The organism is Lentibacillus sp. JNUCC-1, assembly GCF_009741735.1.
Classification (GTDB): domain Bacteria; phylum Bacillota; class Bacilli; order Bacillales; family Amphibacillaceae; genus Lentibacillus_B.
Genome location: NZ_WHOH01000001.1, coordinates 634387 through 692057, shown reverse-complemented (window position 1 = coordinate 692057; position 57671 = coordinate 634387). Strand labels below are relative to the sequence as shown.

Annotated in this window: 41 protein-coding genes and 2 pseudogenes (1 of these 43 running past the window's edge); 28 read left to right on the top strand and 15 right to left on the bottom strand. The window is 45.7% G+C overall.

Annotated elements, in window-relative coordinates:
- Positions 1–30 precede the first annotated feature (30 nt).
- Complete coding sequence (locus JNUCC1_RS03250; RefSeq protein WP_197431613.1) at positions 31–1719, bottom strand: IS1182 family transposase; 1689 nt, start codon at positions 1717–1719, stop codon at positions 31–33.
- A gap of 450 nt (positions 1720–2169) precedes the next feature.
- Between JNUCC1_RS03250 and JNUCC1_RS03245 the strand changes: the two genes are divergently transcribed.
- From JNUCC1_RS03245 to JNUCC1_RS03220, 7 genes and pseudogenes are all read left to right on the top strand, one after another.
- Positions 2170–3681, top strand: a complete 1512-nt coding sequence (locus tag JNUCC1_RS03245) for a class I adenylate-forming enzyme family protein (RefSeq protein ID WP_331713582.1) — start codon at positions 2170–2172, stop codon at positions 3679–3681.
- Between the two features lie 15 nt (positions 3682–3696).
- Positions 3697–5424 (top strand): acyl-CoA dehydrogenase family protein, encoded by a 1728-nt coding sequence (locus JNUCC1_RS03240; RefSeq protein ID WP_156644046.1) that lies wholly within the window; start codon positions 3697–3699, stop codon positions 5422–5424.
- A gap of 497 nt (positions 5425–5921) precedes the next feature.
- Positions 5922–7412, top strand: coding sequence for an arylsulfatase (locus JNUCC1_RS03235; RefSeq protein WP_156644044.1), 1491 nt, complete (start codon positions 5922–5924; stop codon positions 7410–7412).
- Positions 7413–7438: 26 nt separating this feature from the next.
- A pseudogene (locus JNUCC1_RS03230) lies at positions 7439–8753 on the top strand (MFS transporter).
- 43 nt (positions 8754–8796) lie between these two features.
- Entirely contained in the window at positions 8797–9366 is a 570-nt protein-coding gene (locus JNUCC1_RS18145) for a family 1 glycosylhydrolase (protein WP_197431612.1), read from the top strand.
- Positions 9363–10115, top strand: coding sequence for a family 1 glycosylhydrolase (locus tag JNUCC1_RS18140; protein WP_197431611.1), 753 nt, complete (start codon positions 9363–9365; stop codon positions 10113–10115). Before JNUCC1_RS18145 ends, JNUCC1_RS18140 begins: the two co-directional genes overlap by 4 nt.
- Positions 10116–10133: 18 nt before the next feature.
- On the top strand, positions 10134–11513 hold the full coding sequence (locus JNUCC1_RS03220) for an MFS transporter (protein ID WP_156644042.1): 1380 nt from the start codon (positions 10134–10136) through the stop codon (positions 11511–11513).
- Here the strand turns inward: JNUCC1_RS03220 and JNUCC1_RS03215 are convergent.
- Positions 11476–11751 (bottom strand): hypothetical protein, encoded by a 276-nt coding sequence (locus JNUCC1_RS03215; protein WP_156644040.1) that lies wholly within the window; start codon positions 11749–11751, stop codon positions 11476–11478. The two genes, JNUCC1_RS03220 and JNUCC1_RS03215, sit on opposite strands and share 38 nt — an antisense overlap.
- Before the next feature lie 90 nt (positions 11752–11841).
- Between JNUCC1_RS03215 and JNUCC1_RS03210 the strand changes: the two genes are divergently transcribed.
- A complete protein-coding gene (locus JNUCC1_RS03210) occupies positions 11842–13020 on the top strand; it encodes an ROK family transcriptional regulator (protein WP_156644038.1) in 1179 nt (392 codons plus the stop codon).
- Between the two features lie 102 nt (positions 13021–13122).
- On the opposite strand, the gene JNUCC1_RS03205 is transcribed toward JNUCC1_RS03210, so the two are convergent.
- The 4 genes from JNUCC1_RS03205 to JNUCC1_RS03190 form a co-directional block, all read right to left on the bottom strand.
- A complete protein-coding gene (locus JNUCC1_RS03205) occupies positions 13123–14205 on the bottom strand; it encodes an aldose epimerase family protein (protein ID WP_156644036.1) in 1083 nt (360 codons plus the stop codon).
- A gap of 545 nt (positions 14206–14750) precedes the next feature.
- Positions 14751–16232 (bottom strand): UDP-glucose--hexose-1-phosphate uridylyltransferase, encoded by a 1482-nt coding sequence (galT, locus tag JNUCC1_RS03200; protein ID WP_156644034.1) that lies wholly within the window; start codon positions 16230–16232, stop codon positions 14751–14753.
- Between the two features lie 6 nt (positions 16233–16238).
- Entirely contained in the window at positions 16239–17231 is a 993-nt protein-coding gene (gene galE, locus JNUCC1_RS03195; protein ID WP_156644032.1) for a UDP-glucose 4-epimerase GalE, read from the bottom strand.
- 3 nt (positions 17232–17234) lie between these two features.
- A complete protein-coding gene (locus JNUCC1_RS03190; RefSeq protein ID WP_156645373.1) occupies positions 17235–18416 on the bottom strand; it encodes a galactokinase in 1182 nt (393 codons plus the stop codon).
- 180 nt (positions 18417–18596) lie between these two features.
- Between JNUCC1_RS03190 and JNUCC1_RS03185 the strand changes: the two genes are divergently transcribed.
- The 5 genes from JNUCC1_RS03185 (at position 18597) to JNUCC1_RS03165 (ending at position 23931) form a co-directional block, all read left to right on the top strand.
- Complete coding sequence (locus JNUCC1_RS03185; RefSeq protein ID WP_156644030.1) at positions 18597–19856, top strand: Gfo/Idh/MocA family protein; 1260 nt, start codon at positions 18597–18599, stop codon at positions 19854–19856.
- A 104-nt stretch (positions 19857–19960) separates the two neighbouring features.
- Positions 19961–20710 carry a hydroxypyruvate isomerase family protein gene (locus JNUCC1_RS03180; RefSeq protein ID WP_156644028.1) on the top strand — a complete coding sequence of 250 codons (750 nt, stop codon included), beginning with the start codon at positions 19961–19963 and terminating at the stop codon, positions 20708–20710.
- 83 nt (positions 20711–20793) lie between these two features.
- Entirely contained in the window at positions 20794–21573 is a 780-nt protein-coding gene (nadX, locus tag JNUCC1_RS03175; RefSeq protein WP_156644026.1) for an aspartate dehydrogenase, read from the top strand.
- 50 nt (positions 21574–21623) lie between these two features.
- A complete protein-coding gene (panD, locus tag JNUCC1_RS03170) occupies positions 21624–22016 on the top strand; it encodes an aspartate 1-decarboxylase (RefSeq protein ID WP_156644024.1) in 393 nt (130 codons plus the stop codon).
- A 634-nt stretch (positions 22017–22650) separates the two neighbouring features.
- Positions 22651–23931: an IS4 family transposase gene (locus JNUCC1_RS03165; RefSeq protein WP_197431609.1), complete on the top strand. Its 1281-nt coding sequence runs from the start codon at positions 22651–22653 to the stop codon at positions 23929–23931.
- A gap of 319 nt (positions 23932–24250) precedes the next feature.
- Here JNUCC1_RS03165 and JNUCC1_RS03160 read toward each other — a convergent pair whose 3' ends face one another.
- Positions 24251–25639 (bottom strand): serine hydrolase domain-containing protein, encoded by a 1389-nt coding sequence (locus JNUCC1_RS03160; RefSeq protein WP_156644019.1) that lies wholly within the window; start codon positions 25637–25639, stop codon positions 24251–24253.
- A 1087-nt stretch (positions 25640–26726) separates the two neighbouring features.
- On the opposite strand from JNUCC1_RS03160, the gene JNUCC1_RS03155 reads away from it, so the two are divergent.
- Both JNUCC1_RS03155 and JNUCC1_RS03150 read left to right on the top strand, forming a co-directional pair.
- Positions 26727–27992, top strand: a complete 1266-nt coding sequence (locus tag JNUCC1_RS03155) for a metal-dependent hydrolase family protein (protein WP_156644017.1) — start codon at positions 26727–26729, stop codon at positions 27990–27992.
- A gap of 87 nt (positions 27993–28079) precedes the next feature.
- Complete coding sequence (locus tag JNUCC1_RS03150) at positions 28080–29252, top strand: hypothetical protein (RefSeq protein WP_231746958.1); 1173 nt, start codon at positions 28080–28082, stop codon at positions 29250–29252.
- Between the two features lie 651 nt (positions 29253–29903).
- Here JNUCC1_RS03150 and JNUCC1_RS03145 read toward each other — a convergent pair.
- The gene (locus JNUCC1_RS03145) at positions 29904–31307 is read right to left on the bottom strand and encodes a purine-cytosine permease family protein (protein WP_156644013.1); all 1404 of its coding nucleotides are present in this window, start codon (positions 31305–31307) and stop codon (positions 29904–29906) included.
- A 327-nt stretch (positions 31308–31634) separates the two neighbouring features.
- Between JNUCC1_RS03145 and JNUCC1_RS03140 the strand changes: the two genes are divergently transcribed.
- Together JNUCC1_RS03140 and JNUCC1_RS03135 are read left to right on the top strand one after the other, a co-directional pair.
- Positions 31635–32825, top strand: a complete 1191-nt coding sequence (locus JNUCC1_RS03140) for a dicarboxylate/amino acid:cation symporter (protein WP_331713580.1) — start codon at positions 31635–31637, stop codon at positions 32823–32825.
- A 30-nt stretch (positions 32826–32855) separates the two neighbouring features.
- The gene (locus JNUCC1_RS03135; protein ID WP_156644011.1) at positions 32856–33083 is read left to right on the top strand and encodes a group-specific protein; all 228 of its coding nucleotides are present in this window, start codon (positions 32856–32858) and stop codon (positions 33081–33083) included.
- A gap of 94 nt (positions 33084–33177) precedes the next feature.
- Here JNUCC1_RS03135 and JNUCC1_RS03130 read toward each other — a convergent pair whose 3' ends face one another.
- Positions 33178–35130, bottom strand: coding sequence for a PTS fructose transporter subunit IIABC (locus JNUCC1_RS03130; protein ID WP_156644009.1), 1953 nt, complete (start codon positions 35128–35130; stop codon positions 33178–33180).
- Between the two features lie 96 nt (positions 35131–35226).
- Positions 35227–37127: pseudogene (locus tag JNUCC1_RS19440) on the bottom strand (BglG family transcription antiterminator); the annotation flags it as partial.
- Between the two features lie 147 nt (positions 37128–37274).
- Here JNUCC1_RS19440 and JNUCC1_RS03115 point away from each other — a divergent pair.
- Complete coding sequence (locus JNUCC1_RS03115) at positions 37275–38192, top strand: aldo/keto reductase (RefSeq protein ID WP_156644006.1); 918 nt, start codon at positions 37275–37277, stop codon at positions 38190–38192.
- Between the two features lie 279 nt (positions 38193–38471).
- Here the strand turns inward: JNUCC1_RS03115 and JNUCC1_RS03110 are convergent, their stop codons facing one another.
- Together JNUCC1_RS03110 and JNUCC1_RS03105 are read right to left on the bottom strand one after the other, a co-directional pair.
- On the bottom strand, positions 38472–40316 hold the full coding sequence (locus JNUCC1_RS03110; RefSeq protein ID WP_156644004.1) for a YhgE/Pip domain-containing protein: 1845 nt from the start codon (positions 40314–40316) through the stop codon (positions 38472–38474).
- Between the two features lie 4 nt (positions 40317–40320).
- Entirely contained in the window at positions 40321–42330 is a 2010-nt protein-coding gene (locus tag JNUCC1_RS03105; RefSeq protein WP_156644002.1) for an efflux RND transporter permease subunit, read from the bottom strand.
- 211 nt (positions 42331–42541) lie between these two features.
- Between JNUCC1_RS03105 and JNUCC1_RS03100 the strand changes: the two genes are divergently transcribed.
- The 4 genes from JNUCC1_RS03100 (at position 42542) to JNUCC1_RS03085 (ending at position 47241) form a co-directional block, all read left to right on the top strand.
- Positions 42542–43516, top strand: a complete 975-nt coding sequence (locus tag JNUCC1_RS03100) for an NAD(P)H-quinone oxidoreductase (protein ID WP_156644000.1) — start codon at positions 42542–42544, stop codon at positions 43514–43516.
- 75 nt (positions 43517–43591) lie between these two features.
- A complete protein-coding gene (locus tag JNUCC1_RS03095) occupies positions 43592–44656 on the top strand; it encodes an AbrB family transcriptional regulator (protein ID WP_197431607.1) in 1065 nt (354 codons plus the stop codon).
- Positions 44657–44700: 44 nt separating this feature from the next.
- On the top strand, positions 44701–46062 hold the full coding sequence (locus JNUCC1_RS03090; RefSeq protein WP_197431606.1) for an FAD-binding oxidoreductase: 1362 nt from the start codon (positions 44701–44703) through the stop codon (positions 46060–46062).
- A gap of 108 nt (positions 46063–46170) precedes the next feature.
- Entirely contained in the window at positions 46171–47241 is a 1071-nt protein-coding gene (locus JNUCC1_RS03085; protein WP_156643994.1) for an EAL domain-containing protein, read from the top strand.
- Between the two features lie 502 nt (positions 47242–47743).
- Here the strand turns inward: JNUCC1_RS03085 and JNUCC1_RS03080 are convergent.
- Both JNUCC1_RS03080 and JNUCC1_RS03075 read right to left on the bottom strand, forming a co-directional pair.
- Positions 47744–49207: an IS1182 family transposase gene (locus tag JNUCC1_RS03080; RefSeq protein WP_156643992.1), complete on the bottom strand. Its 1464-nt coding sequence runs from the start codon at positions 49205–49207 to the stop codon at positions 47744–47746.
- 576 nt (positions 49208–49783) lie between these two features.
- Positions 49784–50635, bottom strand: a complete 852-nt coding sequence (locus JNUCC1_RS03075; protein WP_156643990.1) for a hypothetical protein — start codon at positions 50633–50635, stop codon at positions 49784–49786.
- A gap of 270 nt (positions 50636–50905) precedes the next feature.
- On the opposite strand from JNUCC1_RS03075, the gene JNUCC1_RS03070 reads away from it, so the two are divergent.
- Positions 50906–52279: an alanine/glycine:cation symporter family protein gene (locus JNUCC1_RS03070; RefSeq protein WP_156643989.1), complete on the top strand. Its 1374-nt coding sequence runs from the start codon at positions 50906–50908 to the stop codon at positions 52277–52279.
- A gap of 73 nt (positions 52280–52352) precedes the next feature.
- Here JNUCC1_RS03070 and JNUCC1_RS03065 read toward each other — a convergent pair whose 3' ends face one another.
- Positions 52353–53459: a C40 family peptidase gene (locus tag JNUCC1_RS03065; protein WP_156643988.1), complete on the bottom strand. Its 1107-nt coding sequence runs from the start codon at positions 53457–53459 to the stop codon at positions 52353–52355.
- A 154-nt stretch (positions 53460–53613) separates the two neighbouring features.
- Between JNUCC1_RS03065 and JNUCC1_RS03060 the strand changes: the two genes are divergently transcribed.
- The 5 genes from JNUCC1_RS03060 to JNUCC1_RS03040 all read left to right on the top strand — a co-directional run.
- Positions 53614–54543 carry an aldo/keto reductase gene (locus tag JNUCC1_RS03060; RefSeq protein ID WP_156643987.1) on the top strand — a complete coding sequence of 310 codons (930 nt, stop codon included), beginning with the start codon at positions 53614–53616 and terminating at the stop codon, positions 54541–54543.
- 89 nt (positions 54544–54632) lie between these two features.
- On the top strand, positions 54633–55610 hold the full coding sequence (locus JNUCC1_RS03055) for a zinc-binding dehydrogenase (RefSeq protein WP_156643986.1): 978 nt from the start codon (positions 54633–54635) through the stop codon (positions 55608–55610).
- A 138-nt stretch (positions 55611–55748) separates the two neighbouring features.
- Positions 55749–56315 (top strand): RNA polymerase sigma factor, encoded by a 567-nt coding sequence (locus JNUCC1_RS03050; protein ID WP_331713713.1) that lies wholly within the window; start codon positions 55749–55751, stop codon positions 56313–56315.
- Complete coding sequence (locus JNUCC1_RS03045) at positions 56284–56601, top strand: hypothetical protein (protein WP_156643984.1); 318 nt, start codon at positions 56284–56286, stop codon at positions 56599–56601. The genes JNUCC1_RS03050 and JNUCC1_RS03045 overlap by 32 nt, the downstream gene beginning before the upstream one ends.
- Positions 56591–57671 carry the 5' end (the start) of a carboxypeptidase regulatory-like domain-containing protein gene (locus JNUCC1_RS03040; RefSeq protein WP_156643983.1) on the top strand. The gene runs 1169 nt beyond the window's last position, so the window shows 1081 of its 2250 coding nt (coding positions 1–1081); it begins with the start codon at positions 56591–56593; the stop codon falls past the right edge of the window. The genes JNUCC1_RS03045 and JNUCC1_RS03040 overlap by 11 nt, the downstream gene beginning before the upstream one ends.

The window sequence follows — 57671 nt, the reverse complement described above, 5'->3', positions numbered from 1 at the left end:
CGTTCAGCACCTCCTCTCGGGCTTCTTCCATCAGGCGGGATACCGTAGGCTGTTTTCTTTCTCTTGGACCACCTGCTGATATGACAAACTATTCAAGTAGAGCTTGACTATTTTTCGAATGTTGTGCATCACACAGTGTAATTTGAACTCACGGGAGGCATTTTTCTTCCCCCGCATATGCATCTGTTTCCAGCCATCTTGTGTTTGGATATTTCCCCACACTGGTTCTGGTACGCTTTTTCTTTGTCTTAAAATTTCCTTGCCTTTCTCACTATTGGCCTTTGCCTTCGCATCTTCACGAAGACTATCATCTTCCAAATGCCTCTCTATTCTGCGAATACCGTCTGTTGCTTTCGTACATTGCGCACTGAGAGGACATTTTTGGCAAGCTTCTAAATTACTGTACTCCCCAATTTTTCCGGACTTTTTTATTTTTTTTCTCCCCAATGTACTTCCTTCTGGACATGTGTATGTATCAGATGCCGGGTCATAATCAAATTTATCTTTTCCAAACGGACTCTTTAGCTCTGGATAGGATACATAAAAGTCGATGCCTTTATCCTTCATGAAACGAATATTCTCGGCGGAAAAAAATCCGGCATCGGCACCAGCCTGCATCCCTTCCAATGAGCCGCACATGTTTTGCGCATCAAGTAGTGTTGGCTGTAATTCAAGTTGATCAGAAGCGCTGTTGCCCGTGTGTGTACCAAGTATAATATGGGTCTTATCATCCACCCAGGCAAAATTGTTGTAACACTGCTGCACTCCATGATGTTTTGTCATCATAATGTTAGAGTCTGCGTCCGTAAAATTGATTTGCTTTTCCGGTGGGATTTTTTTGTTCCCCTTCTCTTCTTTCCATCTTTGCTCCAGAGCTGTTTTTGCCTGCTCCATCGTGTTGAGTCGATCACTTGTGATCGCAATATCGTTTAACACATTTACCACCTGGTTAAATGTTTCAGATGGAACGTTATTCAGAAGCATAGAAGACGCTTTTAACGTTTCTTCCAAATTCAAGCCCTGCGTTTTCTCAGCCTCATCAAGGTCAAGGTTGAACACTTGCTGTTCTTTTTTCCGAAGTTCTCTTTCGTGTTGTTGTCGTAAAATGTGGTTAACTAATTGGGCCTGATCATGGATACAAGCGTTTAACTTATCATCCGGTACCTGTTCCAAGCTGCTGATGTATGGCTTCATCGTTTCAAATAACGACTCAATATTAATTGATTGATTATCAATTTTCTTTGTTAGACGTTCATAACTCATCGCCTTGTGTTTAGAGGCATTAGCTTGAATCTTTGTACCATCAATATACATACGTTTCCAACCAACCAGGAATAACCCATCACAAATTCCGATGATCTGAATGAAGAGATGATCAACTTCTTCGAATAAGGCATCAATTGTGCGTTCCACCGTTTTATAGCTGGGCATTCGCATGCCGGATAAGATCCATTGTGCGCCAATGCTGTCTTCAGCAAATTGTTGGATTTTCTGCGCCGCATAATGACCATGATACATGGCGTAAAGTATAACTGCTGTCAATTCCCGGCGGGAATAGCGTGGAGCTCCCATAGATAGAGATGCATAGTACCTTAGATCCAGTACATTTGCTAAGTACATAAAGAAACGGGCAGCGTGTGGCTTGTGTTCAACTCTCTCCTGTAATAATTCCTCAAAAAGAACAATCTGATTTGGACAATTCGGGCTGCGATGTGCCATAAAATCTCTCCTCATTTTTTAATCCCAACAAAGAGTACCTAAAAACGATGGTTTTTTTGGGCAAAACAAGGTATAATGAACGGTATAAAGCACTCTTCGTTGGTATGTTTTTCCCAAAAAACATTGTATCATCAAAGGAGTGCTTTTTTCTATGTCCAAATCATGATAAACACCGCACAATAATTTTAATACGTATATTAGTGAAGTTTCGCAATTTACTTCTGTCCAGGGCTCCTAGGGCAACGCCCAGCTCCAACGCCTACCCCCTCGAGTCATAAGCCATAACGTTTCGTGGCAAGGACCGCCACTACGCGTTCTTGCTTATGATTTTTGGGGGGTTCCCAAGGCGTTTCCGCTTTTGTGCATTGTTCTGCTTGCGCTTGACGTTAACGTAAATGGTACACTTTAGTTGTTGGAAAATTCAATATGAATCAAAGGGGAGGCGTTTAGGTGAATATACCAAATCTTTTAGCTATGCAGGCACGGAAATATCCGGAGCACGAGGGTCTTGTAACGCCGTATGAACGGATCAGCTATGCGGCGTGGGACAAGGCGGTGAATCAGCTGGCATCGAGTCTCAGTGATATGGGCATTGCAAAAGGAGATAAGGTGGTTATCCATATGCCCAACACGAAAGAACTTGTCTATGCGTATTTTGCCGTTCAGAGGCTGGGGGCTTTAAGCATTCCGATTAATGCTAAATTATCACAGAAAGAGATTATGTATATTGTTGATCACAGTGATGCGAAAATGTTGATGAGTCATGAGCTGGTGTTCAGACAAGTTGAGGCCTTGGAGTTGGAGGAAGGCATCACATACGTCAAAACCGGCCCATCACACAAAGGCTGGGAGTCGTATGAGGAACTGCTCGATGCAGGGAGCCCGGACGTGATTGAATGTCATCTGACTGAAGATGATGAGGCGTCAATTCTTTATACATCTGGTACGACGGGGGCGCCCAAGGGGGTTGTATTTACCCATAGAAGTATTTTGACCGTAGCACAGATGATCTGTATTGAAATGACGATGCGTCCTGAAAACCGGGTGCTGCATATGATGCCGCTCAGCCATTCAGCACCACTGCATTTGTTCTTAATATCTGGCACATATGTTGGGGCGACTCATGTGCTTGTGCCAACATTCACACCGGATTTGCTGCTTGAAACCGTTGCTAAAGAGCGGACAACGCACTTCTTTGGGGCACCGATCGCCTATCTTGCCAGTGCCAGTCATGAAAAGCTCGAGGCGTACGACTTATCCTCCATGCAGTACTGGGTGTATGGTGGCGCGCCGCTTGATCAATCCAAAGTTGAATTTATTCAGAAACAGTTCAAAACCGACAGCTTGTACTGTGTCTATGGGTTAACTGAAGCCGGACCGAGCGGGACATTGCTTTTCCCTGAGGAGCACCGGAATAAATCCGGAAGTATTGGTAAGCGTGCGGCACTCAATTGTGAGATACAACTCGTTGATGAAAATGGACAGCCGGTTGCTCAAGTTGAGACAGGTGAAATCGTCCTGAAAGGTGAGGGCAATATGAAAGGGTACTATAAAGCTGATGAACTCACAAAAGAGAGTTTAAAAGACGGCTGGCTGTACACAGGAGATATGGCCTACCAAGACGCGGACGGTTATTACTGGGTGGTCGACCGGAAAAAGGACATCATCATTTCAGGCGGGGTCAATATTTTTCCACAAGAAATTGAAAAAGCGATGTTTACCCACCCGAATGTGGATGATGTTGCCGTTGTCGGCGTGCCAAACCCGGATTGGGGCGAGACCGTGAAGGCGTTTGTCGTGTTAAGAGAACCAATGGACGGAGACATGACAGACCATTTCAAGACCCATTTAACCGAACTGGTTGCCGATTTTAAAATTCCACGTCTGTACGAGGAAATGGAAGCGCTACCGCGAAATGCGACAGGTAAATTGCTCAAGAGTCATCTGAGAGATCAATCTTAAAAGGGAGGAAACAACATGGAACACTTTTACAAACGAGATCAAAATCTGCGTGAACTATTACAACGCGCACTCCCAGCAACCTTTTTTCAATGGGTGGATCGAGAGCTGGAGGCGTTCAGCTCCCGGTGTACCGGTGCGATCGACGCGCGTGCAGCACATACAGATCGTGCCGGGCAGCCTCAGTTGATTCGGTACGATAAAATGGGGAATGAAATTTCCAAAGTCTGGCTGAATGAAGGCTACCGGCAAACGGTTGCGGAAACTTACGGGGCCGGGATCGTCGGCTATATTCATAAGGAAATCCCTGAGCTTGGGCATAAGGGCAACTATGTGTATGCCTTTGCTCAAGGGTATTTGCTTTCTCATGCTGAACCGGGATTTTATTGTCCGGTCACCTTATCCAAAGCGACCGCCTATTTGCTGGATCAGTATGCTGAGGGCGATGTGCGCACACGCTTCTTGCCGCATGTTCTGGCAACTGGTGACACTGAGCTCTACGAAGGGGCTACCTTTTTAACAGAACGACAGGGCGGTTCAGATGTCGGTGCCAATGAAACCGAGGCGATTCGATCTGGTGACAGTTACCGTCTCACCGGAGAAAAGTATTTTGCCAGCAATGCCGGGGCATGCGGTGTCGCCATGGTGCTCGCGCGTATGGAAGATTCCCCGAGCGGCACAAGAGGCCTCAGTCTGTTTGCTGTGCCCTGGGAGGAAAACCGGGCGGCCGGAACGTTGCGCATCCGCCGTTTGAAAGATAAGCTCGGTGTGCGTGCTGTGCCGTCAGCCGAGGTCGAATTTACGGGTGCGACCGGGTATCTGGTGGGCGAACCGGAAAAAGGCTTCTATTATATGATGGAAGCACTCAATCTATCGCGTGTCTCAAACGCCGTCGCCTCACACGGCATTATGCGTCGGGCTTTATTCGAAGCTTATGATTACGCTGGCGAGCGGGATGCGTTTGGTCAAAAACTAACCCGCTTTCCGATGGTCCAAACCACTTTGGCACGGCTTGCCGCCAAACAGAATGTCTCGTTGAAAGTACTGTTTGAAGTCATCGAGATGATGGACAGGGTGATGGGACCGGATACGAAAGCATCGGCTTCACAAGAGGGTACGCTTCTGTTCCGATTGTTTGTTGCGATTGTGAAAAAAGATACCGCTGAACAAGCGATACATTTTGCCCGTGAATCTCTGGAAATGCACGGCGGGAATGGCTATATTGAAGATTTTGTCACACCGAGATTGCTGCGTGATGCCCAAGTGCTGACCGTGTGGGAAGGCACTGCCAATATACTCGGGCTGGAAGTGCTCCGGCTGATTATGAAATACCATGTCGATGAATTGTTCACCAACGTGATGATTGAACGGCTCGATGCGGTTGAACCGAAACTTGAGCATATGCCGGATCAAGAGCAGTGGAAACGTCATCTGGAGGCCATCCGAAGCCGTCTCGCTGAGGTGAACACGCACATCAGCACTTTGAAAAAAGCGGATCATGACATTCAGACCTATTACGCGAAAACCATTGCCGAACAGTACTCGGATCTGTTCGAAAGTCTTGTCGCACTGGAAGCTGCTGCAACCGGCGAGGAGACGCAGCGCCAGTTAAGTGCTGTATATCTTGAAAATACAATGGGACAACCGAATCAATGGTCTATGGCCCCCGTCGAACTGGAAGCCTTTTGGGCTGTAGAAGCATCACTCACAGGCGAAAGGGATGTTGCTTCGGTGCACGAGTCTTAATAAAAGATAGAGGGAAGTCTCCAGGCGTTTGGCGGCTTCCTTCTTTATGGTTCCGTGGCGTTTGGGCTTCTTTGAGCAGCGCAATAGGTATCTGTTCGGAACGAAAGAAGTACTATGTGCGCAAATGGGGGTTCTATCAAAGGAAGAGTGCCGTCTATCAGAGCAAGCGAGGGTTCTACCAAAGGAAGAAAGTCGTCTATCAGAGCAAAAGTGCACTCTATCAAAGGAAGAATCTAGTCTATACAAGCAAGGACCCATTCTATCAAAGCAACAGGGCGTTCTATCAAAGGAAAGAGCCGCCCTACTATCTCACATCCTAGCTCCACACACAAAATCCTCCTCACTAAAATAAAATCGCTTCTTCATTAACAGAATATAGACAAAAGTCACCCGCTATGGTAAGCTGTTTACAATCATGAAAGCGCATTCTTATAGGAAACTCAAACCATGTATTCATAAATTAAGTAAACTAAGATACCACCACAAGGAGGCAGTGTATGCAACCGAATATTTTATTCATCAATGTTGATCAGATGCGGGCGGATTGTTTGAGTATTATGGGGCACCCCGTTGTGGAGACGCCTTATTTGGATCAGCTGGCAAGGGGCGGTGTGCTGTTTGACAGTGCTTATTCCGCAACCCCGACATGTGTCCCCGCGCGTGCGGCAATTATGACCGGGATGAGCCAGACGTCGCATGGGCGTGTGGGCTATGAGGACGGGATCCCGTGGAATTATGAGCACACACTGGCAGGGGAACTGGCAGATGCTAGCTATCACACCCAATGTGTCGGGAAAATGCATGTGTATCCGACACGCAATTTATGTGGCTTCCATAATGTTGTGCTGCATGACGGCTATATGCATTACAACCGCTATAAGCAGACGACGCCTGCCGGGGAGTCATTTGAGGCGGTGGATGATTATCTCGCTTGGCTCCGCAATAAGGTCGGCGCCGACCTTGATTTGCTTGATATGGGACTGGACTGCAATTCATCGGTAACGGCAAGACCGTGGCAGCTGCCGGAAAAATACCATCCGACAAATTGGGTGGTGTCTGAGTCCATTGATTTCCTCAGGCGGCGTGACCCCACAAAGCCGTTCTTTTTAAAAATGTCATTTGTGCGGCCGCATCCGCCGTTTGACCCGCCGCAGACTTTTTTTGACCAATATATAAACGAAACACTCCCCGATCCGGTGGTGGGTGAATGGGCGCGTGATGACGATCCGTATTTGGCAGGCCTGGATCCATTGACAGACCACGGACTTGTGCCGCCGAAACGCCTGAAGCGGGCGCGGGCTGCCTATTATGCTTTGATCTCACATATTGACAATCAGATCGGGCGGTTTTTATTAGCGCTTCACGAATATGGTGAGCTTGAAAATACCGTGATCCTGTTTGCTTCTGACCATGGAGAAATGCTCGGGGATCACCACCGTTTTGCCAAATCATTGCCATATGAAGGCAGTACTGCTGTACCGTTTATTGTATCTGATCCCGGCAACCGTCTCGGCCTGGCACGCGGTTCACGAGTGAGTGAGCCGGTTGAAATGAGAGATATTATGCCAACCCTCTTGGATGCAGCTGGTGCTTCAATTCCTGAAACGGTCGATGGTCAAAGTGTTCTCCCACTCGCCCGCGGGAAAAAAATCGACTGGCGCGCACACATTCACGGTGAACATGCACTTGGCGAGGAATCGCATCATTTTGTCACCAATGGCAAGGAAAAGTTCATTTGGTTTTCTCAGACCGGTGACGAACAATTCTTTGATTTACAGCTGGATCCCGGGGAAAAACAGAACCTTATCAACGATCCGGATCATCAAACAGCCATTCAAGCCTGGCGGGAGAAACTGATCGATGCTTTAAAAGGACGTGAAGAAGGCTACACAGACGGGAAAATACTGCTGGTCGGCAAACAACCGCAGACCGTTTTGTCACATATTTTGCCTGAAGATGATGCTGATGGGAAGCGTCAGTCTGAATAAAGCTGTTTTTAAACAGGGGCCAAAGCATGGGAAATCCGGGATTGAAGACGTCACACAAAATTGCGTACAGCTCAGGCAATTTCTCTATTTACCTGATGCAGCAAATGGTCGCGACGTTCATTGTGTTCTTTTATGTGGATCACCTTGGCGTGCGGCCGGGGCTGATCAGCATAGCCATGGTTATGCATGGCGTTGTCAATGCAGCGGTACATCCGCTGCTTGGGTACGTGTCTGACCGCACCAAAACACGTTGGGGGCGGCGGGTTCCGTATATTTTATTTGGTATGGTGCCGCTATCGGCAGCTTTTACGATGATGTGGATTCCAGTGGTGCCAGAGGCTTATTTGTTCTGGTATTTCCTTGGAATCATCGCAGTGTTTGACCTCGCGTTTGTAACAGTTGCCTTAAACTGGACATCTTTATTTCCGGAAATGTTCGCCAAACTGAAAGATCGGTCGTTTGTGTCCTCCTGGCGACAGATCTGGGGCATCATCGGGAGGATTCTCGGCATCGCCTCGCCGCCTTTACTGTACACGACGATTGGCTGGGGAAATATGGCCGTTATTTTCGGGGGACTTGTGCTGTTTTTCTGGTCGTGGTCATTGTACGGGGCAAAAGAAAGCTATGAACCGCCTAAGGAAGGACCGCCATTTCTGAAAGCACTTAAGTTGACGCTTATGAATAAAGCGTTTGTCGCATTTGCGATTGGAAACTTTCTCGTTCAGCTGGTATTTGCCATCCTGCCCGGTGCAGCACCGTTCTTCACAAAATATGTTCTGCTTGTTCCGGAATCGCAGACATCTTTTATCTTGGGCACTATTTTTGTCGTGGCGCTCCCGTTTGTTTACGTATGGGGAAAATTTATTAACATGTGGGGCCGCGAACAATCGCACTCGCTTCTACAGCAGCATTGTTTCTTTCGTTGATCCCATTTTTCTTTGTAGGCACGTTTGCCGGATCGATTGCCACATCACTTGGTATTGGTGTCGGACTCGCCGGTGTGCTCGTTGTGCTGGATATTTTACTGGCTGATGTGGTGGATGAAGATGCTGTAAAGACCGGGGTGCGCCGGGAAGGATGTTCTTTGGCATTAATGGTTTTATCGCGCGTGGCAGTGCTTCGGTCCAGGCAGTGATCATGGGCGTGATCCTTGAAGTGAGTGGTTATGTGTCCAATCAGGCGATACAGCCGGATGCTGCCGTGTCGGGCATTCGCATGATGATCAGCGGGATCCCGATGCTGATTCTTGTGATTGTGTTTATCTGTTTTTACATCTATCCTATTCGCCGTTCACCTCAGCAGCAATCCGACAATTTTGACCAGGTAGCGGGAGATCGGTAAAGGCGCAAGGTTTTTCTTGAAAATTAAAAGGAGGTCGTTTTGAATGAGGACTTTTAAAATGCCGGAATCTTTTCTGTTTGGAACAGCAACGGCTGCTTTGCAGATTGAAGGCGGGGACAGGAATAACAACTGGTACCGGTTCTGTGAGGAGAATAAGACAAAAGACGGGACACATTGCATTGTTGCGGCTGATCATTGGAACAGGTATGAAGAAGATATTGATTTGATGGTGGCTTTGAATCAAGATACATATCGGATGAGTGTGGAATGGAGCCGGATTGAACCGGATAATGGGCGCTTTAATGAAGACGCATTGGCTCATTATCGTACAGAGATCGAGCAATTATTGGAAAAAGGGATCATACCGCTCGTGACGCTCCATCATTTTACCAATCCGATCTGGTTTGAGGATCTGGGCGGTTGGACCAATAAGGACTCAGTCATGTGGTTCGACCGGTTTGTTCGAAAAGTCGTGCTGGCACTTGGGGATCTGGTAACAGACTGGGTGACGATTAATGAGCCTAATGTGTATTTGGAAGGAACGTACAGCGCCGGGAACTTTCCGCCTAACAAGCCGAGCTTTCCCAACTTTTTCAAAGGGCCAAGCACATGATTGGCGCGCATATACGGACATACAACACGATTCATGAAATACGCTCAGAGCAGAACTTCCCAGGTACAACACGGGTTGGAGCTGCACATCATTTACGGGTGTTTGATCCGGAAAAAGGTGATCCTCAGGCAAAGGGAACAGTACGCATGCTTGAGCATGTTTTTCATGATCTGTTCCTTGAAGGGATGGTGTATGGGCGGTTCTTGTTTCCGATCGGGAATGGCGGCTATCCGTATGGAAAAGGGACATATTGCGATTTTATGGGCATCAATTACTATTCCCGGGATATCGTTTCGTTTTCCATGAATCCATTGAGACTGTTCGGGGATCTGAAAGTCAGGGAAGGGGCCGAAACAAATGACTTGGGGTGGGAAATATACCCCGAGGGTCTGTATCGTGTCTGCAAGAAGGCGTTTGAGCGCTATCCATTTCCGATTTACATCACGGAAAATGGCATTTGTGATGCTGAGGATCAACAGCGCGGACGATTTATTTATGACCATTTAAAGGTGGTCAAAGAATTGATCGAGGACGGGGTTCCGGTTGAACGTTATTACCACTGGTCTCTGATAGACAACTTTGAATGGGATGAAGGGCTTGGACCAAAATTCGGCTTGATTGAAGTGGATTATGACACGCAAAAGCGAACGGTGCGTGAGAGTGGCAAATTTTACGGTGAGGTGTCAAAAGCCGGTGGTGTGACAGAGGAAATGCTGGAGGCGTATCCGTTTTTGCCAACAGAGGCTTAATACAAGGGGGAAGCCGACATGAAAAAAGGCTATGTGATTCCGCTCAGAGAAAAATTTGCCTATGGTTCCGGTGATCTGGCCGTCAACTTGGCGTTTGACAGCATTAACTTTTACATGCTGTGGTTTATTGTGTCTGTCGCGGGCATACCGGCCGGGGTGGCTGGTCTCATCTTTATGATTGCCCGGATCTGGGATGCTGCGACAGATTACTTCATGGGCCGGATTTCCGATAATACATCGTTTGCACTCGGCCGGAGACGTCCTTACATTATTTTCGGTGCTGTGCCGATGGGATTGTTTTTCATGGCTCTATGGTATGTTCCAGACGCAGGTTTGACGGGTCGATTTGCATATTACCTGGCGATCTACTTGCTGTTTAATACAGCCTATACGGTTGTTTCTGTTCCATATGGCTCACTGATGGCACAAATGACGCAGAATTTTAATGAGCGCACGGTGCTCTCAAGTTTTAGAGTCGGTTTTTCCTTTGTCGGTTCTCTGTTTGCCGCGGCAGGCATTCCTTTGATCGTCGATGTTATTTTTGCGAGTCGGCCTGCGGAGTCAAGCTATCTGTTCATGGGTATTATTTTTGGAATAACGATGATGGTGATTTTGCTTATGACAGGTAGCGTTTCTAAAGAAAGGGTGGAAGGGGACCGTCGCAATTATGATACGTTTTTCAAAACGATTGGCTCTTTTTTCAAACTCAAGGAATTCAGACAGGTAGCCGGTATGTATTTGTTTAACGCGATCGGCAGCGGCGTCATTATGGCTCTGTCCATTTTCTTTATCAGTGATGTGCTGAAAGTCGGGGACGATGCTGCTGTATTCATGGCAATTCCGCTCGTAACAGCTGTGGCATTTGCCCCGTTTTGGACACTGATCAGCAACCGGTTTGGCAAAAGAAACGCCTATATTTGGGGTGCAATTCTGACACTCGTTGTGCTTGGCTGTGTGTTCATTGTTCCAGCAAAACAAATCCTGATCATTTCAGTGTTTCTGTTTTTTGTTGGGATCGCCCTCTCCGCATTGCAAATTATTCCCATGTCCCTTCTGCCTGACGTCATTGACATTGATGAATATGAAAACCACATTCGCCGTGAGGGTGCTTTTAACGGCCTGATTCTATTCCTTCATAAAGCCTCATCCGGGTTGGCAGTCGGCGGCGTCGGGATGCTCATCGGGTTATTCGGCTATACCGAGGCTCCTCCCACGGTGTCCGCCGAAGACATTTCCCAGCCTGATTCAGCCCTGACAGCGATCCGCGTTACACTCGCCTTGATCCCTGCACTCTGTTTTATCATCGCCATTATTTTCACCAACAAACTCGATGTATCGGAAGGGCGGTTTAACGGGATTATTAAAGAACTGGAACGGCGGAATAGAGAGCGGACGTAAGGTTGGCGTCGCGTCGGGCCAGTTCTATCGAAGGAAGATCGGCTTCTATCCAAGCTTGATCGTGGTCTATCGGAGCAAAATAGGCCTCTATACAAGCAAGATTGTGTTCTATCAGAGCAAGACTGATTTCTATCCAAGCAACAGGGCGGTCTATCAAAGGAAAGACCATTTCTATCACAGCAAACAAACACTCTATCAAACAAGAAAAATTTCCCTCAAGTTCAGCTGCTTTTTTCACTACCAAGCATGCTTTAGTGAAAATTTCATACAAAGGTGCCAATGTGATAAAATAGATGAGATGTTTTCTAGATACAGTGAGGTGGAAAGTATGGAGCGCGGTTCGTTTCAATTAATGAAATCGGTTAATAAATCGCTCGTTTTAAATAAGATTCGCATCAATCAGCCCATTTCCCGGGCACAGATTGCCAAAGATACCAAACTCACGCCCCCAACCGTGAGCAGTATTGTCCGTGAATTGATTGCCGAGGAGCTGGTTATTGAGAGCGTACTTGGGGAATCTCAGGGCGGACGAAAACCGACGATGCTACTCATCAATGATGATGCGTTTTATGTGATCGGTGTTGAGGCCGGTCCCGACAAAATGTCATGTACAGCATGTAATTTGGCGGGGAAAGTGATAGAGCGGACGGATGCCACATCCATTGCCGCTCCCATTTCCAAGGAACAATTTTTGTCAGATATGATCGGCAAAATTCAATCTGTGCTTGACGCATTGCCTGAACCGGACAAAGTTCTGGGGATTGGGGTTGCGATGCACGGGGTCGTGGATGTGGACAAGGGATTGTCTCTCGTGGCACCTAACCTGGATCTGCGTGATATACCAGTGGCAGATGTGCTGGAAGAAAGGTTCAACACCATCGTCAAGGTGGAAAATGATGTTCGGGCGATGGCGCTTGGGGAATCGTGGTTCAGCGCAGGTCAACATAAAGGCAGCATGCTAATGGTCAATATGGACAGTGGTGTCGGAGCGGGTTTGGTCATCGATGGCAAGCTCTATCATGGCGCCGCCGACTTGGCAGGTGAGGTCGGGCATATGACGATTGACCTGAATGGAGAAGTCTGTTCATGCGGCAACAAGGGATGCTTCCAAACGTTTGCCAGCGAGCAGGCTGTTGTAGAGCGGGCTAAAGCGGAAAAACGAAAACAAGGTCCTATAACAGAGGACCAACTCACAATTTATGATATACATAAACAGGCCGCAACAGGCGATGAGGTGTTTGCACAGGTTCTGCGCGAAACCGGTCATATTATCGGCGTTGCGTTAACCAACCTGATTCATGTGATCAATCCGGACTGTATTATACTCGGGGGCAGCGTGTCCAGAACAGAGTCTATTATTTTGCCGGAAATCACCCACACCATTGAGGAGCGGGGCTTGACACAAGAAGCGAAAGCAACAAAAGTCACGACGGCAAGTTTTGGTGAAAACGCCACTACCATGGGTGCTGCGTCTCTCCTTTTGACAGAGTTATTTGAAGGTCAATAGGATCAGGCTGGTAACAGGGTAATGAAAAGTGGCCCGGATCCTTCATACTAATGGAAGAATTCGGGCCACTTTTTCAGATTAGGCGTGTTTTTATGAGGCGTTTTACCCTTCACGCTCGGGTGCCACGCCAAACTTAAATGAAGTCTGTTTTTGATAGAGTTCCCCCGGCTTTAAAATAATGCCAGGAAATCCGTTATGATGGAGCGCTCCAGGGTGTGCCTGGGTTTCGAAGCAGACACCGAGATGCTTCTTGGACATGCCGCCGTTTAATGCGAGACCTTCATCGAGCCCATTGGCAGTATACATCACCATGCCTGGCTGATCTGTTTCAATGGTCATGGTTCGTCCGTTCACAGGTTCTTGCACAAATATTCGGTGCTGTTGCTCTCCTTCATTAAATAAAAAGTAGTGATCATAGCCGTTCCCCGCAATGTTAAGCTGACGGGCGGCTTCTTTTGTGCCTGGGGCGTGAGAGGTCTCTTGACCCAACCCATCTTTCAGTTCCCGCCCATTTCGAAAATCAAGAGGGGTTCCGGCCACCGGCATTTGCCGTCCGGTTGGGAGCAGATTTTCATCAAGTTCTGTAATCGTGCCACTTGGAATTTGGACCTGATGGGTATCGATAGTGTCAACCAGATCTCCCCGCAAATTAAAGTACGTATGGTTCGTGAGTGCAAGCGGTGTCGGCTGGTCTGTCTCTGCTTCGTAGGTCACTGTTAATGTGTTGTCATTTCCCAGTGTGTAAGTCACAGTCGTGACAACTTTCCCGGGGTAGCCACCCGTCCCGTCCGGGCTTGTGTGCGTCAATTTTACTCCGACAGTATCTGTTTTCTCAAAAGGCTCTGCCTCCCAAATGACATGGCTGAATCCTTCTGTTCCGCCGTGCAGGTGGTTGTCACCTTCATTTTTTTCGAGGGAAAACGTTTGGTCTTCGAGCTGAAAAGTGGCGTCTTTGATCCGCCCAGCAACCCGGCCGATAATCGCTCCGAAGTAATTCGGATTTTCCTTATAGTCCTCAAAGTTCTCATACCCAAGCACCACATTCGCGCTATGGCCCCGAACGTCAGGTGCGCAGATATGCGTCAAAATCCCACCATAATCCAACACACCGACCGTCATACCATGGTCATTTTCCAATATAAAATGGTTCCAGTTATGCACTGCTTTTTCCGTTGCGATATTCAAAATACTCAACCCCACTTCAAATCAATTCTGTTTACACATGGATTTCAATAAGCCACAACCCTCAGATCCAGTACACAGTAGCCAAAAACTGCGAACTAACGAAAACTTGAATCTGATATTATAGAAGCAACTTTACTTGCTTAAAGAGAATGACAATTAACCACCATAAGGAGAGAATCGTGATTTGCGCTGCGGGTAGTCGCTTTCCGCGGGCACGGCCTCAGCCTCCTCGCGGAAAAACCACCGCTGTGGGGTCTTCGGACTCGTGCTGTTCCCGCAGGAGTCGACTTCCCTCCGCTCCAATCACTCTATTAATTCAGTGGCTTGGACGGTTCTATTCACATAAGAGTTGGAGAATAACCTCTCAAACCTAGCTCGGGGAAAACACGGAGACTCCAGCGGGAGGATAAGCCTGGGTGAGACCCCGGAGCGCGGTAGCGCGAGGAGGCTCAGCAGCGCCCGCGGAAAGCGCAGTGTTTTACCCGAGCGGTTGCCAGGAGCAGTCGTAAAATCTGCTCAGCTCGCAGTCTGTAATAAATGTGTCTTCAAGCATTTATGGTTTCGATAAATCGTTGGAATGCGGGTTCGTCTTTTAGTACGCCGGCGTCTTCTAGGACTCTGACAAATTTACGGCCGAGTTCTTTTTCGATTATGTTATCGGCTTCTTTCTCGCTAGTTACTGCGGGGTAGGCTGCTTTTAGCTCATCAGCCCATGGTTGATGAATGGCACTTACGCTGTCACGGTGGCCGAGTAAAAAGGATTTAATCTCTTCCAATTCATCCTTTAGACGTGCCGGGAGTACGGCGAGCCCCATGACCTCGATCAGGCCGATGTTTTCTTTTTTAATATGCTGGACGTCTTGGTGCGGATGGAAAATTCCCAACGGATGGGCGTCACTCGTGCGGTTGTTGCGGAGCACGAGGTCCAGTTCGTAGGCATTGCCGCGGCGCCGAGCAATGGGCGTGATGGTGTTATGCGGGGTGTTCCCGGTTTTGGCAATCACATCACACGCTTCATCACTGTATTCTGTCCAGGTTTGACGGATATGCTCAGCCGCATCAAGTAGGCTCTCTGTGTCCTGAGCTCGCAGTCTGATCACAGACATTGGCCATTTCAGAACAGATGCCTCCACTTCAGGGAAATCATTCAGGTCAAACTGAAAGGCGTCTTCAGCCCGGGTCATGGCAAATTCATAACGCCCGCCCTGGTAATGATCGTGACTGAGAATGGAGCCGCCTACAATCGGCAAGTCAGCGTTCGAGCCGATAAAATAATGCTGAAACTGTTCTGTGAATTCAACCAGTCGGCCGAATGCATCCCGATTAATTTTCATCGGACGATGCTCGCCGGCCAAAACGATACTGTGTTCGTTATAGTACACATAGGGCGAGTATTGCAAAAACCAGGTCTCTCCCGACAGCATCATCGGCACAATTCGATGATTCGCCCGCGGCGGGTGGCCGGTCCGTCCGCCATAACCTTCATTTTCTTTACACAGAAGACAGAGGGGATAACTTGTGTCTGTTTTCTGTTCGCGTTCCCGCTTGATCTGTTCAGGGTCTTTTTCCGGTTTAGACAGGTTAATGGTAATGTCCATGACTCCATATTCACTTTCAGCCTTGAAATGAATGTTTTTCTTAATCCGTTTTGTCTGGATGTAATTACTGTTTTGACTCAGATGGTAAAAGTAATCTGTCGCTGCAATCGGATCGCGTTCATATTTTTGGTAAAAATTGTGGGTGATGACAGACGGCGGGGCGAGAAAGCAATTCATAATGTCTGCGGACAGTTTTTCTTTGTCGTCCAGCACATCTTCTGTCATGCCTATTTCGATGGCCCAAGCAATGATGTTGTCCAAAAGATCTGGGATTGGCGCTGATTCCGAATTCGCCACGGTCTCTGGAAAGTCATCCAGTTGAAGCCGGTCGAGCACACGGTTACGGGCATAAATGGCATCTCGTGCCTCAATTAAACCCGCTTGTTCTGCCTGTTGCACGAGCCCAGCAATCAATGCGTAAATGGTCATGCGGTTTCACTCCTTCCCATAGCCATCCGGATGTGTCCGGTGCCAGTTCCACGCGTCCTGCATGATCTGTTCGATCGACGTGCGCGCTGGATGCCAGCCGAGCACTTTTTTAGCTTTGTCAGGAGAGGCGATCAGGACAGCTGGATCTCCTGAACGGCGTGGCGCCACTTGTGCAGGAATTTCTTTGCCAGTGGCTGCCCGGGCGGCATCAATCATTTCTTTTACTGAAAAGCCGTTGCTTGACCCCAGATTGAAAATGTTGCTATCTCCGCCGTCCTGGAGATACTGGAGGGCGAGCAGGTGGGCGTCAATCAAATCCTCTACATGCACATAATCACGGATGCATGTGCCATCAGGCGTGTCATAATCATCACCGAAAATAGAAATATGATCCCGCTGCCCAAGTGCTGTCTGCAAAATGATGGGAACCAGATGCGTTTCCGGGCGGTGGTCTTCACCAATCTCGCCGTCCTGCCGTGCTCCCGCGACATTGAAATAGCGGAGGGAGACATACTTAATCCCATAAGCTGCTTCAGTCCAGCGCATCATTTTTTCCATTGTGAGTTTGGTTTCCCCGTATGTATTCGTGGGGCGGGTCGGCATGTCTTCTGTGATTGGTACGGTGTCAGGTTCCCCGTAAGTGGCAGCCGTTGACGAAAAGACAATATACCGAACGTTGAATTCGGTCATGGTCTCAAGCAATACCTGTGTGCCGTAAACATTGTTGTCAAAATAGGCGAGCGGAACGTCCATCGATTCGCCGACGAGCGAATTTGCAGCAAAGTGAATCACCGCTTCGACCTGTTCTTGTTCAAAGACATTATGCAAAAAACTGCGGTCACGAATGTCACCTTCATAAAAAGCCGCGTCTGGATGAAGCGCCTCTATATGCCCGGTCTGCAAATTGTCGACCACAATCACTTTGTGGCCCTTTTCTACCAATCGATAAACGGCATGGGACCCAATATAGCCAGCCCCGCCGAGTACGAGAATACGCATTGATTAAACACCATCCTTTATCATTTCTTTCGCACCGTCACCAATCTCAGCGATATAAAATGTGGCATCATAGCCGGTTGTGTCACGATAACGGTGATTAACTTTTTCCTGAAATGCTTCAATCTGCCCTGAATCAACGATTGCTATGGCACATCCCCCAAAACCGGCTCCTGTCATACGGGCTCCGATAACACCGGGCTGCTCCCAAGCGGTGTGAACAAGTGTATCCAGCTCAAGACCTGTTACTTCATAATCATTTTGGAGAGATGTATGGGAAGCATTCATCAGTGTGCCGAACCCTTCAAGGTCGCCTGCTTTCAGTTTGATCAGCGCCTCGAGTGTTCGGGCATTTTCATAAACGGCATGTCGGGCCCGTTTTTTCACGGTTTCATCTTTAATTAAGTAGCTGTTCTTGTCAAACGCTTCTCGGCTTAATTGCCCGAGACTTGTGATTGACAGCTCTGTTTGCAATGCTGCAAGCGCCTGTTCACATTCAGTCCGTCGTTCGTTGTACTTGGAACCAGCTAGGGTCCGTTGTTTGTTCGTGTTCATGATAATAATCTTATAGCCGTCGAGTTTAATCGGGGCATAGTCATATTCCATCGTGTCCGTATTCAGAAGTATCGCATGATCTTTTTTCCCCATGCTGATTGCGAATTGGTCCATAATGCCGCTGTTAACTCCGATATAATCGTTCTCGACCCGCTGACCAAGAAGGGCGATATCGATTGGATCGATGTCTAAATTAAAGAGAGCGGCTACGGCTTGGCTGGTGACCATTTCAATTGAAGCAGACGAGGAAAGCCCGGCACTGTTTGGAATGTTGCCTTCGTATAAAATATCCATTCCTGTGTCGATGGCATGACCGGCTTCTTTCATATATTGTATCATGCCTTTCGGATAGTTGGCCCATTGATGTGTGTCATCATATGCGAGATTTTCCAGTGAGCATTCAAGCACGCCTGCCTCTGGGAAATTCAGCGAATGAAATCGCAGTTTGGAATCAGAGCGTTTACACGCCGCAGCGTATGTACCAAACGATATTGCTGCTGGAAAGACATGGCCGCCATTATAATCTGTGTGTTCCCCGATCAAATTGATCCGACCAGGGGCGAAAAACAAGCGGGGGGTGGTTTCATTGTGGAAAATATGTGAGAATTGCAGTGTGAATTCGGACATGTTCATCTTCATTGTATCCCTCCATTGGGTAAAAGGTATATATCTGTCGAAACTAAGTTAAATTATTTAACTAAGTACCATTATAAGGGGTTCGCCACGAACAATCAAGTATGGTGAAAACGATTTATTTGCAAAGTGCGTAACCGATGTATAAATTGAGTACAATAAAGAAGAGGTGAGAGCAGAATGGTACTAAAAACAGCGGTAGTGATCGGAGCAGGGGACAGAGGCGCTCGTGCTTATGCACCTTATGCGCTCGATTATCCGCATGAACTTAAAATTACTGCAACAGCAGAACCTAATGCGGAAAGAAGAAAGAATTTCCAAAATACCTTTCTTCTCGAGGAAAGTTCCGTATTTTCCGATTGGGAAGCATTGTTTGCAGAGGGAAAGCTAGCTGACATTGCAATTATTTGTACCATGGATCGGGAACATTTTAAACCGGTGATGAAAGCACTGGAGCTTGGCTATCATGTTTTGCTGGAAAAGCCGATGTCACCTGATCCAGAAGAATGTATTCAGATGGAACGAGCAGCACAGAAGTATAACCAGCAGCTGTCCGTCTGCCATGTTTTGCGCTATACAGATTTCTGGACCACAATAAAAAAGATAATCGACCGCGGGGATATCGGGCAAGTCGCGTCCGTTCAATTGAATGAGAACGTAGAAGTGATGCATATGTCCCATAGTTTTGTACGTGGCAATTGGAATAATAAAGCACAGTCCAGTCCAATGATTTTACAAAAATCCTGTCATGACATGGATATTATTTCGTACATAATGGGTCAGGAGTGTAAACGGGTCAGTTCATATGGGTCGCTCATGCACTTTCGTGAGGAAAATGCGCCGGACGAAGCGCCGGAGAGATGTTTGGATGGCTGTCCGGCTGAAGGTGTGTGTCCTTTTCATGCGGGCAGGTATTACCTCGGTGACGGAAGAGGCTGGGCGAAGAAGTTTACGGAGGATCATTCACGTGCAGGCATTTTGAAGGCCCTCCAGGAAACCCCTTATGGAAAATGTGTCTACAGATCGGATAACGATGTTGTGGACCATCAAGTGGTCAACATGGAATTTGCGGATGGAGCCACTGCCACGTTCAGTATGTGCGGGTTTACGAGAGACCAGACGAGACATGTGCAAGTCATGGGAACAAAAGGTGAAATTCGCGGCCGCATGGAAGACAATCAAATATCAATCTATGATTTCTTGACCAAACAGGAAACAGTGGTACATTTCAATCCGCCAAAAAGCGGACATGGCGGCGGTGACCATGCAATTGTGCGGACATTTTTGCGCGATATTGACAGAGGCATCAACAGCGGAAATTCATCTTCTGCAAGTGCCTCCGTCCAAAGCCATCTTATGGCTTTTGCAGCTGAAGAATCAAGACTTGCTCGCGGCGCGTCTATTGAACTCGCTGACTACTATCAGCGGTTACAGGCGTGATGAAAAGCTCGTATATTTCCGTTTGAGTTTTATTATATATGGGTAAACTGACAGAAGGGTTTTTTATAAACTGGTAAAAGGTCAGAATTGCAGGGGGTGAGATTATGAAATTCTCAGTCTGTCTTGATGCGCTTTATAAAGACAAGGATATTTATCAAAGCGTGGAAGAGATCAAGCGTGCAGGCTTTAGTGCGATAGAATTTTGGAGCTGGTGGGATAAGGATATTTACGAAATCAAAAACGCAGCTGATCAATTTGAAATGGACATTGTGACATTTTGCACGCCATTTATCAGCTTAATAGACAAAGATCAGTTGCAAAGCTATAAAAAAGCACTCATAAATTCCATAAGAACAGCAAAATTGCTTAATTGTAAACAGCTCGTCACTCAAATAGGTCAAGAAAGATCTGACATAAATGAGCAAGATCAAACAGAAATTGTGGTTGCAGGCCTCAAAGCTTGTGTGCCTTTGTTGGAACGAAAAGATATCACCCTCCTCATCGAACCACTGAACACTAAGGTAGATCACCCCGGTTATTTCCTGTCAACAGCAGCAGATGCAATCGATATCGTTAAACGTGTCAATTCCTCACACGTGAAGATCTTGTATGATTTTTATCATCAGGATATGACAGAGGGAGTTGATCTATCATCGATTGAAGAGAACATCAATTGGATCGGTCATTTTCATGCAGCCAGTGTTCCTGACCGTCATGAACCCGACACAGGCAATTTGGATTACCATCCAATTTTTACCACCATTTCAGAAACGGATTATCCCGGCCATATGGGGCTTGAATATTTCCCGAAAGCCGATGCCACAGAAGGATTAAAACGGTTGGCTGCTTACTGACAGTATCATAACGGGGTTTTCCCCGTTTTTCTTATATGAGCTATAATAGATAAGGCAATGACATTTGGAAGGGGCGATGATGCATGAATATTGGGGTGGTTGGAGCAGGAGCGATTGCGCGTTTTTTGCTAAAAGAAATCAATCAGAACGGTACAGATCTGATGCAGATTAAAAGTGTGTTTGTTCGTGATCTGGGTAAATACCAGAATTATGAGCAAGCGTACGGGGTCAAGCTGTACGATGAGCTGGATGCTTTTCTTGATTCAGAGATTGATATCGTGGTAGAAGCGGCTAATGTGGAAGCGGTGCAAGTCCTGTTTCCTAAAATCATCACCAAAAAGGATATTATGTTGATCAGTATTGGTGCATTGGCAGAGGGGAACTTTCTCCAGGAAATGGCTGAACTGGCTAAAACCTATAGGCGGACGATTCACTTGCCTTCAGGCGCTATTGGCGGGCTTGATCTTTTGCAAAATGCCCATGCGACCGGCGAGGTCACAGAAGTAACACTGACAACCCGTAAACCGGCCCACACTTTGATCAGCGAAGAGATGGCGCATGCACAAGTGGTATTTGAAGGCAATGCCTCAGAAGCAATTGAACAATATCCGAAAAATATAAATGTCTCCATCATTTTGTCCATTGCAGGACTCGGTGTTGACGCGACAAATGTCACCATAATTGCAGATCCAGCGATTGAGAACAATATACATACCATTGATATCAAAGGTGAATTTGGGGAAGCGCGTTTTTCAGTTACCAATCATCCTCTGAAGGAAAATCCAAAAACAAGCCATCTTGCTGCCATGAGCATACTGGGAACGTTGCAACGGGTCTTAAATCATGTCAAAATAGGTGGGTAGGATGCAGTGAAATATTGATGAAATGGTCAATACAAAAAGGAGGACTCTTGATGCAAAGATTCATGTGCAAAGGAAAGATTCATAGAGCAACAGTGACTGAGGCAGAACTGGATTATGTCGGAAGTATTACGATCGATTATAAGCTGATGAAAGAAGCAGATATCAAGCCTTATGAGATGGTGCAAATTGCCAATATCCGCAATGCGGCGAGGTGGAAAACCTATGCCATTCCCGCTCCGGAAGGCTCAGGACGCATTTGCTTGAATGGTCCGCCAGCGAATTTGTTTTCACCTCAGGACCTGGTCATTATTCTGAGCCAAGGCATGATGACAGATGAAGAAATTGAAACGCTGAAACCAAGAGTTGTGTTTGTTGACGAAAATAACGCAATCACAAGCGTAGAAGAACACGACCTGCACTGGCCAGAAGGCGTAGAAATTTAAGTATAGCCAGCTAAAGTGCTAGGCCCCTGGTTCAAAAGTTCCGGGCGCCTGGCACTTTTTTGTCTTGATGAATAGAAGACACAAACTGCGAACCAGTGAGAAAACTTGGAATGACTGCTCCTGGCAACCGCTCGGGGGAAACACTGCGCTTTCCGCGGGCGCTGCTGAGCCTCGGGCCCACAGGACGTGGGTCATGAAGGCGTTGCGACAGGACGTCGCGGTTTTAGCCTTCCTTCCCCTATACCGACCTCCGGGGTCTCATCGAGGCTTTGCATCCCGCAGGAGTCTCCGTGTTCCCCCAGAGCTAGATATGAAAGGTTATTTTCTAACTCTTATGTGAGTGGGACGGTTCAAGCCACTGAATAACATAAAGTGTTTGGAGCGGAGGGAAGTCGACTCCTGTGGGAATAGCACAAGTCCGAAGCCCCCGCAGCAAGTACATTAAGGATGGTCGACTAAAACCGTCCTTTGCGGGCAACGTCGACATACCACTACCAGGGCAAGGAGGCTGAGGCCCAATGCCAGAAAGTTTTTGTTCCATTATTTTCCATATGATGAAAATAATGCTTGACGATGGCGCTATAAATATTAAAAAATGAAGGTAGCATCAAGTTTACAGGGAGGTATTAACGCCATGAAATCACCATTTACTTTCCTCGAAGCCATCGAAAAAACAAAGGAAATACTTCACAATGTTAATTTCATGATAGCGTCCAGACGGAAGTCTACCTACTTTACACGTCAAGGAAACAATAAATTGACCTTTCAAAGTATAATCTTGTTTCATCTCTCGATTGTGAGAAAGTCCCTGCAACTGGAACTCGATGATTTCTGTAAAAAGCTGGATTGCCAAATGCCGAACATCTCTAAACAAGGCTATTTGGAGGCGAGAAAGAAGATAGATCCATACGCTTTTTCCTATTTATTTCATTCGATCGCAGATGCCTATTATGAAGCTACGGAATATAAAACGTTCCGTGGCTATCGCCTTTGTGCTGTGGATGGAACGACCATCAAATTACATCATACGCAACCGTTAATTGACTATTATGGTACTGCGCAAAATCAAAAAGTGAATCGCGCTCGTGCTAACGCGGGTGCTATATATGATATACAGAATGATCTTTTTCGTAGAGCCAAAATAGCTCCTTATGCTACAAGTGAACGGGATTTAGCGAAAGAACTCATCGACAGCCTCCCCTCTAAGGACTCAGTGCAGGATCTTATCCTTTTTGATCGCGGTTATCCTGCACGGGAGTTTGTAGACTACTTAGAAAGAAGCGGCATAAAATATGTGATGCGTTGTCCAAAAAGCGGCGTTATGAAAGAGGTGAAGAATACAACGAAAAAGGATCAAACCATTCAAATGAAATACAAAAAGGAAGTATATAATCTTAGGGTTATTCGTTTCTTTTTGGATTCCGGGGAAGAAGAAATTCTCCTTACAAACATCATGGACCAATCATTCGACGTACCTACTTTTAAAGACCTGTACTTTAAACGGTGGGGAATAGAAGTAAAATATGATACATTAAAAAACAAATTAAATGTGGAAAATTTCAGCGGAACTACACCACTGACGGTCGAACAGGATTTCTATGCCTCTTTTTATTTAATTAACATGGCAAGTTTGATACATGGCGAAACGACAGAATGTATTGAGCGGGAAGATCATGATAAATCACTAAAATATAAATACAAAGCAAATATGAACAGAGTCATTGCAAAGTTGAAGGAGTATCTTATTTATTTTTTCAATATGCGAGAGTGGTCTGCCTTAAAGCAGTTGTATAAACAATTAATAGATGAAGCACAGGAAGAAAAAACCCCTGAACGGCCAGGCAGAAGGTGTCCAAGAAATGAAACTCTACGCTCTAACCCTTATGCACTGAACCAGAAAGGGGCTCTTCCTTAGAATACAAAATACAGCCAAAATCGTCAAAAAGGAAAACTTATGGAAATGTATTGTAAATTATTTCCACACTAGCTTTCTGACATTGGGCTGAGGCCGTGCCGGCAGCCAGAAGACACTGTAAAAGTGGTTTTCTTGAACAGATTTTGCACTTGAGCTGAGATAAAGTTAAAGCGTCTTCCCGCAGCGGAAATCACGATGCTTTTACAAACATATAAAATGCTTAGAGCAGTCATAAAATCTCCCTAGTTAGTTCGCAGTTTACGGAAATGGTGGTTCAATAAATAGCTGCAATTTATATGTAAGCAGCATTTTTAAATGTCTAGTCTTTGGTTTTCTGAAGTTGCCGCATGCCTGTGAAGATGGCTGTGATGTGTTGGTTTTGATCAGGTAGGAAGGTGATGGTTTTGTTATTCCCCGTCAAGAATTGGTGGTTTCCAATGGGTTTGAGGGGTGTTTGGCTTTTGTTGTCGATCAGTTGTAAAACACCCTCTACCAATGAAACTCTGACAGATTGTCCTTCGTCAGAACGATAGTGGCCTACGTACTTTTTCTGTTGATCTGATGTCAAGTTGATCGTGCTTACAGAGCCTTCTTCATCGTATTCTCCCAAAACAAATCCCATGGCTGTTTTCAATATCCCTGCAGCGTCAGCCCCTGCTATATTGATGAGTACAGCGCCTGTTATTCCAGTTTCTTTTGCCCATTGCATATTAGACGAGACCCCTTTGATACTGCCGCCATGACCGATGAGCTGCACCTCACCTAATGCATCAATTTGTAATCCATAGCCGTATCGCGTTCCATTTGGTGTCGTGACATGAGGCGTGGTCATTTTTCGGAGGCTGTTTTCTGAGAGCATACGCACGCCATTAACCCTGCCATCTCTCCGGAAAATTTCCAGATATGTCATTAGATCAGCCACGCTTATCTTCAATGACCCATTGGTATGTATGCCGCCAACGTCCCACCATGCCGGAGAGTGAAAAACGGCAGGCCGGGCTTTTTCATAGGCGTACAACTCAGTGACATCCTCGAAACGTTGCAAATCTGCAGTCGTGAACATCGATCTTTTCATATCCAAGGGTGAAAAAATATAACGCTTAACATAATCAGTAAAACGTTCTCCGCTTGCACGCTCAATAATTTCCTGCAACAGCGCAAATCCCTCATTAGAATAATTGAAAACCTCTCCGGGAGCTCCTAGCATCTGAAAATCAAGCTCGGGCAGCAGATCAATGAGTTGCGACACCGTACTGATCGGATCGATATTTTCGGGCATCTCGTCAAATAAATATGACCCGTCCGGATCCTGCATAATGCTTGGAAGTCTTGCAGCATGGACGGCAGGAAGCCCTGGGAGCCCACTCGTATGGGTGAGCAGATGATGAATCAGGATGTCGGATTCATAAGTATGATCGGGTAAGCTGAATTCCGGGATCCACTGTTTGACCGGGTCCTTTGCCGTTAACTTTCCAGCGTCCTCAAGGTGCATGATCGCCATCGCAGTTAACGATTTTGTGATAGACGCAGCTCCGAAAATGGTATCAGAAGTGACGGGGTGCTGATTGTCTACATCACGCCAGCCATAATACTTTTGAAAAATTGGTCTGCCGTGTTTTGAGAGAATTAAAGCCATACCGGTAAGTTGAGCTTCTTCACATATCTTCGTAAGCTTTGCCTCAAGCCGATTGCTATCATGTTTTTCCATTAGCGCCAGTCTCCTTTTTGTTTAAGCCTATTTTCATATAGATTGTTGCTATTTTATAAGACATAGTTTAAGTAAACTGCGAACTAAAAAGCATAGTAGGTCAAAACCCATCAACGTATATAAGAGCACCGTGATTTGCGCTCCGGGAAGTCGCTTTCCGCGGGCACGGCCTCAGCCTCCTCGCTCGCAAAAACCGCTCGCTGCGGGTCTTCGGACTCGTGCTGTTCCCGCAGGAGTCGACTTCCCTCCGCTCCAATCACTCTATGTTAATTGAATGCTTGGACGGTCCTGTTCAAGAAAACAAGTAAGAACGTGAACACTCTTAAGCAATTAGTAATAAGTCCATTTATACGTATTATTCCCTATTCAGACGTAATCTCGGTTTACTTATGAGCATTTATTCCGTCTATGAGTGATTTTCAGCCCCGATATGCGCTTCAACCGTTCCGCCCAATAAAGCAAGAAAATGAACACTACTCACCTAGCTCGGGGAAAACACGGAGACTCCTGTGGGAGCAAAAGCCTAGATGAGACCCCACAGCGTGCAATAGGGGAAGGAAGGCTAAAACCGCGACGTCCTGTCGCAACGCCTTCATGACCCACATCCTGTGGGCCCGAGGCTCATCAGCGCCCACTGGACGCGGAGTGTTTTCCCCGAGCGATTGCCAGAAGCAGTCATTCAAGTTTTCATTAGTTCGCAGTTTGTGTCAAATATTCGTTAGGGAGTTAAATGCAAAAGCGGCAATCGTTTATACGGGGTTTTGTGTATTGTACCTTTCCTGATAATGGACTGCCAATTTTTTAACTTACAGGACCGGGACTTTTGATTTATTTTTCGAAAAAGTTATAACTCGGTATTTCGCATTCCGAAAAGGATGGTGACGTTTTCAAATAGATTCTGTATTTAGTTTTTTGAAAAAATGTTTTGAAATATGGTAGTCAAAGTGAAAAAGCTGTGATAAAATCCTTGAAACATTAAAAGTTGTAGGCTTGGAACAGACGCCTTGTCGAATGCAATCGAAACTCAAGCATCGTTTCAAGTTAAAATGACTGAATGTTTCATCAAAACAAAAAGGAGTGTTGGAACATGGCTTATACGCTGGTGAAAAATGGGACTTTGATTGATGGTAATGGTGGTGAACCGATTCAGGATGCTGCAGTTCTGATTAAAGACAATGTCATTGAAGCTGCGGGCAGGTTGTCGGATATCACGCTTCCAACAGAAAATGTGACTGAAGTGGATGCTGGTGGAGGAACCATTTTACCGGGGCTGATTGATACACACGTACACCTGATGATGGAGATCGAGTCGTTGGAAAAGCAGTTGACGACCCCGTTTTCATACCGGTTTTATAAAGCCGTCCAATACATGAAAAAAACGATGGATGCGGGTGTTACAACGGTGCGTGACGCTGGAGGCACTGATGCGGGTGTCAGGCAGGCGGTAGCTGACGGGGTTGTTCAGGGCCCGCGGATGCAAATCAGTGTGACGCCGCTTACGACAACGGGTGGTCATGGTGACAAGTGGATGCGTTCTGGTGTTGACATGACGCTCCATGGCTATCCAGGCAGCCCAGGAGGTATTTGCAACGGGGTTGAGGAAGTTACACAGAAAGTGCGTGAAGTGCTCCGGGCAGGCGCGGATATTATTAAAGTCCATGCGACAGGCGGTGTGATGAGCCCGACTGACCATCCTGAGTTCACCCAGTTCAGCCAGGAAGAACTTGAGGTCATGGTTCAGGAAGCCAACTACCGACGAGGGTTAAAAGTAATGGCCCATGCTCAAGGCGCAGAGGGTATTCGGAACGCTGTACGGGCAGGTATTCATTCAATTGAACACGGGATTTATATCGACGATGAAACAGCTCAGTTGATGATTGAGCATGGCACATATCTTGTTCCGACGCTATTGGCTCCGATTTCTGTATTGGAATCTGCGGAGACAAGTAATGATATGCCGGCTTACGGGGTTGAGAAAGCACGGGAAGTCGTCGACGCGCATAAAGAAAGTGTGGCACGTGCTTATAAAGCCGGAGTGAAAATTGCGATGGGGACGGACGCCGGGGTCATGGCCCATGGGACTAATTTGCGTGAACTTGGGCTGATGTGTGACATCGGAATGACCCCGATGGAATCGATTGTTGCCACAACGAAAACCGCAGCAGAATGCATGGGCTGGAAGGATCAGATTGGCACGATTGAACCTGGCAAACTGGCCGACATCACCGTCACCAGCACAGACCCACTCGCAGACATCCGTTCACTGGAGGATAACAATAACATCGTAGCCGTCCTTAAAAATGGCGAAGTGGTAAAAAATCAGCTCAAACAAGCAGCCGTTTCAGTACAATAGACATTGTGAGCAAAAGGGGGCAGGCCCCAGGTATTATCCAGGGGCCTGCCCCACATAAACTAAAATGAGTTAAAGGAGGACATGGCTTTGAGTGATCCAGTTGTTACGACAATGATTATTTTACTTCTGTTGGGGGTTGGTGAATTTTTATCCATTATTTCCAGAGCGCGAATTCCGATGCTGCTAGTCGTAATAATGGGTTACCTCAGTCTCTTGTGGACAGGGATTATTCCCAAGGATATGATCAGTTCATCCGCAATGAGTGCATTTGGTGCGATGATGATCGCACCGCTCATTGTACACATGGGAACGCTTGTGCCATTTAAATTGCTTAAATCTCAAATACGTGCTGTCTTTATTGCACTTTCAGGTATTACCGTTGCGGCTGTGCTGGTATTAGCCATCATTCCGCTGTTCTTCAGCTATGCTTCGGCAGTGGCCGGGATTGGACCGCTCACAGGCGGGACGATCGCTTTTATTCTAACCACTGATAAATTGCAGGAGTTGGGCCTGACAGGTCTGATTACGATCCCAGCTCTCGTTATTGCCGTCCAAAAACTGGTCGGAATGCCGCTTGCTGCCAACTTCTTGAGACGGCATGCTGAAGAAGTCAAAAGAACCATGTGTCCAAGTGCACTTGAAGCGGCTGCAACTACTGAAGCGGCACCTGAAACAGAAGAGACGACGAGCAAGTCATGGATTCCTGAAAAATATCAAACGAGTGTCATGCTGTTGCTCCAACTATTCATAGGCGGTTCGTTGGCCATTTTCCTCGGAAATGTGACCGGGATCAGTTATAGCCTTTGGGCATTGATTATAGGAATCATCGGTGCATTAATCGGTTTTTACAACGATAAAATGCTTGACCGTTCCAACTCATTCGGAATTGCGATGGCCGGTTTGATTATCTACACACTGGGAGCTATGAATGATATTACCCCAAGTATGTTCCTTGGATATATTCCAATTGTGCTGGCGACAATGGGGATTGGTGTCATTGGGATCATTGTCGGGGGCGTACTCGCTTCGAAATTAATGAAATGGAAATTGGATAAAGGTGTACCGGTCGCCTTGACCGCCTTATTCGGATTTCCGGGGGATTACTTGTTATGTGAGGAAGTCAGTCGCAGCGTTGCTGAAAATGACCAGCAGCAAAAGATCATTTTTAACGAGATCTTAACCCCCATGCTAGTTGGTGGCTTCACCACCGTCACCACCGCTTCCATCGTCGTCGCAAGCATACTGATCCAGACATTGTGACACAAACATCATAAAAGGACCAGGCTTCCAAACTGTTATTTGGAATGCCTGGTCCTTTTCAATAGCCATCTTCTAATATCGTTGCTTTACCATCAGAACGCTTAGGAACAGCTAAACAGCTAACTCAAGAAGACTCGAATCTAGTATTTTAGAAACACCCTCACTTACTTAATGAGAATGATACCAACCACCACAATGAGAGGATCGTGATTTGCGCTGCGGGAAGTCGCTTTCCGCGGGCACGGCCTCAGCCTCCTCGCGGAAAAACCACCGCTGTGGGGTCTTCGGACTCGTGCTGTTTCCGCAGGAGTCGACTTCCCTACGCTCCAATCACTTTATGTTTTTCAGTGGCTTGGACGGTCCTTCTGCTTAAGAAGGCCAGCAGGAAGGTGAACGCCACTCAACTAGCTCGGGGAAAACGCGGAGACTCCCGTGAGAGCAAAAGCCTAGATGAGACCCCGGAGCGAGCTATAGGGGAAGGAAGGCTAAAACCGCGACGTCCTGTCGCAACGCCCTCATGACCCACATCCATCCTGTGGGCCCGAGGCTCAGCAGCGCCCGCGGAAAGCGCAGTGTTTCCCCCGAGCGGCCGCATGAGGCAGATGCTATAAGACTAGTTAGTTCTCAGTCTACTAATATTGTGTATCAAGTCTAAGCGATTCGGTCTTCGGTGTGGATGTCTTCGGGTTCCGTATGGGTGTAGTATTTTCCTTTTGTTGCCACAGCTATGACAATGGTCAGTGCTGATGCTAGAAGCGCTGAAAAGAATGCTGCGGTGCTTTCAAGGAACGTGCCCATAAATCCGAGTGCTGCGATGGTTCCGAGTCCGCTTGCTATGATGAGAGATACGACACCGACTGGGTTCCATTTATATAGATATTCCTGACGTGCTTCGTAAAAGTTCGGACCGAGTTTCAATAGCTTTTTGACCACCATTGCATCGGTTACCAGAATCGCGGCCCAGGCCAGCAGAAAGACACCTTGGAATGTCATTGCTGTATCCAGGTGGTCGACAATACCGCCAAGCATTAATATAATTGCGCTCGCCCCGGAAACAACGACCCAAAACCGTCTGCCGGGCGTGAACTTGAAAATATTTTCAAAGAAGTTCGAGAGCGACAGTGAGGCGCTGTATACGTTTGTGACATTAATCCGCAGCTGGGTAAGGAGCGTGAATAATGCACCGCCCATACCGAGCAGAAGAACGATATAAACGCCAGGATTCGGATCCCCTAAACGAACGCCAAACCAAATTCCGAGTCCGCCCATAACGCCAAAGCAGAATATTTGCGGGATAAATCCGATTGCCAAGGATCCGAATTTAACATCTTTTGGTTTGAGAAAACGTGAATAATCAGAAGCCAGCAAAGCTGTTAACCCCATAATCCCGTGGTGCATGCCAATGCACATCAGCAGCGCTTTACCGCCCACTTCAACGCCCTCAGGCATGTACGTCCAGAACGCGCCATCATAGCCGGAAGGTTTGATAAACGAGACAACGATGGCAGTGATTAAAAAGGCGCCAAAGATCGGCAGGGACCATTTTTGCAATTTATCCAGTTGTTTAATGCCAAACCAATTAAGGGGGATAACCAATGAACCGAAAAAGACAATTAACGTCCATTGTGGTATGGCTGGAAAGAAGGTGTGAATAGCGGATACTAAAATTAGACCTTCAAATGCGCAATACATAATAAAATTTGTGGCATAAATAAATGAGGTGAGGGAAGCGCCAATATACCCAAAACCGCCGCCGCGTGATAAAAGATTGACATTCATCCCTGATTTCGCTGAAAGGTAGGCAATCAATGTTCCGAGAATCCCTGCGACAACAATGGCATATGTTGCTGAAATAATGGCGTTAAGTGCGCCAAACTGAAGGGCCATTACACTGCCCATCTGAAAATAAAAAATCGCTGTTGCAATCCCAAATGCAATGTTGGTTACACTGAACCAACCCATCGTACGTTTCTCTCTGGGAACTCTGTCCAAAGAGAAATCATCTTGTCCATTTGATTGAGTTTCTTGTGCTTGATTTGTTTTCGCCGATTCCATTAAATCAACTCCTTCTATTAATTTGTCGGCTAGTATCTCTCTCCTTTTGTGATTGTATTCACAATAATTAACCTCACTTTGAGCCGTGCCGGACAGCAACTCGGTCAAAGCGAAACACACTTTAATAGCTTATCAAAAGCCAGTCTATAAAACAACCATATCCACCATAAAACATTTCCCAGCATACAGAAGGCTGGCTTCCGGGGTCTTTAGTCCCAAGGGGTCTGGCCCCCATATATTCTGTCTATTATGCAGTTTTAATATTCTATAGACGGGGTGATCAGTTTGAGGTAAAATGTCTGTGTATACATAAGGGAGGTAGAGAGAGTGAAAGGCATTGGATTATTAATTAAGATTATTGTAGCCATCGTATTAGGGGTTGCTATTGGGTCGTTTTCAAATGAATGGTTTATCCAATTGTTTGCGACGTTCAATGGTTTGTTTGGTAATTTCCTTGGATTTATTATTCCACTTATTATTCTGGGTTTCATTGCGCCGGGAATCGGTTCGATGGGACGCGGGGCAGGAAAACTTCTTGGACTAACCGCTGCGATCGCTTATGCGTCGACGATTATTGCAGGCGTAGTGGCGTTTGTCGCCGCAAAGTCGATCTATCCGTCATTATTAAACGGGCAATCATTGAAAGCGTTTTCCGATCCGACTGAAGGACTGAGTGAAGCATTTTTTGAAGTTGAAATGGCGCCGATGATGGGCGTCATGACGGCGCTGCTGCTGTCGTTTGTCCTCGGGCTCGGGATTGCAGCGATTAAAGGGAATACGCTGCTCCGTTTCACTGAAGAGTTCCGTGATATTATTCATCTGGTTATTGAAAAAGTCATTATTCCGCTGTTACCGTTTCATATTTTTGGGATCTTTGCCAATATGACCTATGCTGGGCAGGTCAGCACGATTTTGAGTGTGTTTGCCAAAGTGTTTGTTATGATTGTGCTCTTGCACGTCCTGTACCTAGTTTTCCAATATACAGTTGCAGGCACGCTCAGCAAGCAGAATCCTTTTTCCATGTTGAAGAGAATGCTGCCGGCTTACTTCACAGCCTTGGGCACACAATCATCAGCTGCAACCATTCCGGTGACGCTGAAGCATTCCAAAACGTTGAAAGTCAGAGAAAACGTAGCGGACTTCACGGTACCGCTGCTCGCTAACATTCATTTGTCCGGTAGTACGATTACACTTGTCAGCTGTGCGCTGGCAGTTATGTTTTTGCAGGGAGATATGGCGACATTCACCGAGGTATTTCCGTTTATTCTCATGCTCGGTGTCACCATGATAGCTGCGCCTGGTGTGCCGGGTGGTGCTGTTATGGCGGCGATTGGATTGCTAGAGTCCATGCTTGGTTTTGGTCCTACGATGGTTTCCTTAATGATCGCCCTTTATCTAGCGCAGGACAGCTTGGGCACAGCATGTAACGTAACAGGTGACGGTGCCATTACATCCCTTACCAACACTTTAAGCAAACGAAAAGAAGTTACTGAGGAAGATCAACTCAAAGCATTGTAGAGACACGCGCTATTAAAGGAGGAAATGTTCATGGGAAAATGTAATATTGATCATTCACTGGAGTCTGTAAAACAGAAGCTGCAGGATCAGAAACCCTATTTGCCAGGTGATCTGACAGAGGGACTGGAGTCGGGCCTGACGACAGAACTTTCACAAAAAGCGTTAAATGATGTGTTTCATTTGCTGAAAAAATATGATCTGGCAACTCAATCAGAGCGAGAGGAGCGCAATGAAAAGTTGGCTGAGTATGCAAGCTAGCTGTTAAAAGCATCTGCTAAGTCCTTTTTTTAATAGATAAAATAAAGAGCCGGTGATCATTTTTATGAGGTCAGCGGCTCTTTTGCATGTTTAGTTAAGATATTGTGTCGAGCAATTTGTATGCTTCTTCCTTAGATTCAGCTTCTAACAGTTGTTCCCGGAATGATTCGTCCATCAGACGTCTCGATAGCATTTGTAAGATTTTTAAATGGTCGTTTCCTTCACGTTCTTTTGGAACAGCGATCATGAAAATTAATTTTGCTCTTGTTCCGTCCATGCTGTTCCAGTCGACACCAGTGGATTGAATGCCAAATGCTACAGCTGGTTTTCTGACTGTGGATGATTTACCATGCGGAATGGCAATATTCATACCGAGCCCGGTGGTTCCCTCGGCTTCTCGAGCAAGCAATGTTTCCTTGTACGTGTCAGCTGACTCGATCACTCCAGATGCATTAAGCATCTTAATCAATTCATCCATGACCTCGTCACGGGTGGTTCCATTTAACCTCGTTTTAATCAGCTCAGGGGTAGTAATGTCTGTCAGTTTATGAATTTCAATCTCTTCTGTCTCTGTCTGTTGAATTGTTTCATCTGCTGAAGTGTTTTCCACAGCTGCATTTCCAGCGCTGGAGCTGACCATTGCAGGTTCAGAATCGACGTCTTTTTTCAATAGATTAACCATGATGGCGGTCACCAACACACCAACAAGCGCCGCAATGAAAAACATAACCACGTTGTCGACAGCACCAAGAATAGCTACAATTGGCCCACCGTGAGCAACACGATCACCTACACTGCCCATCATAGCAATAACCGAACCAGCCATAGATCCGACCACAATACTGGGGATAACCCGTAATGGATCCTGCGCAGCAAATGGGATAGCGCCTTCTGTAATGCCGAATAAACCCATCGTAAATGAAGCCTTACCTGTTTCACGTTCTGCAGGCTGATATTTACGTTTATTTAAAAATGTAGCTAGGCCCATACCGATTGGCGGGATACAAATCGCTACCGCAATAGGCCCCATAATTTCGTAATTACCTTCAGCGATCATGGCGGACCCAAACAAAAAGGCAACTTTATTAAATGGTCCACCCATATCAACAGCAATCATAGCACCTAAGATGAGAGCGAGTACGATGGAACTGGCGCCTTGCATGCCTTTCAGCCACTCTGTGAGTGCCTCAAATAATGATGCAACAGGGGCTCCAATGACAAAGCTGAATAATATACCAACGATCAATGTTCCTAGAATGGGTACGACAATAATTGGCATGATGGGCTGAACTGACTTTGGAACTTTGATTTTCTTAATAGCTAATACAACATAACCTGCCAGAAAACCAGCAATAATACCGCCTATGAACCCAGCGCCAGCTTCACTACCGTAGAAACTGCCGTTAGCAGCGATAAATCCGCCAATGACACCTGGTGCAAGACCGGGGCGATCAGCGATACTGACAGCAATAAACCCAGCGAGGATCGGTACCATAAAACTGAATGAAGCGGCACCAATGCTTTCAATGGTTTTCCAGAAGGAGTCTTCAGGAATCACAATTCCACCCGGAGTCTGCTTTCCACCTAACGTCAAGGCGATTGCAATCAGTAAACCACCGACGACGATAAAAGGAATCATGTACGACACGCCGTTCATTAAATGGCGGTAAATCGGATTTTCTTTTTCCTTCTTCTTTTGCTTAACAGCTTGAATTGTGTCATTTCCTGCATTATAAATGGGCACTTCATTTGTTTGTACCTTTTGAATCAGTTCTTCAGGTCTGCGGATGCCGTCTTGAACGCCGACAACGAGCAATTTTTTTCCGACAAAGCGTTCTTTGCTGACGTCTTTATCACTTGCGATGATAATCCCGTCTGCTTGACGAATGTCTTCGTCGGTTAAAGCATTTTCAACTCCGATCGATCCCTGTGTTTCTACTTTTATATCCACTCCAAGATCCTCACCGGCTTTTTGAAGGTTTTCAGCGGCCATATACGTATGGGCGATACCGACTGGACAGGCTGTAACTGCTAATATCTTTGTCATGAATACCCCTCCCTTATTGGTTATACCAAGTATAACCTTTGAAATCCGATTCAATATCCTAACTTTATACCGGAGTTGTGGTAATGCACGTATTAATCATAGTAACGATTCCAGATCTTCAAAAGTTGAAACCTGCGAAAGCGCGCTTGTTTTGCTGGGATCTTTGCTGATGGTTGAGAGGTGTTCAATCACATCTTTGGCCACCTGTTTATCTTCAGGGGCCAAAGCGATTAAAAAGGCAACCTTTACCAGCTCGTCACCCCATTCGATTGCTTCCGGTAACACCGCCATCGCTATAGAAGAACTTTTTACAAGATCAGGCTTTCCATGAGGAATAGCAATTCCGCCACCGATTCCAGTTGCTGATTCACGCTCCCTCATAAGGGTATTGTGAATAAAAGCGTGCTCAACAGAACCCTGTTTATACAATGAATTTGCCAGCATCTCAACGACTTCATATCTGTGAGTACGCTTAACGTTAGAAAACAAAAACCCATTTTTGATAAGTGATAGAAGCGCGGAATTATTATGTTTATAGGGAGCCGAATGTTGTCCTGTTACATTTAACCAAGTTTCCAACTTTTTTTTATCTTCTGGACCCAATAAAGGAGAGATAACGATGTGTGGTACAGAGAGCTGTTCAAGGTTTACCGTGGTTATTATTAAATCGACCTCGTGTTGCTGAATAAATTGTTTTACATCCATTTTACCTATAGTGTCGATGATCTTAATAGCAGGATAATGGTTAACAAGTTTAGCTCTTAACAAATTAGATATGCCAATTCCCAGGTGACAAACAATCACGGCACGATGAGTGGTTCGTGTTTTCTGGTTTAACCGTTCTACTGAAGCTTGAAAATGAAGAACAAGGTAGGCTGCCTCATCTTCCGGAATATGAAAATCTAGATCATTCAAATCTAAATTTTCTAAAGCAGTTTGCAACATTCTCAACATATAAGGATATAAGCGTTTGATTTCTTTTAGTAAGGGTTCATAATCGGAAAACCAAATTTAATGCGATGAATAGCAGAATGGAGATGAACCATTAAGCCTTCGTGTAAAACAGGATCTTTTTGAAAGTGGACTTGTGTGCTCTGATCCATATTGTAAATGAGATGATCAGTTAATTTTCTGGTGAAAGGATGGTGATATGGTTCGATTTGGTTTGTTCCTTTATATTTGATCTTGGCACTCAATAAATGAGCAGAGAAATATGTTTGTTCATTTTTTGGAAATGAAATATTAAGTTTGTACTTTAATCTGTCTAAAAACCAAGCAGTCATGTTAAAAGGCAATGATGCATATTCATCTTCATTTACTTTATATATATGCAAGGCGGAATGACTCTTGATGCGTTTGATCATAATGAGCGTATGAATTAACAGACTGTCAAAACCACCATCTGTAAATGCAATGCCAAAATGTTGCTGCAGATCCTTAAGTGTCTTTCGAACAAGTGTGATCTCATTCTGCGGAAAAAGGGCAAGAACCGGACTGCGACTATCTGAATCCTCAGAGGTGAGTGAAGATAAATTGGCAAGGGCGTTTCGTTTATTAAGTTCATCACCAGATATTGTGCTGCCGACGCGTTGTTTCGATTCCAATGTAAGATGAAACGCTGTAAGCCAATTCTTTATTTGATTCAGATCGTCTTTTATAATAGTTTTATTGGTGTAATATTTTTGGGCTAGAGTAGACAAGGTCAAAGGCATGGGCGATGAAAGAAGCTGATAAGCAATTTCCACCACACGTTCTCGCTCTGAAGTTTGATTAATGCTCAATAAATTTTGAAACACTTCACTTTTAAAAGCTTCATCAATTTGCAAAGAAATGCCCGTTCCTGGTTTGCGTAATAATGTAATGTGATCATTAGTGCTATAAGATTGTTCAATGATAGATAAGTCGTTACGAATTGTTTTTTCTGAGCAGTGCAGTTGTTCTGCAAGATCTTTTATATGAAAAAACATATCTGATTTGGTCAGCAAAATGTGCAACAACTTTTTCTGCCTGTCATTCATTTCACCCACATCCTTTGTGAATACTATAACATAACAAAATATAATCAACACCACAAAATTAGATGTGTTTTGTTGCAAAATGAGAAGGGAAGCGTTTATAGTATGCTAAAAAAGGAGCGTTATAGCATGAAAACAATTAAACTGGGAAAAAGCAGGCTGGAAACGAGCAAAATAGCTTTGGGTTGTATGCGGATGAATGAGTTGACTCGAGTTGAGGCTTCAGGTGTGATTGTCAATGCCCTTGAAAACGGTATAGATCTATTTGATCATGCCGATATTTACGGAGACGGTCATTCCGAAGCGATTTTTGGAGATGCGATCAATCTGAGCGATGACCGGCGTGAAACGATTAAATTGCAAACGAAATGCGGAATTCGTGATGGGTTCTTTGACTTTTCAAAGGAGCATATTATTGAATCGGTGGAAGGAAGTTTGCGTCGGCTGAAAACCGACTATATTGATACCCTCCTTTTGCATCGACCGGACACCTTGATGGAACCTGAGGAAGTCGCAGAAGCTTTTGCGATATTGCAAGGCAGTGGAAAAGTCCGTTATTTTGGGGTGAGCAACCAGAATCCCCTGCAAATGGAATTGCTGCAAAAATATTTAAAAGACGATTTAATTGTGAATCAGCTTCAGTTGAGCCTTGTCCATACGCCTATGATTGACGCTGGATTTAATGTCAATATGCATAATGATCCTGCAGTGGTCCGCGATGGAGGGGTATTGGAGTATTGCCGCTTAAATGACATTACGATTCAGGCGTGGTCACCCTTTCAGCACGGCATGATTGAAGGACCTTTTATCGGAAATCCGGATTTTCCACAAGTGAATCGAAAGCTTGAAGAGATGGCTGAAGAAAAAAGAGTAAGTCCAACAACGATGGCCATTGCCTGGATTTTGCGTCATCCTGCAACCATCCAGCCTGTGGTGGGAACGATGAATCAGGAACGGCTAACCCAGATTGCCAAAGCTTCAGATGTCCAACTGACACGGAAAGAATGGTACGAGCTGTACAGAGCAGCAGGTAATGAACTGCCTTAAATTTAAAGTCTGGGTACCATTAATGAATAGTAGGGTAGAACTTGAAACACAAAATCTTTCGTTCAGGGAGGTTTTGTGTTTTTGTTTTAGCGTGCTTTTATGCGTTTTTCCGATATATGGGGTGAATTCGCCGATATATGCATCAAAAACGCCGATATAGGTTCCAAAATTTCCGATATCCGAGGCAGAATTTCCGATATAACCAATCATTCTCAAACAAAAGAGCCAGACACCAGGGTGTTTCGCCCAGGGGTCTGGCCTCGGTTTTGAGGTGGTGTGTTATTTAAATAGGTTTAAGAAACGTTGCCAGATGCTTTGGTTGTCGTCGTCATCGTTTGCATCAGGTGTTTCAGCTTCAGGCATTTCAATGCTTTCGGTTTGGAGGACAAATTGGACAACACCGATCTGGTCGTTTTTATCTGAAACGAATGAAACGGGATCAAAATCGGAGTAATCGAATTCGTCAAGCATCTCCTGGATTTCAGACTCAAATTCACTCGGGAGATCTGCTGTTTCTTCTTTGAGCTCTTTTGAACCGCTTTGCAATTCGCTAGCGCCCTGATCTACAGAGCTGAGTCCGTTCGAAAGCGACTGAATGCCGTTGTCCAGTTCCTTATAGTTGGCATTTAAGGACTTCACGCCATCTGTGTAAGAAACGATACCGGAATGCAGGTTACTGTATTCATTGGCCAAAGTGGCAATGCCTTGCTGCAGCTGGTCAAGCTGATCGAGCTGATCCATTTGGCTTAAGCCGGCTTCAATCTGGTCAGCGGTTTGATTGAGTTGGGTAACCATTTCATTCAATCCGCCGGAAACTTCATCCAAAGTCTGTGGGACAGCGTTAAATGCTTGTTTTACCCCAGGTCGATCTTGGGTACCATGATAAACACCTTTAACTTCTTGAGCTTTCTTATATGCTTGAACGAGCTTTTTAACTGTTTTCTTGTTCTCGCTCCCTTTCTCTACATTGTTTAAAAGTCTATCAATTTCATCGGGGTTAATTTCAGGAATCTGGTTAATCGTACCTTTTAAAGTATCATGAGCACCTTTAAATCCTTCCTTCAATTCCCCAAGCCCAACGGCTGACTCATTCAAAGCGCCAGCTAGCTTTCGCAACCCCTCTGGCAAGGCTTGTAACTCACTTAAATCGGGCGTCTCGAAATTTCCAGAGAGGCGTTCATTAATCCCGTTCAATCCTTTTTGAATTTCCCGTGACCCGCTTATCAAGTCCCCAGATCTTTGACTCAGCTCGGCAAGTCCGCCTCGGAAATCACTGGATCCGGAGCTTAAATCGGCTGCACCGGCATTCAAATCGGAAATGCCGCCATTCAATTCAGCAACCCCGTTATGCAGTTCGGCAACAGCATCTGCCAGGGTTTGCATGTCACTGGTTAACGCACCATAATCCGGATCTTCAATTGCGATGTTAGCAGGAAGGGCATTGAGTTCAATGGGTTTCAGCTCGAATTCGGTTACATCTGCGGAAATGATCAGGACATCTTCTTTTTCCGGGAGCACGGTGAATGTAACCTGCTGATTCTTACCGGCGTTTGCAATCGTTCCTTTGGGTGCCTGCACGTTTTTAAATTTAGCCGGATCGATTGTGACGCTGATCTGCTGCAAATAATGGTTGAAAAACACGGGATCAACGGATTCGTTTTGCTTCGTTTCAATTTGGATTTGCAGATGGCCATTTTTGCCGGCAAGGTTTTCGGGTGCTATTTTCTCCCCGTCGAGTGTATAGGTGATGGATAAATTCCAGGGCAACGGCTGATTCTTAAGTTCGCCCTGGTAATAAAATTCGTCGCTGTCGGTCTCGAATACGACTTTATGATTTGACGGCATTTTGATGTCTTCTAAATTGGTCAGGTTGCGTACGTCGGTATAGGGGCCAAAGTCGGTTAACTGACCTTGTTTTTCCACGTGAAAAGTGTTGACGACATACATGCTTTTTGTTTGGCCGTCTGAACGAAGGGTGCCATAGACGGTCTCATCCTTGGAATCGATGATGCCCTCAGAGCCGGTGTCTTTTTCTTTTGCAAACGTCCCGGCGGGTAAAAGCCCAAACAAGAGCAGGAAGCTGCACAGTACGGCGAAAGCAGTTCTAAATGTTTGTTTTTGCATACGATCACTTCCTTTTATAAAAATTGGGGCGCCAAGTTGTTTTTTCGATCGGTTTGTCGAATACAACGAGCAGTGCCGGCAGAAAAATCACGACCATTGTAAAGGCGAGAAGCGTTCCGCGGCCGAGCAGGATCCCGATGGAAGAGATAATCGGGTCTGTCGATGTGAGCCACATGATAAAGCCAACACTGGACAGAATCGATGCGGACACCCCAATGGAAAAGATTTTCTCGTTAATGGTTTTCTTAATGGCTTCGAATTTCGGCATCTCCTGGCGATTGTTCATATAGTCTTCTGTAAAAAGTATGGCATAGTCCACAGTGGCCGCCAGTTGGACGATGCTGATGATCAGATAACCGATATAGACGAGCGGCTCATTCGTGAAATAAGGCACAGCTAGGTTCATCCATACAGCGGTTTGGATGGTCAGGATCAGAACGAGCGGCATGGACAAGGATTTGAATGTAATCAGTAAGACGGCGGCGATCGCTACAACAGTCAGGACGTTGACGAGTTTATTGTCTTCCTGAACCACTTGTTTCATGTCATATAAGGTGAAGCTTTCGCCAGTGGCATAGTAGTCATCACCATAATAGTTTGCAGCGACTTCTTTCACGTCCTCCACAAGGGCAAAGGCTGCATCGCCTTCCGTATCTGTTGTCGTATTTAAAATAATTCTGCTGTAATGCTCTGAGAAAAATTGTTCCCGGGCGGATTCTTCCAAGTACTCCGGTGGTATCCCTGTACCGACAGCGCCCGTGTAGTCAACGGTGCTTTTGACATATTTCAGCTCACTGAGCTCATCCACGAACTGTTCCTGGCGGGCAAGGTCGCCTTTGTCCACGAGCAGTACGATCGGTGTATATTTGCCAAACGCGTCTTTAATCGCATTTTCATCTTGACCGGCGCGTGTGTTGTCCGGGTTATCCCCCATGCCGTAAATGAAGTTGGTTTCATTTTGTGCAAGAAAAGCCGGCACGATAATGAGTGCCACAAGCAGAAGCGCAGGAATACGCAGCTTCGTAACGAATTTTCCAATCGGATACCGGTTAGGCAGCCACTGTTTGTGATGGGTTTTATCAATCCACTTGTAGCTGATTAGCGTTAGAGCAGGCAGAAAGACCATGACACTCAAGAAACTGAGCAGAATCCCTTTGACCAGGTTCAGCCCGAGATCTGCCCCGATTTCAAAATCCATAAACGTCAGGGCCAGAAAACCGAAAAAGGTTGTCGAAGCACTTGCTGTTACTGCCGGGAAAGACCGTTTCATCGCACGTTTCATTGCTTTTTCCGGCGAATCTGTTTTTCGGTAATCGTCAAAACTATGAAGCAGGAATATGGCGTAGTCCAGTGAAACCGCGAGCTGGAGAATCGGCGCGACAGATTGAGAAATAAATGAGATTTCTCCAATGAAAATATTGGTTCCAAGGTTAATGAGCACAGAGATTCCGATGGCAGTCAGGAATAGGACCGGCTCAAACCAGGACCGTGTTGACAAAAGCAGAATTAAAATAACGACAGGGATGAGAATGGCTGCCGCATTGAATGTTTCCTGTCCAGTTTTTTGTTGAGAGATCGCTGTGTTTAGAGCGTCTCCCGCCATGGCATTGTCCTTGCCGATCACGTCATAAATGGCTTCGGTGGCTGGGACTTCTTTGCCCTCCTCAATTTCCAGGGTGAACAGGGCTTTGTCATTCTTATAATACGTTTCCACTGTTTCCTGATCAGCGACTTCAAGAGGCGTTCTGATATCTATGGCATCGTCCAGCCAAGAGACGTCATTCACTCCATCGATTGCCGCTATGTCTTCTTTAAAAGCAAGGGCTTCTTGGACGGACACATCCTGTACCATGACTCGAGTGTTGGCAACTGCAGAGTCAAATTCTTCTTCCATGACATCCATCGCAGTTGTTGATGGGGCATTTTCCGGTAAATAATCGACCATGCTGTAATTGACCGGCACCCAGAACTGTACGATGGCACCGATCACGGCCAGTAGAATAAATATGGTCATAATTGATTTTTTGAATTTGAGAATTGGTGATGTAATATCTATCGGTGGTCATCCTTTCCAGAGGCAACTAGGTGTATCACATGATATATACGATCGTGTTAGAATCATAAGTACTATTTTAATGTTTAAAAGCTTGACTTGCAATTATGCCGCTGGATTGTCGATAAATTGTTGTTTTTGGTATGATAGGTAGAAAGAAAGGGTGGAAGTGATGAAATGTATTACAGTGAAACAACCTGGCGGGACAGATCAGCTGCAGGTGTCCGAGCAGCCTGTGCCTGAGCCTGGTTCTGACGAAATATTAATTCATGTACAGGCAACCGCCGTAAACCGGACAGACATTTTGAATAGAGAAAATACAGGCGGCTACGCAACGACACCGATTCTTGGTGTTGAAGTCGCAGGTGTGGTTGAAAAGGCAGGTGCAAATGTTAAGGTCGAGCCGGGCACACGGGTGATGGGGCTTGTGAACGGCGGGGGTTATGCGGAATATGCGGTGATGCCTGCGGGAAGGGCGATGATCATCCCGGAGGAATTAACATTTGAAGAAGCCGCTGCCATTCCGGAAGTCTTCTTAACAGCATACCAGACCCTGTTTTGGCTTGGTGAATTGAAACGGGAAGAGACCGTGCTGATTCATGCGGGCGGCAGCGGGGTAGGAACCGCAGCCATTCAGCTCGCCAAACAATTAAGAGCGGCCAGAGTCATCACAACAGCAGGGAAAGCAGAAAAATTGGATATGACCCGATCGCTCGGGGCTGATGTCTGTATCAATTATAAAGAGGAGGCATTTGATGAAGCCGTCAAGCAGGTGACAGATCATGAGGGCGTCAATGTCATTCTCGACTTTATCGGAGCTTCGTATTGGGAGAAAAACCTGAACAGCATGGCTGTTGATGGCAGATGGGTATTGATTGGAATGCTTGGCGGGGCCATGGTGGAACACGTGGATTTAAGTCAGCTCATGGCAAAACGCATCCATCTTAAAGGCACCTTGCTGACACCAAGATCAGATGCCTACAAAGCAGCTCTCGCCCAAGCCTTTTCAAAAGACGCGCTCCCATTGTTCTCAACCGGAAAGCTCAAACCCATCGTTGACCGTGTGTTCCCACTGGACGAGATCGCCGCCGCCCACCAACACATGGAAAACAACCAAAACATCGGCAAAATCATCCTCCATGTCTAACCCGCACGCGAACAGAGACGCGAACGGTGCCTGTCACTTCCCGAATTTTGTCGAATTGGAAGGGTTGGAGTGCGGTTGAAACAATTACTGGTATTCGTTGAAACGTTGGTGGTGGCGCTCGTTGGCGTGGCTGTTTTCACATGGGTCAACATTCCGCTGCCGTGGTTAATTGGCTCATTGACTGCAACCGCCGTTTGGCACGTCACGACACAAAGAAAATTATTTTGGCCGGTAAAATTTCGCGTCATCGCGATGATGTTGCTCGGTTATTTAACAGGGTCTTCATTTACCGAAGAAGCTTTCCTGGAAATGCGGGATCACATTCCATCGATGATTGTTATAACGATCGTCACTGTCGCCTTCAGTTTACTACTTGGATGGATGTTCTCCCGCCTGACAGGTCTGGATCTGACCAGCTGTCTGATGGGAAGTGTCCCGGGCGGACTTTCCCAGATCATGCTTCTGCTTGACGAGATTAAGAGTGTTAACCCAACGATTATTATGTTTTTGCAAAGTATGCGCGTCATGATGATCGTCATTATTGTTCCAATTATAACGGTATTTATGTTCGGTGCAGACACCAACACTGCAACACCTGACAATACAGCTTCAGCCACTTTATGGAGCGACATGCCATGGTTTGCCTTCATTGTGTATCCTGCTATGATGATTGTGGCTGCCTGGCTTCTCAACAGGCTCCGTGTTCCAACGTCCATCTTGCTTGGACCAATGATCCTGACCATTATTCTAACGCTTGGCGGCTATCCGACGCCTGCACTTCCAGGAAGTCTTGTAAATCTGGCACAGCTGTTTATTGGTGTGCATATTGGACTTGAAATGCAGCCGCGGCATTTACCCAATTGGAAAAGAACGAGTGCCTATACGGCTTTGACAGTAGGTGTGCTGGTGTTGTTCGGGATCGGTATCGGATACGGTCTAACCTTTTTTTACGATATTGGGTACCCAACAGCACTCTTGAGTACAGCGCCTGGGGGAATGGTGGAAATGGGCATTACCGCTATTGCAGTTGGCGGGGATTTGTCAGTCGTGACAAGCTATCAGCTGTTCAGATTGCTATCGATTATGCTCGTTATCCCATTTTTCTTCAAATGGCTGACTCAAAGACGATATGAAAGTTAAATAGTTTCAGAGAGAGGATGTTTGGTTTGATAAAATCTATAGATATGAATGAACTCGTAAAAGCTTTGGAAAACATTATGGCGGCGGAGCGTGTGTCGGTGAACGAAACCTTGTTGGATCAGCACGGCTCTGATGAGTCTTACCATAAAAGTCATGCGCCCGATGTTGTGGTGTATCCGGAAAACACAGAAGAGGTCAGTGCGGTGATGAAACTCGCAAACGAACATGAGATTCCGGTGGTACCGTTTGGGTATGGCTCAAGTCTGGAAGGGAGTGTCATTCCATATCAAGGCGGGATCACCATTGACTTTGCGAATATGGATCAAATCCTTGAGGTGCGGGAAGATGACTTTCTCGTTCGGGTACAGCCCGGCGTGACACGTTCTAAGCTTGATAAGGAATTAAAGCGATATGGCATGTTTTTCACAGTAGATCCGGGAGCCGATGCAACCCTTGGTGGAATGGCTGCTACCAATGCAAGTGGCACAACATCTGTAAAATACGGGATTATGCGTGACCAGGTGCGTGAACTGGAAGTGGTATTGGCAGATGGAACGATTACCAGATCAGGAAGCCTGGCGCGAAAATCTTCATCCGGCTATGACCTGAATGGCTTATTTGTCGGATCAGAAGGAACGCTCGGCTGCTTCACGGAGTTGACATTAAGTGTCACAGGGATCCCGGAATACATAATGGCAGCCCGTGCGGAATTTGAAACGGTAGACGATGCTGTGAACGCTGTGATCGGTATTCTGCAAGCGGGCATCCCGGTCGCCAGGGTTGAATTGGTGGATGAAGTGGCCATTAAACAGATGAACGTATATAGCGAAACAACGTACGCAGAAGTGCCAACCCTATTTCTGGAATTGCATGGAAACGAGGCAGGACTCAATCAGGATGTTGAATTTATGAAAGAGATTGTGGAAGATATGAACAGCATGAACATTGAATTTGAATCCGATACAGCCGGACGCAACAAACTGTGGGAAGCCAGACATCACGCAGCGTACGCGTTTATTCATAACCACCCTGGCAGACAGCAGATGGTGACAGATGTATGTGTGCCCATTTCTGAGCTTGCCGGTGCGGTGAAGGATGCACGTGGAGCCATCGAAGAATCCGGGCTTTCTGGGGGCATTGTCGGGCATGTCGGCGACGGCAATTATCACATCCTGCTGATGCTCGACCCGGAAGATGCTGCTGAAGTGGAACAAGCCGATCAGGTTAACGAACGCATTGTACATTATGCCCTCGCCCGCGGCGGAACGTGCACAGGTGAGCACGGTGTTGGCACAGGGAAAAAGAAATACCAGGAAGAAGAGCACGGAAACGCCCTGCAGCTGATGCGAAACATTAAACAAGCATTTGACCCAAAAAACATCTTGAACCCTGGGAAAATTTTATAATTCAAAGAGTAGCGTGGTCGAGCCTTCAAGATTCTAATTCTGGGGCGTGGTCACGCTTTTGTCATTTATGAGGGGGTAGCGGCAGGCAGCGTTTTAATGGTATTATAAATGTGGCAATACATTTTACAAAAAAAGGAAGATGCCACTTTGACATGTGATATATGCAACCCCAAACCACGTGGGTATACGATATATTTTTCAGAAGATCAGCATACCGAACAGCTGACCCATTATTTTAAAGGCTTCCCCGAGACAGAATGGACGCTTATCAATAATCGGATGTTCTGGACAGTTGAACCAGTCTTTTTTGGCTTGATGGACTACATTGAGGCGCACTTAAGCGCTGATGATATATTTGCGGTTGAAGCTTCCCGGGAGGATCCGATACGGACGTTAAATGCATTACAGCCGATTCGGTCTTTTCAGGAAACGCGTGCGTTCAGTTGGATAGATGGTTTGATTCAAAACCGTAGAATTCAGACGTACTATCAGCCGATCGTAGCCGTTAAAAATAATGTTATACAAATTGTCGGTAACGAACTGCTCAGCCGCGGTGTTAATGAGCACAATGAAATGATTCCGCCATTTAAAATGTTTGAGGCTGCTCGGAAGCGAAACCGATTGTTCGCCTTGGATCGCGTCTGCCGTATGGAGTCGATTAATAATGCAAAAAACGCGACTGAGCGTTTGATTTTCATTAATTTTATTCCAACAGCGATTTATGTACCTGAACATTGTCTGGCAACAACGTTTGCTTTGATAAAAAAACTTGATATCCGGCCTGAGCAGGTTGTATTTGAAGTCGTTGAAACGGATAAGGTCCAGGATATTGAACATCTGAAGTCTATTCTGAGTTATTATCGAAAGCATGGTTTTAAGTATGCCTTGGATGATGTTGGAACAGGCTTTAACGGTCCAGAGCTGATTGCTGATCTGCAGCCGGATTTTGTTAAACTGGCACTTGAATATACGAATGGCGTCAGTAAGGATGCTGAGAAAAAGGCCACAGCAGAGGTTGTTTTGAAAATGGCTCACGATGTAGGTGCCCAGGCGCTTGCGGAAGGTGTTGAGCGAAAAGAAGATCTGGATTTTCTTAACGAAATGGGATATGACTTATACCAAGGCTATTACTTCGCCAAACCTGGCCCAGAACCACTCCAGGACATTAAAATTTCTTAAGATAGTGTTATAGTATATTGTTGCTTTTTGCATGTAAAACTTCTAACTAATAGTAGACAAAACTATGAGCCTATGAAAACTTGGTATCAACCTTTCGGGGGAAACACTGCGCTTTTATACGCTCCCATTAGAGTAGACAGCTAAAGAATAAAAAATAATTACTCTAAAAGAGGCATTTTGAGACATCCACATTATTCTGCTGAGTTCAAGTGGAAGGTTGTACAAGAATATAAAAAAGAGGGGCGCATTTATATCATCCCTTGCCTTTACAAGCAGAACAGCTCAAACACAGATAAAGAAGCCTAACTAAAAATTTAATGACTGCCTCGCACCACCGAGCTCCGGGAAAACACTGCGCTTTCCATGGGCGCTGCTGAGCCTCCTCGCGCTATCGTGCGAGGCCACTGAAAATCACCCTCTTTTTTTAGGAAGAGCGAAACAAGAAAAATAAAACAAAAAAACGGAGCTTTTTTTCGCAGTAAAAAGAAAAAAAGCTCCTCTATTACTCAGAAGCTTGCTCTTTTTTGTCTATCAGCTTCATTATTCTTTTTAAATTAACTACAAATATCGTCGCCGCACTTTGCAATTCCATGCCAAATAAACCCGAATATGCGGCTCTGTCGTATCCGTGCCTATTTTTCAATTCACTATTCTTAGCCTCAATCATGTATCGATCTTTTGCTATTTCTTTAAAAGCTTCACTTTGCTGGAAAGCCTCCTGATCTTTATGTTCCGTTGACTTCACTGAAACAGAATACGTTTTGGTTTTGGCTCCATCTTTATAGCATCCGTCCCGTAAAGGACAAGTTTTACACTTATCCACATCAAAGTAAAACTTTAATTGGGCATTTCGATTTTTTCTATTCTTGTATAACTTTTTTGTTGCTAAATGTCCTGCCGGACATACAAACATATCTGCATCCTTATTAAATTCAAACCCAGTATCGTGTCTTTTTCCATTTGTAATAACCGGATGCAGTTTGGACACTAATTGAAACGATTCTTCTTTTGCTAACTTTAAGTTATTCGTTCCAGAGTATGCAGTATCTCCAATAACTGTATCTACTTTCATGCCAGCATCTTTGCTTTTTTGTACGAGTTCTTTTAAATACTTACCATCACTTTTCTCTCCTGTAGTAACTGATGCAGCTGTAATAATTCTCTCCCTTGAAATAGCCAAATGTGTTTTGTAACCAAAAAATGAACTATCTGATGTCTTGTGCCCTGTGCGGGCATCCTGGTCATCCGAAAGAACTGTTTGATGTTCGCAGTCATCCAAGACTTCTTTTAATAGATTTATTCTTTCCTTCACAGTCGGCATGTTGCTGATTTCCGGTTCTTGTTCAATCGTCTTGATTAGAGACTCACAATACTCAGTTGTTTCATTAATATCATCGTAAGAAGGTTTGACTGGAAATTTTTCTTTCATAGATTCATCAAACCCATATACAGCTTTACGCACCAGCTTCGCTTTCTCTTTTAAAAAGTCATTGGCTGATTTAGAATTGTGTCGAGAAGCGGTATGTGTGGCATCCACAATTAATATATTACTCTCGAGTACACCTTGTTCTATCCCGATTTCAACGGTTTTATTAATAAGTAAATCTAACATATTTTTATCCTCGAGACGCAATTTGCGAAACTTTGTTAAGGAACTCGAATCAATGACTGGGTCCTCAGGAGCCATTTCCAAAAAATATTTAAAGGACATATCATATCTTGAGCGTTCTACAACGTCACTATCTGATAGATCATAAATACGTTTCAACAGTAGGTATTTGAACATTCGAATAGGGGAGACCGCATTTCGTCCATTATTATGAGAATACTTATTTTTTAATTCCTCTATAATAAAACTAAAATCAACTAGCTCATTGATGCGACGGAGAAAATTATCATTAGGAATAATGATCTCGTAGAGATCCGTATAGGAGCTAATGTTTAAGGATTGTTGACTTGCTAACATTTACGATCTCCCACTTTCTTTTTTATTATTTTCATTATAAGCAATCGCAGATTATAAATCACCTCCTACCTAGATATTTAGAGGACTTTTTCAGTGGCCTCCTATCGTGCTGTGGGGTCTCACCGAGGCTTTTTTTCCCATAGGAGTCTCCGTGTTTTCCCGGATCCCGGTGATAGTATGTGTTTCACTTTTAGCATGAGCACGTTAGTTTATACCAATTATAAGCAACACAAACTTGGGAGGCAGATTTATAGCGGAGAAAATACATGAAGACTCCTGTGGGAACAGCACGAGTCCGAAGACCCCACAGCGGGCGCATTAAGGAGGGTCGACTAAAATCGCCCTTTGCAGGCAACGTCGACATAGCCCTTGCCGGGGCAAGGAGGCTGAGGCTGTGCCCGCGGAAAGGGAAATGTATTTTCGGAGCGGCGTTTTTCTCATACAAACTTAGTTAGTTCGAAGTTTACGGATACTGAGCATTAAAAAAAATGCATTAATCTATAGGACAACTGCCTTTTTTAATGACGATAAACAGGCCTTCGGAGCGGGTGCTCTGGAGGCCTGTTGGTGTTTTGGTTATTCATTGATGGTTGCTTTTTGCAGTAGTTTGGTCCATTTGTCGTAGGTGTCGTCTGGGACGGGGGCTTCGGCTATGGCGTAATGCAGCACATATAGTCCGTCTTCGTGGGAAATGACGCGGGCCATTTCATATTGGTCTGTGATTGAAGGGTCCCCGGTCAGGGTGAATTCATACATCACACTGTCACTTTCTTCGTTGAAAATGTTCCATTCAATATTTCCTTCAACATCGCTGTTAATCTGTTGTTCAAGCATTTCGGCGAATTCTGCAGGTTTGAGTTCTCTCAGACTTGAGAAGAATTGAACCGTGACGAGCTCGCTCCAGGCATTAACGCTCTCACCTTCCACGACGTACTCCCTTGTCATGTCGCCCATTTCCTCTGCTTCAAATCCAACCTCCCAGTCCCGATCATCAAAATGGAAGTCTACCCGTTCCAGCGGGGCAAACTCATCTCCGGAAGCCGAACTTTCACCTGCATCCTGACCATCTCCGGAAACGGTCTCCTCATCTTCCGTATCAAAGGAGGAGTCATCCGCTTCCTCGGTTTGGTCCTGGACAACGTCATTTTCAGTTTCCTCCGTATTAATGGTGGTGGAATTTGCTTCTTCCACATCATCGCTTGATAAAAGAAGGAAGCCAAAAAAGAGGGCAATGGTTGTGATAATCATACCCAAAACGACCAAGCCTGAAGTAATGATTGTAACGGTCGTTTTAGTCGCTTTGGTCCAATCAGAAAATCTCCATACTAAAAAAAGACCAATTGGCCAAAACAGAATGAGCAACAGTACAATTGCCCAAGTTTTCTCGTACCACTTTTTTTGCGTGTGATCCTCAAGATGCTCTTCCAATGCTTTCTCGCTCCTTTTTATCTTTGTATTACAAATTATACTGTATTTTCCAGTGGTATTCGACTGTTTTTGAAAATATGAAACTTTAGTCCCGAATAGCATCGTGTAAAAGTTTTGAATTCCGCTTGACATTGCCTGATATTTCCGATTTAATTAGAGTAATATAATTTAGACGGAATTTTTAATCGGATGCTTTGTAAGGGTTTACAATTTGGGGGTTAGCACTCGATTAAAATTTCCACACTTCACAAAAAAGAGAGGGGATTGTACATGAAGGGAATCGAGGAATTTCTGGGGAGTGTTAGTGATATTGTCTGGGGTGTGCCGCTGCTTGTTTTGCTTGTGGGAACGGGCGTTTATTTAACGATACGTCTTGGCTTTTTGCAAATTCGTTCATTACCTTATGCATTGAAGCTTGCTTTTTCCCGAAATCAGGACAAGAAGTCAGATGGGGATATTTCACATTTCCAGGCATTGATGACAGCCTCGGCAGCAACGGTAGGTACCGGAAACATTGTTGGTGTTGCGACAGCAATTGTTTTAGGGGGCCCTGGAGCGGTTTTGTGGATGTGGCTGGCTGGTTTGTTTGGTATGGCCACAAAATACGGTGAGGCGATTTTGGCGGTTAAGTATCGTGTGAAAGATTCTGAAGGCAATATGTCTGGCGGTCCGATGTATTACCTGGAACACGGTTTGAAACAAAAGTGGCTAGGCGTGTTGTTTGCGATTTTTGGCGCACTTGCTGCGTTTGGTATTGGAAATGGAACCCAGGCTAAAGCTGTCGCTGACCTTATGAATGATACATTTTCAATACCTTTTTGGTTAACAGGGGTGGCCCTTGTCCTATTTGCCGGAGCGGTTATTATCGGGGGCATTAAATGGATTGGACGTGTAACTGCTTTCTTTGTTCCAATTATGGCGGCTTTCTATATTCTTGGCGGACTAATCGTTGTTATTTTAAATATTAATCTGGTGCCTGAAGCATTCGGTACGATTTTCACAGCAGCATTTTCCGGTGAAGCAGCTGTCGGTGGTGCAGTTGGTGCGGTCATTCGCTACGGGATTGCACGCGGGCTCTTCTCAAACGAAGCTGGTCTCGGATCGGCACCCATCGCGGCAGCTGCAGCTAAGACCGACATGCCAGGCAGACAAGCGCTTGTTTCCATGACTCAGGTACTGATCGATACATTCATTATTTGTACGATTACCGGTCTGACGATCGTTATGTCGGGTCAGTGGCAGGATAAGTCCATCGAAGCTGGTGTGCTGACTTCTGCGGCGTTTGAAACATTGCTTGGTGGTGTGGGACCATATCTGATCACATTCGGTCTGTTGTTCTTTGCAACCTCGACCATTCTTGGCTGGGGCTATTATGGAGAAAAGTGTTTCCAGTACTTGTTCAAAAGTCAGGCGGCTGTTAAAGGATACCGGACAGTGTTTGTATTATTTATCTTTGTCGGTGCGACTGCTTCACTTGACGCAGTATGGACGCTGGCTGATATTCTGAACGGCTTGATGGCGATTCCGAACTTGATTGGACTGCTTGGATTGTCGGGTATCATTATATTTGAGACCAAGCGCTTTAATCAGAAAGTGAAAGAAGAACGGGCAGAAAAGCTTGAAGCGACAAGACATGCTCAGTAGTTTCAGATAGCCTATAAAAAAAAAGCGGAAAGACATTTTATAAGATGTCTTTCCGCTTTTCATTTGTAAACTCTTAATAAAAACGCTTGAAGCTATCGAAATGTTTCTGCCAATATCTGCTGTTGACGTCTGCAATCTGGACGCCTTTAGATGAGCCGGCATGAATGAATTTGTTGTTGCCGATATAGATGCCCATGTGGGAAATCCCTTGTTTATAGGTGTTTTTGAAAAAGACAAGGTCACCGACTTTAGGTGTGTCCACGTAAAATGCACGGCTGTGATAACTGGCAGCGGAAAGGCGCGAAATGCTTTTGCCAGCTTGGTTATAGGCATAATGAATAAAGCCACTGCAGTCAAAACCGCCTGGTGTGGAGCCGCCCCATTTGTACGGAACCCCTGTCATGCTGTTTGCGACAGATAATAGCTTGTCAACGTTATAGTCAATATCTGATGGGGGTGTATTTTCCACAGTTGAGTCTGTTGCATTGTCAGGTGCTTTTTTCGAACCAATATTTAACTTTTGTCCGATTAGAATCAAGTCTGATTTCAGGTTGTTCCATGTTTTTAAATCACTGACAGTTACACGATTGGCCTTGGCAATCGCTGATAGTGTATCCCCTGATTTGACCGTGTAGACACTATTGGCATGTTTACTTGGTGCAGGGTTAGCAGTGCTTCCATTTTGTGAATTGCTGTCTGATTCCGGAACTGTAGTTTCAGGTTTGCCCTGGCTGCTATCCCCCGATTTTGAGACGACAAATTTGTTGCCTGGGTAGATCAGGGTGGAGTTCAAATTGTTCCACTTCATCAAATCGGATAACGATATGTTATGTTCATTAGCAATACCGCTTAAAGTATCGCCGCGCTTAACGATGTATGTAGTAGGTTTTGCGGCAGGCTTTTTATCGGGTTTTGCGTTGGGTTTCGTGTTAGGTTTTGTGCTGGGATTAGAGTGTGATGGTGTGGTTTCCAGAACTTGATTGGGAAAAATAAGATCTCCTGACAAGCCGTTGATCGATTTCAATGTCTGGACACTTGTGTTGTATTGGTGCGCAATCGACCAGAGCGAATCGCCGCTTTTGACACGATACGCTTCAGCAGCCGCACTGTTCGGCGTGACAAGTGTTGATGCCACAGCCGCTGTGACGGCAACCGACAAGACCAGTTTCTTATTCGACATATAATGCCCTCCTCTATTAAAAAGTAATTTTATTATACCATGCTTCTAGAATGATAGATAGATGGAACGGGTGTGCCACTGTGAGGGTTCTTTGACGTTTAATGTCTGGCCTGAAAAGGAAATAGCATTAATGAAGAAAGGAGCTGTTTTAGACATGGAACGACACGTAAAACTCGGAAAATCAGATATTGACGTTTATCCAGTAGGACTTGGCACCAATGCAGTTGGGGGCCATAATATTTATCCGGATTTGGATGAAGAACAGGGTAAAGCTGTTGTCCGGTCTGCGCTTGACCATGGTATGAACTTTCTTGACACAGCTTTTATCTACGGACCAAAACGATCTGAAGAACTGGTTGGAGAGGTGCTGAAGGAATACAATCGCACCCAGGCTGTCGTCGCTACTAAAGGTGCGCATGAATTTGTTGGAGAAGATGTCGTTATGAACAACTCACCGACATTTTTGAAACAGCAGGTAGAAGACAGCTTGCGCCGGATGGACACCGATTATATTGATTTGTTTTACATTCATTATCCGGATGAGGATACACCAAAGGATGAAGCGGTCGGTGCGCTGAAAGAAATGCGCGATCAAGGAAAAATCCGTTCGATCGGTGTATCGAATTTTTCATTGGATCAGCTTAAAGAAGCGAATAAAGACGGCTATGTCGATGTGGTGCAGTCTCAATATAATCTTCTGCATCGTGAAGCTGAATGGAACGTATTCCCATACACTCAGGAAAACGACATGACGTTCATTCCGTATTTCCCGCTGGAATCCGGTTTACTTGCCGGCAAATATGATGAAACCACAACATTCAATGATATCAGAGCTCAGAAACCAAGTTTTCAGGGCGAGGCTTTTAAAGAGAACCTGCAAAAAGTGGAGCGGCTCCGTGAGATCGCCAATGACTATGGTGAAGACGTCGCGCATATTGTACTGGCCTGGTATTTTTCACGCCCGTCTTTGGATGTCGTGATACCGGGTGCGAAAAAGCCGCAGCAGGTTGAGGATAATAAACGCGCCGGTGAAATTAAATTATCCCGGGAAACGATTGTAAAGATTGACCAACTGTTCTGTTAAGGCGATGATAAGGGTGCGTGCTATGTGGTTAAGACCATGTGGCAGGCATCTTTGTTTTAATTGAAAAGAGAGTGGAGGAGGTATTTCAGATGAGAGCTTTTGTACATGAATATGGTGAGTTGAAAATGAAAGAAATGACTGAGCCGTTTGCTGACCAAGGGCTCGTTCGTGTGGCTCTGAAAACAGCTGGGCTGAACCGGCGTGATTCATTTGTACCGGTCCGACGGGGAGAGGATGCAGCGGCGCTGATACTTGGTTCAGATGGTGCAGGTGTCGTTGATGCAGTTGGAGAAGGGGTGACAGATTTTTCAGAGGGAGATGAAGTCATCATCAACCCTTCATTGAATTGGTTTAATAATGCTGAAGCGCCCCCGGAAGGTTTCGATATCCTAGGAATGCCGGATCACGGAACCTTTGCTGAGTCCATCGTCCTGAAACCTGACCAGCTCGAAAAGAAACCAGAACATCTAACATGGGAAGAAGCTGGTGTGCTCGCGCTTTCCGCCATGACCGGATACAGAGCTTTGTTTACGAAGGGGAAAATCCATGAAGGTGAAACACTGTTTATTCCAGGAGCGGGCAGCGGTGTAGCGACATATTTGATTCAATTTGCCAAAGCAGCGGGTGCACGTGTGATTGTGAGTTCCCGCAGTGCAGATAAACGCGAGAAGGCAGAAGCGCTTGGTGCCGATCTCGCCATTGATACGAACAGTGATTGGACTGAGGTGCTGAGAGACGAGACGGTTGATATCGTGATTGACAGTGTCGGTGCGGCCACCTTGAATCGTTCACTTGAAGTCGTGAAAAAAGGCGGGCGCGTCATCGTGTTTGGTGCCACAGCTGGAGATACGGCTGAGATCGATTTACGTGCGTTTTTCTATGGTCAATATAAGCTGATTGGATCCACCATGGCAAGCAGAGACGAGCTCCGCGCCATGATAGAGCTGATTGAGAACCATAAGATTCATCCCGTTGTAGACCGCACGTACCAGCTTGATGAAGGAGCCGAAGCCCTCGACTACTTGAGTGAATCCAAACAGTTCGGTAAGATTTCTATTAACATCTAAATAAATGCCTGAAGCGGGGCCATGCATCCGGGACTAAATTCCCGGGGGCATGGCCTCAAAATTTTGCCTGCAAATGCAACTTTTTAGAGTGTGGTAGCATCTATATAGACAGGAAGGGGGATTGCCGTCTTGGAGATCGTGGAGAGATTGAGAGAAAAAGAGGAAGAAGCACTGATTGAATTGATGAACACATACGGAGACTATCTGCTCCGGACGGCTATCCTGCTTGTGAAAGACACGCAAACAGCTGAAGAAATTGTTCAAGACACATTTGTTACCGCCTTTAACAAAATCACACAGCTGGACGATCCGGCAAAATTAAAGAGCTGGCTCACGACCATTACAGTAAACAAATGCCGATCACAGATGCGCAAATGGAGCTGGAAGCATATTCGGCTTCACAAGCAGGATGAACACGATCGGCCACCGGAAATAGATCCTGAAGCAGGGCCGGAAGAACAATTTCTCACCAAACTGACCCATGCGCGTCTCGCCAACGCCATACAAGAGCTGGACTATACCTATCGCGAAGTTATCACTCTATATTATTTTAACGAGATGAAAATTAAGGACATTGCCCATTACACGAAGAGCAGCGACAATACGATCAAATCCCGCCTCACACGTGGGCGCGCTAAATTAAAAACCATTCTGGAGAAGGAGGAAAGAGAATATGACTCGAAAAACAGATCATCTGAAACATAAACTGGACGAAGACATGCAGCATATCCATTTTTCCGGTCAAAAAGACGTCTTAAAACGAACGCATCCTGAATCTTTCCGTGACAAAGCAGTCGCATTCTGGAATAAAGAGATCTCGATCCCCCTTCTCCCGGTGTCCACGGTGTTTGCACTGGTCTTATTGGCAGTTGGTTATCATGAAGTTGTGGTTCCTTTGCAGCCAGACCAAACTCAAAAGACAATTGAAGTGGCTGGGAATACGTACTGGGAAAATGATTTCGAAAGGGCAGTGAGTCGCTATGAAGATTAACATCAAAGTGAAACATCTCATATTAACCGTTTTGACCATTATGTTGCTGGTACCGCTCGTCAGCTTTGTCATTATCCCGCAAATCAATTTGCATCTGACGGAAAAGCGTCTGACAGACGGGGACGGGGACCAAGTGGGAAAAGATACGGTTATGGACCTTCTGGAAAAGCCGTTATTGCAAAGTCAAAAATGGGAGCTGATTCGGAAAAGTATGTTGGATGATGGGCCTGCCCATCGGTATGACGTCTATGCCGGCCCGTCTTTTACCCAGACGACAACGGATGACACCAGTGTTAAGTTTACCTGGAATGAAAAGCTTCCATATATAAAAAAGTATGTTAAAGAAGGCCCGGTCAATGGCTTTCTCACAACCGCTGCTAAAAACCTCGCTGGCTATTACGCTGAGCAAAACAACTGGAAACAGGCAGACAAGGTGCTTGCAAACACGGCTGGCCGTTTTACCGGCGACCAATATGACTATGATAAACAGGAATTATCACTTGAACGTGTCCGGCTCGCCATGCAAAGCAGTGATCTCGACGAAGCAGACCATTTGATGCACCAGATGCTTGAGACTATAAAACCGGATGATGCTTCGATGCAAGCCGAAGCGGCTGAGATGAGAGCACGTCTGGTTTTGCAGCAAGGCAATGTCAAAGAGGCATATGACAGCATTCAAAAAGCGCTTGCTGCTTATGAAAAATCGGCAAAAGAAGCAGAACTGTACGACGGGGATTTTTCAGTTGAAAATGACCTGCAATATGAGCAGCTGCAATCGCTGGAATGGCGTTTGGGACGGTTAATGAACGAGAAAGCAGCGGCTGCGGTAAGTGTTTCAGGCACTGTTCAGCGCGCCAATGGAGAGCCGCTCAAACATGTGGGGGTATTTTTAAGAGAGAAAAATGTTGTAAACCAAAGCGTTAGCCAGGTAGAGCCCTATCAGGTGGTTACTGATGAAAATGGTGCTTATACCTTTCACGGTGTGATGCCCGGCGAGTATCAGCTCTTCTTGGGGTTCGCCTTCGATCAAATAGATGGATGGACGTATCCGGTTCAGGCCAACGACTGGG

What these genes read in the sequence shown, in the direction of transcription:
- JNUCC1_RS03160 (WP_156644019.1), bottom strand. Translation starts at nt 25,639, where the DNA reads ATGGAAAAACATGATAGCAATCGGCTTGAGGCAAAGCTTACGAAGATA.
- JNUCC1_RS03085 (WP_156643994.1), top strand. Translation starts at nt 46,171, where the DNA reads ATGTGGCAATACATTTTACAAAAAAAGGAAGATGCCACTTTGACATGT.
- JNUCC1_RS03240 (WP_156644046.1), top strand. Translation starts at nt 3,697, where the DNA reads ATGGAACACTTTTACAAACGAGATCAAAATCTGCGTGAACTATTACAA.
- JNUCC1_RS03145 (WP_156644013.1), bottom strand. Translation starts at nt 31,307, where the DNA reads ATGGAATCGGCGAAAACAAATCAAGCACAAGAAACTCAATCAAATGGA.
- nadX (WP_156644026.1), top strand. Translation starts at nt 20,794, where the DNA reads ATGAATATTGGGGTGGTTGGAGCAGGAGCGATTGCGCGTTTTTTGCTA.
- JNUCC1_RS03080 (WP_156643992.1), bottom strand. Translation starts at nt 49,207, where the DNA reads ATGTTAGCAAGTCAACAATCCTTAAACATTAGCTCCTATACGGATCTC.
- JNUCC1_RS03115 (WP_156644006.1), top strand. Translation starts at nt 37,275, where the DNA reads ATGAAAACAATTAAACTGGGAAAAAGCAGGCTGGAAACGAGCAAAATA.
- JNUCC1_RS03235 (WP_156644044.1), top strand. Translation starts at nt 5,922, where the DNA reads ATGCAACCGAATATTTTATTCATCAATGTTGATCAGATGCGGGCGGAT.
- JNUCC1_RS03185 (WP_156644030.1), top strand. Translation starts at nt 18,597, where the DNA reads ATGGTACTAAAAACAGCGGTAGTGATCGGAGCAGGGGACAGAGGCGCT.
- JNUCC1_RS03180 (WP_156644028.1), top strand. Translation starts at nt 19,961, where the DNA reads ATGAAATTCTCAGTCTGTCTTGATGCGCTTTATAAAGACAAGGATATT.
- JNUCC1_RS03105 (WP_156644002.1), bottom strand. Translation starts at nt 42,330, where the DNA reads ATGACCATATTTATTCTACTGGCCGTGATCGGTGCCATCGTACAGTTC.
- JNUCC1_RS03135 (WP_156644011.1), top strand. Translation starts at nt 32,856, where the DNA reads ATGGGAAAATGTAATATTGATCATTCACTGGAGTCTGTAAAACAGAAG.
- JNUCC1_RS03110 (WP_156644004.1), bottom strand. Translation starts at nt 40,316, where the DNA reads ATGCAAAAACAAACATTTAGAACTGCTTTCGCCGTACTGTGCAGCTTC.
- JNUCC1_RS03210 (WP_156644038.1), top strand. Translation starts at nt 11,842, where the DNA reads ATGGAGCGCGGTTCGTTTCAATTAATGAAATCGGTTAATAAATCGCTC.
- JNUCC1_RS03250 (WP_197431613.1), bottom strand. Translation starts at nt 1,719, where the DNA reads ATGGCACATCGCAGCCCGAATTGTCCAAATCAGATTGTTCTTTTTGAG.
- JNUCC1_RS03130 (WP_156644009.1), bottom strand. Translation starts at nt 35,130, where the DNA reads ATGACAAAGATATTAGCAGTTACAGCCTGTCCAGTCGGTATCGCCCAT.
- galT (WP_156644034.1), bottom strand. Translation starts at nt 16,232, where the DNA reads ATGACCATTTACGCATTGATTGCTGGGCTCGTGCAACAGGCAGAACAA.
- JNUCC1_RS03055 (WP_156643986.1), top strand. Translation starts at nt 54,633, where the DNA reads ATGAGAGCTTTTGTACATGAATATGGTGAGTTGAAAATGAAAGAAATG.
- panD (WP_156644024.1), top strand. Translation starts at nt 21,624, where the DNA reads ATGCAAAGATTCATGTGCAAAGGAAAGATTCATAGAGCAACAGTGACT.
- JNUCC1_RS03060 (WP_156643987.1), top strand. Translation starts at nt 53,614, where the DNA reads ATGGAACGACACGTAAAACTCGGAAAATCAGATATTGACGTTTATCCA.
- JNUCC1_RS03090 (WP_197431606.1), top strand. Translation starts at nt 44,701, where the DNA reads ATGAATGAACTCGTAAAAGCTTTGGAAAACATTATGGCGGCGGAGCGT.
- JNUCC1_RS18145 (WP_197431612.1), top strand. Translation starts at nt 8,797, where the DNA reads ATGAGGACTTTTAAAATGCCGGAATCTTTTCTGTTTGGAACAGCAACG.
- JNUCC1_RS03190 (WP_156645373.1), bottom strand. Translation starts at nt 18,416, where the DNA reads ATGAACATGTCCGAATTCACACTGCAATTCTCACATATTTTCCACAAT.
- JNUCC1_RS03065 (WP_156643988.1), bottom strand. Translation starts at nt 53,459, where the DNA reads ATGTCGAATAAGAAACTGGTCTTGTCGGTTGCCGTCACAGCGGCTGTG.
- JNUCC1_RS03155 (WP_156644017.1), top strand. Translation starts at nt 26,727, where the DNA reads ATGGCTTATACGCTGGTGAAAAATGGGACTTTGATTGATGGTAATGGT.
- JNUCC1_RS03070 (WP_156643989.1), top strand. Translation starts at nt 50,906, where the DNA reads ATGAAGGGAATCGAGGAATTTCTGGGGAGTGTTAGTGATATTGTCTGG.
- JNUCC1_RS03100 (WP_156644000.1), top strand. Translation starts at nt 42,542, where the DNA reads ATGAAATGTATTACAGTGAAACAACCTGGCGGGACAGATCAGCTGCAG.
- JNUCC1_RS18140 (WP_197431611.1), top strand. Translation starts at nt 9,363, where the DNA reads ATGATTGGCGCGCATATACGGACATACAACACGATTCATGAAATACGC.
- JNUCC1_RS03045 (WP_156643984.1), top strand. Translation starts at nt 56,284, where the DNA reads ATGACTCGAAAAACAGATCATCTGAAACATAAACTGGACGAAGACATG.
- JNUCC1_RS03220 (WP_156644042.1), top strand. Translation starts at nt 10,134, where the DNA reads ATGAAAAAAGGCTATGTGATTCCGCTCAGAGAAAAATTTGCCTATGGT.
- galE (WP_156644032.1), bottom strand. Translation starts at nt 17,231, where the DNA reads ATGCGTATTCTCGTACTCGGCGGGGCTGGCTATATTGGGTCCCATGCC.
- JNUCC1_RS03165 (WP_197431609.1), top strand. Translation starts at nt 22,651, where the DNA reads ATGAAATCACCATTTACTTTCCTCGAAGCCATCGAAAAAACAAAGGAA.